We start from the raw sequence: 57,671 nt of genomic DNA, 5'->3' as shown, positions 1-57,671 counted from the left end.
GTCCGGGCGCAGTCCACCGAGACCTCGCTGACCATCACCCTCCTCGGCACGAAGAAGTACGACGAGGTCCGCGCCACCAAGGGGCCCCGCACGAACGTCACCCCGCCCGCGAAGATCGAGGGCAGCGGCCCCGCCTGCGAGGTGCAGACCCCCCTGGAGGGCTTCGACGTCTCCGTCGGCCGCGTCTTCGTCCAGGGCGGCAAGGAGGTCCGGCGCGAGGAGACCAAGACCCACTACACCCCGCGCGACGAGGTCACCTGCACCCCGCCGGCCTCGCAGACCCCCCAGCCCCCGCAGGCCCCCTCCGCCCCGGCGACCTCACCCGCGACCTCCCCGGCGACCTCCCCGGCGACCTCCCCGGCGACCGTGACCGCGGCGGCCGGCCCGAACGCAGGGTGATCTCCGCGGCGCGGAACGCGCCGTTCGGGCGCCACGGGCGGCCGGAAGTGCTACAACTGGGTTCGTGACCATTCTTCGCCGCCACCCGTGCCGGGCACGTCGGTGCGGTCACTGCTAGGCAACCGGTTCAGGAGCGTCGCCGGACAGGTATTCATCCTCCAGGTGGCGATCGTCGTTTTGCTCGCTGCCGGAGCGCTGCTGGCGCTCGTGCTGCAGTCGCGGCACGACATCGACCGGGAAGCGCGCAACCGGTCCGTCTCCGTCGCGCAGACCTTCGCGCACTCCCTCGGCCTCGAAGCGGCGCTGGGTACCTCCAACCCCAGCACCGTCCTGCAACCCCTCGCGGAGAGCACCCGCAAGGCCGCCGGGGTCGATTTCATCGTGGTGATGGACACCAACGGCATCCGGTACACCCACCCCCAGCCCGACCGCATCGGGAAACGGTTCGTCGGCACGATCGAGCCCTCCCTCGCCGGTCAGGTCCACACCGAGAGCGTGCAGGGCCCCCTCGGCAAGGAGATCCAGGCCGTCGTGCCGGTCACCGGCCCCGACGGCAAGGTCGTCGGCCTGGTGTCGGCGGGCCTGACCGTCAAGAACGTCAGCGGCGTAGTCGACCGCCAGCTCCCCGTCATCCTCCTCGCCATCGCGACCGGCCTGGCCCTGGCCACCGGCGGCACGGCCCTGATCAGCCGGCGCCTGCGCCGCCAGACCCACGGGCTCGGCACGCAGGAGATGACCCGCATGTACGAGCACCACGACGCGGTGCTCCACGCCGTCCGCGAGGGCGTCGTCATCACCGACGGCGACGGGCGGCTGCTGCTGGCCAACGACGAGGCCAAACGCCTCCTCGGGCTGCCGGAGGACGCCGAGGGCCGCCACATCGGCGAGGTGCCCGGACTGGACCGGCGGATGGCGGACCTGCTCCTGTCCGCCCGGGTGGCCACCGACGAGGTGATCGAGAGCGGCGACCGGCTGCTCGTCGTCAACCAGCGGCTCACCCACCCCCGGGGCAGGCCCGAGGGCACCGCCGTCACCATCCGGGACTCCACCGAGATGCAGGTCCTGACCAGCCGCGCGGAAACGGCCCGCCGACGCCTCAAGCTGCTCTACGACGCGGGCGGCGACATCGGCACCAGCCTGGACGTCGTACGGACGGCCGAGGAACTCGCCGCCGTCGCCGTGCCCCGCTTCGCGGACTACGTCACCGTCGACCTGGCCGACCCCGTCCTCGTCGGCGACGAGCCCGGCCCGGGCGCCGACATGCGGCGCACCGCCGTCAGCGGCATCCGCTCCGACCACCCCCTGTACCCCCGCGGCCGGCTGATCGACTTCCTGCCGTCCACCCCGCAGGCCCGCGGCTACGGCACCGGCCGGGCCGAGCTGGTCCCCGACCTGGCCGAGGCCCCGGGCTGGCACGCCCAGGACCCGCCGCGCGCCCAGGCCATCGTCGAGTACGGCATCCACTCCCTCATCGCCGCCCCGCTCCGGGCCCGCGGTGTCGTCCTCGGGGTGGTCAACTTCTGGCGCTCGCAGAAGCCCGAGCCCTTCGACGAGGACGAGGTGTCCCTCGCGGAGGAACTCGTCGCCCGGGCGGCCGTCAGCATGGACAACGCCCGCCGCTACACCCGCGAGCACGCCCTCGCCGAAACGCTCCAGCGCAGCCTGCTGCCGCGCGCCCTGCCCGAGCAGAGCGCCGTGGACGTGGCCCACTTCTACCTGCCCGCCCAGTCCGGGGTCGGCGGCGACTGGTTCGACGTGATCCCGCTGCCCGGCAGCCGCGTCGCCCTCGTCGTCGGGGACGTCGTCGGACACGGCCTGCACGCCGCCGCCACCATGGGACGGCTGCGCACGGCGGTGCACAACTTCTCCTCGCTCGACCTGCCGCCCGACGAGATCCTCGCCCGCCTCGACGACCTCGTCCAGCGCATCGACCACGACGGCGACGGCGACGGCGGGGAGGGCGGCGTCCTGGGCGCGACCTGCCTCTACGCCATCTACGACCCGATCTCCCAGCTGTGCACCATGGCCCGCGCCGGGCACCTGCCGCCCCTGCTCGTCGCCCCGGACGGGGCGACGGAGATCCTGGAACTTCCGGCCGGGCCCCCGCTGGGCCTGGGCGGCATGCCGTTCGAGACCGCCGAGGTACGCCTCAAGGAGGGCAGCCAGCTCGTCCTGTACACGGACGGACTCGTCGAGGAACGCACCCGGGACATCGCCGAAGGCCTGGAACTGCTGCGCGGCGCCCTGAGCCACCCCGACCGGGACCCCCACGAGAGCTGCCGGGCGGTGCTCGACCGGCTGCTGCCCGACCGGCCGACCGACGACGTGGCCCTGCTCATCGCCCGGACCCGGATCCTCGGCCCGGACCGGGTCGTGGAGTGGGAGGTGCCCTTCGAGCCGAGCGCGGTCGGCGCCCTGCGCGGAGCGGCGGCCCGCAAGCTCGACGAGTGGGGCCTGGAGGAGCTCGCCTTCGCCACCGAACTGATCCTCAGCGAACTGATCACCAACGCCCTGCGGCACGGCGCCGCCCCCGTGCGGGTGCGGCTGCTGCACGACCAGACCCTGACCTGCGAGGTCTGGGACAGCAGCAACACCGCCCCCCACCTGCGGTACGCGGCCACCACGGACGAGGGCGGACGCGGACTGTTCCTGGTGGCGCAGCTCAGCGAGCACTGGGGTACCCGCTACACCCCCGAGGGCAAGGTCATCTGGGCGGAACAGACCCTCCCCGGCACTCCCGGCACCCCGGGCGCCCCGGAACCGGCCCTGGCCGCGTTCCTGGACGTCGACCCCCTCTGAGTTCCTGGACGTCGACCGCCTCCGACCGGGGGACCGGCCACCGGCCGGCGGGCCGGCGCACACCGTCCGTTCCCGGACACGCCCTCCAGGGTTCAACGGGAAAATCCTTGATGTCGCACTACACTGGCAGGTTGTTCGGCGCCGGACCGGAACAACCCGGGCAGACCCGGGCTCCGCCGGCGACCCGGAACCGTCCGGGGACGTAGACGCGAGGGCCGATGGCAGCCACACCTGAGCGCGGTGACATCACTCTGCTCGACGGCGGGGACACCCGGGAAAACCCCGGCGAACCTGGCGAACACGGCAAGTCCGCCCGGTTCACGGCCGGACCCGCCGCCCCGGCGCGCACCCTCGTCGACGTCTTCGAAGCCTCCGTACGGGCCTACCCCGACGAGCTCGCCCTGGACGACGGCACTTCGCGCCTCACCTACCGGGCGCTGGCCGCCGAGGTCGAGCGCCGCAGGCGCGCCCTCGCGGCCGCCGGGGTGGGGCTCGGAGACCGCGTCGGCGTCCGCGTACCGTCCGGCACCAACGAGCTGTACGCGTCCGTCCTCGCCGTCCTCGCCGCCGGCGCCGCCTACGTACCCGTCGACGCCGAGGACCCCGACGAGCGGGCCGAGCTGGTCTTCGGTGAAGCCGCGGTACGGGCCGTCCTGGGCGCCGGACAGCGCGTCGACGTCACCGGGAGCGCCGGGGACCGGGCCCCCGCCGCCCGGCCCGGCCCCGAGCACGACGCGTGGATCATCTTCACCTCCGGCTCCACCGGCAAGCCCAAGGGCGTGGCCGTCAGCCACCGCAGCGCCGCCGCCTTCGTCGACGCCGAGGCCGCCCTGTTCCTCACCGAGGAGCCGATCGGACCCGGCGACCGGGTCATGGCCGGACTGTCCGTCGCCTTCGACGCCTCCTGCGAGGAGATGTGGCTGGCCTGGCGCTACGGCGCCTGCCTCGTGCCCGTCCCGCGCTCCCAGGTCCGCAGCGGCGCCGACCTCGGCCCCTGGCTGATGGAACAGGAGATCACCGTGGTCTCCACCGTGCCGACCCTGGCCGCGCTCTGGGAGCCCGAAACCCTCAACGAGGTCCGGCTGCTGATCTTCGGCGGTGAGGCCTGCCCGCCCGAGCTGACCCAGCGCCTGGTCACCGAGGGCCGCGAGGTCTGGAACACGTACGGGCCCACCGAGGCCACCGTCGTCGCCTGCGCCTCGCTCCTGACCGGCGAGGAACCGATCCGGATCGGCCTGCCGCTGAACGGCTGGGAACTGGCCGTCGTCGACGAGTCCGGCGAGCCGGTGCCCATGGGCGGCAGCGGCCAGCTGGTGATCGGCGGCGTCGGCCTCGCCCGCTACCTCGACCCGGCCAAGGACGCCGAGAAGTACGCCCCGCTGGAATCCCTCGGCTGGGAGCGCGCCTACCGCAGCGGCGACCTCGTCCGCGCCGAACCGGAGGGGCTGGTCTTCCTCGGCCGCGGCGACGAGCAGATCAAGCTCGGCGGCCGCCGCATCGAACTCGGCGAGGTGGACGCCGCGCTCCAGGCCCTGCCCGGCGTCGCCGGAGCGGCCGCCGCCGTCCGCACCGCGCGCGGCGGCAACCAGCTCCTCGTCGGCTACCTCGTCACCCAGGAGGGCTGGGACCACGCCGGGGCCGTGACGCGGCTGCGCGCCGAACTGCCCGCGGCCCTCGTACCGCTCCTCGCGCCCGTCGAGGCCCTGCCGACCCGCACCTCCGGCAAGGTGGACCGCGACGCCCTGCCCTGGCCGCTGCCCGACGCGGAACCCACCGGCCCCGCCGAGCAGCTGTACGGCACCGAGGCCTGGCTCGCCGAGCAGTGGAGCGAAACCCTCGGCGTGGCCGTCACCGGAGCCGCCGACGACTTCTTCGCGATCGGCGGCAACAGCCTCGCCGCCGCCCAGCTCACCACCCGGCTGCGCACCCGCTACCCGAGCGCGGCCGTCCTCGACATCTACCAGCAGCCCACCCTGCGCAAGCTGGCCCGGCGCCTGGAGAAGTCCGTACAGGACGACGGGGCCGCCCGTACCGTCGTCCCGGTCCCGCTCCGCTCCCAGGTGGTCCAGACGCTGCTGCTGCTCCCGCTGTTCACCCTGGTGGGCCTGCGCTGGACCGTGGCGCTGCTGGCCCTGGGCAACGTCCTGCACTGGTTCGGGGCCTACCCGTGGGCACCCACCGCCTCGTGGTGGTCCGTCGCCGCCGGCGCGGCCCTGCTCTACAGCCCGCCGGGCCGGCTCGCCATCGCCGCCGGCGGTGCCCGGCTCCTGCTGCGCGGGGTGAAGCCCGGGCGCCACCCGCGCGGCGGCAGCGTGCACCTGAGGCTGTGGACGGCCGAGCGGCTGGCCGAGTGCGCGGGCGCGACCTCGCTCAGCGGATCCTGGCTGGAACGCTACGCGCGGGCCCTCGGCGCCAAGGTCGGCCCCGACGTGGACCTGCACTCGCTGCCCCCGGTCACCGGCATGCTCAAACTCGGCCGCGGCTGCGCCGTCGAGTCCGAGGTGGACCTCTCCGGGTATTGGCTGGACGGCGACCGGCTGGAGATCGGCCCGGTCAAGGTCGGTGCGGGGGCGGTCGTCGGGACCCGCAGCATGCTCTTCCCCGGCGCACGGGTCGGCAAGCGGGCCGAGGTGGCCCCCGGCTCCGCCGTCGCCGGACAGGTGCCGACCGGCCAGCGCTGGGCCGGGGCCCCCGCCGCCAAGCTCGGCAAGGCCAAGCGGAACTGGCCCGGCCACCGCCCGCCGCGCGGGCTGCACTGGCGTGCCGCGTACGGGGCGAGCGGGCTGTGCCTCACCGCCCTGCCCGTGGCCGCCGCCCTGCCGGCCCTGCTGGTGGTGAGCCGGTTCGTGCCCGCCGACGCCGGGCTCGGGCAGGCGCTACGGGCCGCGCTCATCGCCGTGGTGCCCGGGGCGCTCGCCTTCGGGCTCGCCTACGCGCTGCTCCTGCTGGTCTCCGTACGCCTGCTCAGCCTCGGCCTGCGGACCGGCAACCATCCGACGCACAGCCGGACCGGCTGGCAGGCCTGGACCGTCACCCAGCTCATGGACCTGTCCCGGGAGACCCTCTTCCCGCTGTACGCCGGACTGATCACCCCGGTCTGGCTGCGCCTCCTCGGCATGAAGATCGGCCGGGGCGCGGAGGTGTCCACCGTGCTCGCCCTGCCCAGCCTCACCACCGTCGGCGAGGGCGCGTTCCTCGCCGACGACACGCTGACCGCGCCCTACGAGCTGGGCGGCGGCTGGATGCGGATCGGCCACTCCGAGATCGGCCGCCGGGCGTTCCTCGGCAACTCCGGGATGACCGCGCCGGGCCGCACGGTCCCGGACGACGGGCTGGTCGGCGTGCTGTCCGCCACGCCGAAGAAGGCCAAGAAGGGCAGCTCCTACCTGGGCCTGCCCCCGGTCCGGCTGCCCCGGTCCGCCGCGGCCGCCGACCAGAGCCGGACCTACGACCCGCCCGCCCGCCTGCTCTGGGCGCGCGGCCTGGTGGAGCTGTGCCGCCTCGTCCCGGTGTTCTGCTCGGCCGCGCTGGCGGTCCTGACCGCCGCCGGGCTGTGCGCGCTGATCACCGCCGGACCGGGCCCCTGGGCGGCCGCCCTGCTGTCCGGAGCGGTCCTGCTCGCCGCCGGTGCGGCCGCCTGCCTGACGGCCGTGGCCGCCAAATGGCTGCTCGTGGGACGGCACCGGACGGGGGAGCACCCGCTGTGGAGCGGTTTCGTGTGGCGCAACGAACTCGCCGACACCTTCGTCGAGGTGCTGGCCGTGCCGTGGCTGGCCGGATCCGTACCCGGCACGCCCCTGATGACCCTGTGGCTGCGCGGCCTCGGGGCCCGGATCGGCCGGGGCGTGTGGTGCGAGAGCTACTGGCTGCCCGAGACGGACCTGGTGACCCTGGGCGACGCGGTCAGCGTGAACCGCGGCTGTGTGTTGCAGACGCACCTCTTCCACGACCGGATCTTGAGGACGGATACTGTGGTCCTCCGCGAGGGCGCCACCCTGGGCCCGGGCGGAATCGTCCTGCCCGGGAGCACGGTCGGAGCCCGCAGCACCCTGGGTCCCGCCTCCCTCGTGATGGCCGGGGAATCCGTCCCCGCCGACTCCCGCTGGCTGGGCAATCCGATCGAGGCGTGGCGGTCCTGACGCCCGTACGGCGGCCCGTGCGCCGGCCGGGTCCGGCGGGCGCCGCCACGGCACACCAGCACGTCGTACGAGCACAGCGCAGGGAGCGGAAGCGGCAGTGAACGGCCAGAAGACAGCGGCAACCGACCCGTACTTTCCGGCCAACGGCGATCCCCGTTACCGCGTGCACCGGTACGAACTCGCTCTGGAGTACCGGCCCGGCCCCAACCGGCTGGCCGGCACCGCCCGGATCAGCGCGATCGCCGGGCGGGCGCCGCTCACCGAGTTCGCCCTGGACCTCGCCGAGTTCAAGGTCGGCCGGGTCCTGGTGAACGGCCGGGCCCCGCAGTACACCCACCGCGGCGGGAAACTCCGCCTGCGGCCCGCCAAGCCGCTGCCCGCCGGCGCCGCCTTCACCGTGGACGTGCACTGGGCGGGCAACCCCAAGCCCGTGCGCAGCCCCTGGGGCGGCCTCGGCTGGGAGGAGCTGACCGACGGCGCGCTCGTCGCCAGCCAGCCCGTCGGCGCGCCCTCCTGGTACCCGTGCAACGACCGGCCCGCCGACAAGGCCTCCTACCACATCTCCGTCAACACGCCCTCCGCCTACACGGTCGTGGCCGGCGGCCGGCTGCTGACCCGCACGACCAGGGCCAGCACCACCACCTGGGTGTACGAGCAGTCCGCGCCCACCTCCAGCTACCTCGTCGGCCTGTCCATCGGCCTCTACCAGACGGTGCTCCTCGGCGACCCCGGCCTCGACGGCGTTCCCCAGAGCGCCCACGTGCCGGCGCACCTGCTGCCCCGGTTCTCCCGCGACTTCGCCCGCCAGCCCGCCATGATGCGGCTCTTCGAGGAACTGTTCGGGCCCTATCCCTTCGGGGAGTACGCGGTGGTCGTCGCCGACGAGGAACTGGACGTCCCCGTCGAGGCGCAGGGGCTGTCCCTGTTCGGTGCCAACCACGTGGACGGCGTGCGCGGCTCGGAGCGCCTCATCGCCCACGAACTCGCCCACCAGTGGTTCGGCAACAGCGTGACCGTCGCCGACTGGCGGCACATCTGGCTGAACGAGGGCCTCGCCAAGTACGCCGAATGGCTCTGGTCGGAACGTTCCGGCGGCCACACCGCGCACGAACGGGCGGCCGTCGCCCACCGCGTGCTGGCCTCGCGGGCCCAGGACCTGAAGCTCGCCGACCCGGGCCGCAAGCTGATGTTCGACGACCGGCTCTACGAGCGCGGCGGCCTCACCGTCCACGCGATCCGCTGCGCCCTGGGCGACGGCATGTTCTTCCGCATGCTCCGTGACTGGACCGCGGCGCACCGCCACGGCGTGGTGACCACCGCGGCCTTCACCGCCCACGTCGCCCGCTACGCGGAGGCGCCGGTGGACGAGCTGTTCACGGCCTGGCTGTACGAGCCGTCGCTGCCGCCGCTGCCCGCCCCGCCCGCCGCCGCGGCGATACCGGCGCGGCCCGTCCACCCGCCGACGAACGGCGGCCCCCCGGCCTGACGGCTCCGCCGCCCGGCCGACATGGGTGCCGGCACGGATGGACAGGCGCCGCCCCGGAGGCCAGGCTGGCCGCAAGGGCGGCTCCCGCCGCAGGTCACAGCCGCTGCGGTGGGGCGCCGGCGGGGACGGCCCGGGTAGCGTCGACGCAGAACGACGGCCGGACCCGGCGCGCGGAACGAGGGGAGAACGCGGTCATGTCGCTGTACTGGCGGATCTTCCTGCTCAACGCCGCCGTCTTCGCGGTGGCCCTCCTGCTGCTCCTCGGCCCGGTCACCGTGTCCACCCCGGTCCTGATGGGCGAGGCGATCGTCCTGGGCGTCGGGCTCGCGGCCATGCTCGTCGCCAACGCCGTCCTGCTGCGCGTCGCGCTCGCCCCGCTGGCCCGGCTGGCCCGCGCCATGGCGGCGGTCGACCTGCTGCGCCCGGGAAGCCGCGCCCCCGTCGAGGGACCCGGCGAGATGGCCGAGCTCACCACCTCGTTCAACGCGATGCTGGCCCGTCTGGAGTCGGAGCGCGCCACCAGCAGCGCCCGTGCGCTCTCCGCGCAGGAGGCCGAGCGCCACCGCATCGCCCAGGAGCTCCACGACGAGGTCGGCCAGACCCTCACCGCGGTCCTCCTCCAGCTCAAGCACACCGCGGACCGGGCACCCGCGGCCCTGCGCGAGGACCTCCGCCAGGTCCAGGAGACCACCCGGACGAGCCTGGACGAGATCCGGCGCATCGCCCGCCGCCTGCGGCCCGGGGTCCTGGAGGAGCTCGGCCTGCACAGCGCCCTGCGGGCCCTCGCCGCCGAGTTCACCACGCCGTCGCTGACCGTCCGGCACCACATCGCGCCGGGCCTGCCCGCCCTGGACGAGGCCCGCGAACTGGTCGTCTACCGGGTCGCCCAGGAAGCGCTGACCAACGCCGCCCGGCACGCGGGCGCGAGCGAGGTCGAGGTACGGCTCTCCCACCGGCCGGCCGGGGCCGTCCGGCTCCTGGTGCGCGACGACGGCACCGGCATCCGCCTCGCCGCCGAAGGGGCCGGGATCCAGGGCATGCGCGAACGGGCCCTGCTCATCGGGGCCGGCCTCGCCCTCGGCCCCGGCCCGCACGGCGGCACCGACGTACGACTGGACGTACCCGCGACCGGCGGGGCGGAGGAGAGCCACCGATGACCGCACCGCGACCGGCCCCGACCCGGGTCCTGCTGGCCGACGACCACGCCCTCGTACGGCGCGGCGTCCGCCTCATCCTCGACTCCGAACCCGACCTGACGGTCGTCGCCGAGGCCGGGGACGGAGCCGAGGCCGTCGCCCTGGCCCGGACGCACGAGGTGGACCTGGCCGTACTGGACGTCGCCATGCCCCGCATGACCGGACTCCAGGCCGCCCGCGAGCTGTCCCGGCTGCGGCCGGGCCTGCGGATCCTCATCCTGACCATGTACGACAACGAGCAGTACTTCTTCGAGGCCCTCAAGGCCGGAGCGGCCGGCTACGTCCCCAAGTCCGTCGCCGACCGCGACCTCGTCGAGGCCTGCCGGGCGGCGATCCGCGACGAGCCGTTCATCTATCCCGGCGCGGAGACGACCCTGATCCGCAACTACCTCGACCGCGCCCGCCAGGGGGACCCGCTGCCCGCCCGGGCGATCACCGAACGGGAAGAGGAGATCCTCAAGCTGGTCGCCGAGGGGCACTCCTCGAAGGAGATCGGCGACCTGCTCGTCATCAGCGCCAAGACGGTGGAACGGCACCGGGCCAACCTGCTCCAGAAGCTCGGCATGCGCGACCGCCTGGAGCTGACCCGGTACGCGATCCGCGTCGGCCTGATCGAGCCCTGATCGAGCCCTGAACGGGCCGCCGCGCCGTCAGGACGCTTCGCCGACGAGTTCCTCCAGTACGTCCTCCATGGTGACGAAGCCGATGACCGCCCCGTCGTCGCCGGTGACGGCGGCGAGGTGGGTTCCGGCGGCGCGCATGGCGTTCATGGTGTCGTCCAGCGGGGTGCCGCTGCCGACCCGGGTGACGGTGTGCAGGGCGGAGCGCGGGAACGGCGCCGTCCGGTCGGCGACGCCGAGGGCGTCCTTGATGTGCAGGAAGCCCATGATCTCGCCGTGGGCGCCGGTGACGACCAGCCGGGAGAAGCCGTGGTCGGCCGCGGTGCGCTCCAGGCCGCGGGGGGTGGTCCCGAACGGGACGGTCACGAACTCCGCGCGGGGGATGGTGATCTCGCCGACGGGCCGCTTGCCGAGCGCGAGGGCGTCGCGCAGCCGTTCGCCGTCCTCGGCGCCGAGGAGTCCGGCGGCGCTGGAGTCCTTGACCAGGCGGGCGAGTTCCTCGTCGGTGAAGACCGCGCCGACCTCGTCCTTCGGTTCGACCTTCAGCAGCCGCAGCAGCGCGTTCGCGAACGCGTTGATGCCGAACACGAACGGGCGCAGCGCCCTGGTGAGGGCGACCAGCGGGGGACCCAGCAGCAGCGCGGTCGGCGCGGGGGCCGCGAGCGCGATGTTCTTCGGGACCATCTCGCCGATCAGCATGTGCAGGTACGTCGCCGCGGTGAGCGCGATGACGAACGCGATCGGGTGGATCAGCGCCTCGGGCACGCCGATGGCCTCGAAGGGGGGTTCGAGCAGGTGGGCGATGGCCGGTTCGGCGACCGCGCCGAGGACCAGGGAGGAGACGGTGATGCCGAGCTGGGCGGTGGCCATCATCGCGGAGATGTGCTCCAGCGCCCACAGGGTCGTCTTCGCGCGCCGGCTGCCCTTGAGGGCGGCCGGTTCGATCTGGCTGCGGCGGACCGAGATCAGGGCGAACTCGGCGCCGACGAAGAAGGCGTTGGTGAGCAGCGTCAGTGCGCCGATCAGCAGCTGGACGGCGGTCATCGGCGCTCCTCCTGGGAGCCGGCGGCCTCGTCGGCGGCGGCGGGCGCGGTGACCGTGACCCGGTCGGCGCGGTGGTGGTCTATGTCGAGGACGGTCAGTTCCCAGCCGTCGACGGCGACGGTGTCGCCCTCGACGGGGATGCGGGCCAGGCGGGTGGCGACCAGGCCGGCCAGCGTCTCGTAGGGGCCTTCGGGAACGGCGAAGCCGATCGCCTCCAGCTCGTCGACGCGGACGCTCCCGTCGGCCTCCCACACCTTGCGGCCGCCGTGCTCGGGGCCCTCGATGAGGTCGGGGACCTCCACCGGGTCGTGCTCGTCGCGGACCTCGCCCACGACCTCCTCCACGATGTCCTCGACCGTGACCACTCCGGCGGTGCCGCCGTACTCGTCGATCACCACGGCCATGGTGCGGGCCTTGCGCAGCCGCCCGAGCAGGACGTCCACGGGCAGCGAGTGCGGCACCAGCAGCGGCGAGGTCATCAGCTCGGACACCGGCGTCAGGGCCCGCTCGTCCTCGTCGAGGTCGAGGACGTCACGGATGTGGACGGTGCCCACGACCTCGTCGAGGCTGTCGCGGTAGACGGGGAACCGGGACAGGCCGGTGGCCAGCGTCAGGTTCGCGGCGTCGGCCGCGGTGGCGCGGAGCTCCAGCGCCTGGACGTCGATGCGCGGGGTCATGACGTTCTCCGAGGTCAGCTCGGCCAGGTGCAGGGTGCGCACGAACAGTTCGGCCGAGTCCGCCTCGATCGCGCCCTCGCGGGCGGAGTGCCGGGCCAGCGCCACCAGCTCCTCCGGCGTCCGCGCGGAGGCGAGCTCCTCGGCGGGCTCCAGCCCGAAGCGGCGTACGAGCCGGTTCGCGGTGTCGTTCAGGTGCCGGATCAGCGGGGCGAAGGCGGCGGTGAACCCGCGCTGCGGGCCCGCGACGACCTTCGCGACGGCCAGCGGGCGGGAGATCGCCCAGTTCTTCGGAACCAGCTCGCCGACGACCATCAGCACCACGGTCGACAGGGCCACGCCCAGCAGGGTCGCGGTGGTCGACACCGCGCCGGCGGGCAGCCCGGCGGCTTCCAGCGGGCCGCGCAGCAGGGCGGAGACGGACGGCTCGGCGAGCATGCCGATCACCAGTGAGGTCACGGTGATGCCCAGCTGGGCGCCGGACAGCTGGAACGTGAGCCGCTTGGCGGCCTTCAGGGCGCTCTCGGCGCCGCGCTCACCGGCCGCGACGGCGCGTTCGAGCTCGCTGCGTTCGACGGTGGTGAGGGAGAACTCGGCGGCGACGAACACCGCGCACGCCAGGGTCAGCGCCAGGGAAAGGAGGAGCAGCAGCACTTCGGTCACCGTGCCACCCCCGCTTCCCGGCTCTGATGCTGCGGGCAGGACGTGGCACGGCGTGGACTGGGAGGTTCACCCATTGCGGGTCTTGCGCTCCGTTCGCTGCTCGGCGGGCCGTGGGCGGCCCGGGCTGGTGGTTACGGACAGTATCCGCGACCCGATGGTAAAGGGCAAGTAAATTGCCGCGGTGCGGGGGTGCCGGGGTGTCCCGGGCGCGGAGCCGGCCGCGAGCCCGGGACCCCGGCGCCCTCCCTAGGCGAGGGCCTTGCGCAGGGTGTCGGCGGCCAGGCCGATGGCGAGTTCGGCGCCCCGGGTCTCGCGGAGCGCGTTCAGCATGACGAAGTCGTGGATGACGCCCTGGACGCGCAGGGCGGTGACCGGGACACCGGCGGCGCGGAGCGCGGCGGCGTACGCCTCGCCCTCGTCGCGCAGGACGTCGGCCTCGGCGGTGATGACGAGGGCCGGGGGCAGTCCGGTGAGCTCCTCGGTGGTGGCGCGCAGCGGGGAGGCGGTGATCCGGGCGCGCTCGGCCCCGTCGGTCGTGTACTGGTCCCAGAACCACTGCATGGCCTCGCGGCGCAGGAAGTAGCCCTCGGCGAACTGGTGGTAGGAGTCGGTGTCGAAGGCGGCGTCGGTGACCGGGTAGAAGAGGACCTGGTGGGCGAAGCGCACGTCCCCGCGCTCCTTGGCCATGAGGGTGAGGGCGGCGCTCATGTTGCCGCCGACCGAGTCGCCGGCGACGGCGAGGCGGGTGCCGTCGAGGTCCGCGTGGTGCCCTTCGCCGACCCACCGGGCGACGGCGTAGTTCTGCTCGACGGCGACGGGGTAGCGCGCCTCGGGGGAGAGGTCGTACTCGGGGAAGACCACGGCCGCGCCGGCGCCGACGGCCAGTTCGCGGACGAGCCGGTCGTGGGTGTGGGCGTTGCCGAAGACCCAGCCGGCGCCGTGGACGTAGAGGACGACGGGCAGGGGGCCCGTCGCGCCGCGCGGGCGGACGATCCGGGCCCGGACCCCGCCGGTGGGCCCGCCCGGGACGGTGACCCATTCCTCGTCGACGTCGGGTAGGGCGACGCCCTCGCCGCCCTGGACCTCGTCGACGGCCTTGCGGCCGTCCGCGACGGGCATCTGGTAGAGGAAGGGGGGCCGGCCGGTGGCGTCGGCGAAGGCCTGGGCGGCGGGTTCGAGTACGGGCGGCTTCGGCACGGGTGCTCCTTCACGGTCGTACGGGCCGGGTGGCGGCCCGCGTTCAGGATCACACCGGTGGCGGCCCGGAGCGGGGAGCCCGGCGCGTCGTGCGACGTGTCCGGCGGCGGGTACCGGCCGGGCTCCCCCGGGGCGGCCGTCGGCGGCGGCCCGCACCGGGGGTGCCCGTGGCCGTCGTCCTGCCCCGCGCCCGGGAGTTGCGGGCCCGGACATGACGGCGCCGCCGCACGGAACGGGGGTGTCCGTGCGACGGCGGCGACGGCCGGTCTGCCCGGGGCCATGGGCGGGTGACCGGCACGACGAGACGCCGGCGGAGTGCCTCCGCCGGCTTCGGGACGGGGTCAGGGGCGGCTGGTGAGGTACCCGCCCATGGAGGTGAAGTACTCGGTGGCGGGCAGCTCCTGGCCGTCCTCGGTGCGTACGCGCGTGATGGCGAGGCCGTGGTTGCGGCCGGTGCGGGCGTCGGCGCCGGCGACGATCGCCACGCCCTCGCCCTCGCGGTAGAAGATGCGGCCGGGGGTGCCGCCGTAGAGCCCCTCGGAGACGACCGCGGACACGATCTCCAGGCGCTTGCCCTTGTGGAAGGTGAAGGCGCTCGGGTACGGGGCGGACTGGGCGCGCACCAGGCGCTCCAGGACCTCGGCGGGCCAGCTCCAGTCGATCCGGATGTCCTCTTCGGCGCGCTTGTGGAAGAAGCTCGCCTGCGACCGGTCCTGCTTGGTGAACTCGGTCTCCCCGGCGGCGATGCGGTCCAGCGCGCCGACGGTGACCGGGGCGATGAGGTCGACGGTCTTGTGGAAGAGGTCGGTGGCCGTGTCGGTCGGGCCGACGGCGACGGCCTGCTGGAGGACGATGTCGCCGGCGTCGAGCACGTCGTCCATCATGTGCGCGGTGACGCCCACTTCGGTCTCGCCGTTGATCAGGGCCCAGATCAGCGGGGAGAAGCCGGCGTACTTCGGCAGCAGCGAGTCGTGGACGTTGAGCGTGCCGTGGCGGGGCAGGTTGTAGATGCGCGAAGGTATGTACGTACGCCAGTTGTTGGCGACGATGATGTCCGCGTCGGCCTCCTTGAGCCGCGCGAAGAGCTCCTCGTCGTCGGGGCGGTTGCGGATGACCACGGGGACGCCGTGCTCCTCGGCGAGGTCCGCGACCGAGTCGCTCCAGATCTTCTCGTAGGCGTGCTCGCTCTTGGGGTGGGTGACGACCATCACCACATCGTGCTCGGAGTCCAGGAGCGCTTGCAGGGTGCGATGGCCCCAGGTCTGATAACCGAACATGACGACCCGCATGGAGGTTCCTCCTCAGAAGAGCGATTGATCCCGAAGGAGTAAAGCAAGCCTTACCTAAGGATGCAACGTGCCTGATTTTAGGCGTCGTTTGGGGCTGCAATCCACTATTTGTCCGCTTTGTCTGGTCGACAGGGTGCCGAGATCAGGTTAGCTTTACCTAAGTTCGCTGGGTTGCCGCTCGTCGGCGTGCCCTGCTCCACCTTCTTTCTTCAACGCCTCACAGGCGGCTGTCCCGCACGATCGGAGTGACATGTCACAGGCTCTTCCTGCTGACGCACCGGTGATCCACGACCTCATAGGCATCGGCTTCGGCCCGTCCAATGTGGCCATGGCGATTGCTCTCACCGAGCACAACGCACGCGTCGGACGGCAGGAGGCGGTCACTGCTCACTTCTTCGAGCAGCAGCCGCGCTTCGGCTGGCACCGCGGCATGCTGTTCGAAGACGCGACCATGCAGGTGTCCTTCATGAAGGACCTGGTGACGCTGCGGAACCCGGCGAGCGAGTACAGCTTCCTCTGCTACCTGCAGAGCCGCGGCCGCCTGATCGACTTCGTCAACCACAAGAACCTGTTCCCGCTGCGCGTCGAGTTCCACGACTACTTCGAGTGGGCCGCCGCCAAGGTCGACGACATGGTGTCCTACGGGCACGAAGTGGTCTCCGTGCGACCGGTCGTGCGCGACGGCGTCATCGAGTACGTGGACGTCACGGCCCGCTCCGGCGACGAGACGGTCACCCACCGGGCCCGCAACCTCGTGATCGGCACCGGCCTGCGGCCGTACATGCCCGAGGGCATCGACCGCACCGACCGCGTCTGGCACAACTCCGACCTGCTGCGCCGCGTCGACGAGCTGGAGGGCACCGACCCGACCCGCTTCGTCGTCGTCGGCGCCGGCCAGAGCGCCGCCGAGAACGTGGCCTTCCTGCACCGGCGCTTCCCCGAGGCCGAGGTCTGCGCCGTCTTCGCCCGCTACGGCTACAGCCCCGCGGACGACAGCAAGTTCGCCAACCGCATCTTCGACCCGGCCGCCGTGGACGAGTACTTCACGGCCCCCGGCGAGGTCAAGAGCAAGCTGATGGACTACCACGGCAACACCAACTACTCCGTGGTGGACATCGACCTCATCGACGACCTGTACCGCCAGTCGTACCAGGAGAAGGTCCTCGGCGAGGAGCGCCTGCGCTTCCTCAACGTCTCCCGCCTCTCGGACGTCGTCGAGACCCCGGACAAGGTCCTCACCACCGTCGAGTCGCTCGTCACCGGCGAGAAGACCCCGCTGGACGCCGACGTCGTGGTCTACGCGACCGGCTACCGGCCCGCGGACGCCTTCGGCCTCCTCGGCGAGGTCGAGGGGTACTGCCACCGCGACGGCGAGGGCCGGGTCAGCGTCGAGCGCGACTACCGCATCACGACCGACCCCGAACTGCGCTGCGGCATCTACCTCCAGGGCGGTACCGAGCACACGCACGGCATCACCTCGTCCCTGCTGTCGAACACCGCGATCCGGGTCGGCGAGATCCTGGACTCGGTGATCGAGCGCACCCCGAAGCCGGCCGTCGGCGAAGCCGAGCGCGTCGTCGACGGGATCGGAACGTCCCGCTAGGGCCACCGCCCGTCCCGTCCCCACCCCTCCTGCCCGGCAACGCCGTCCTGCCGGGCAGGCCTGGGCATGCACCGTGAAAACCCCGTGAAAGGAAAGCCCGTGTCCGTTGGGACCCGCCCCGCGCTGACGAGGATCGTCAGAAACCTCCCCCGCGTGGCCGTTGCAGCCGCCGCCGCCCTCGTCCTGAGCGCCTGCGGCGGTGGCACCGAGAAGACCGAGTCGAAGCCCTCCGGAGAGGCCACCGCGAAGTCCGCGGGATCCTTCCCGGTCACGGTCGACCACAAGTACGGCAGCACGACCATCACGGCCGAGCCGAAGAAGGTCGTCACCCTCGGTCTCTCGGACCAGGACGCCGTGCTCGCGCTCGGCGTGAAGCCGGTCGGCGCCGTCGCCTGGTTCAAGGAAGAGCCGTTCGGCAAGTGGCCGTGGGTGAAGGACCTGTGGGGCTCCACCCCGCCGCAGATCGTCGGCGAGCGCGACGAGTACAACATGGAGAAGATCGCGGCCCTCAAGCCGGACCTGATCATCGCCCAGTACTCGGGCATGAAGAAGGAGCAGTACGACACCCTGTCGAAGATCGCCAAGGTCGTCGCGCAGCCCAAGGGCGCCGAGGACTACCAGGCGTCGTGGCAGGTCATGACGAAGCAGATCGGCAAGGCGCTGGGCAAGGACGCCGAGACCGACAAGCTCATCTCCGGCATCGACGCCCGCTTCAAGGCCGTCCGTGACAAGCACCCGGAGTGGAAGGACAAGACGGTCGCGGTCGGCGAGCCCTACGAGCCCGGCAAGTTCTCCGCGTTCGCCCCGAAGGACCCGAAGGTCGCCTTCCTGACCGAGATGGGCTTCACCACCTCCGAGGCCTACCGCACCGCGCTGGGCAAGGACGTCATCGCCGACCTCAGCTTCGAGCGCTTCGACGTGATGGAGGCCGACCGCACCGTGTGGCTCGGCACCGCCGACACCGAGGCGTCCCTGAAGTCCGACCCGCTGTACCAGAAGACCAAGGTCAACCAGGAGAAGCGGGACGTCTTCCTGCCCTACGAGGGTCCGGACGTCGGCGCCGCGCTCTCCTTCAACACCGTGCTGAGCATCCCGTACGCCGTCGACCAGGTCGTGCAGAAGCTCGAAGCCATCAAGTAACACCCCAGCACTGACGCACGACCAGGGAAAGGCCTTCTGAACGATGTTTGACGCCGAGTCGGACCGGATTCCTGCCACCGGGACACCCGTCACCGGTGGGCAGTCCGGAATTTGGCTTGCTCAGCAGATCGAGCCGGACAGCTCGGCCTTCAACGTCTCGTTCACCCTGGAACTGCGCGGTGACGTCGACCTCGACCACCTGACCGCCGCCGTGCGGCAGGTGGTCGAGGAAGCGGACTGCCTCCACGTCGTCTTCGAGACGGCCGAGGACGGCAGCCCCCGCCAGCTTCCCCGCCGCCACCCCGCCGACATCACCGTCGTCGACCTGCGCGCCGAAGCCGACCCCGAGGACGCCGCCTGGGAGTGGATGGGCGCCCGCCGCGCCCGCCCCCTGGCCCTCGCGGACGGCCCCCTGTTCTCCCACAGCCTGCTCCGCCTCGCCGACGACCGCGTGCTGTGGCACCAGTGCTACCACCACCTCGTCATCGACGGCCTGAGCATCGGCCTGCTCTCCCGCCGCGCGGGCGAGATCTACACCGGCGCCCGCCCCGTCGCCCCCGTCGCATGGGACGTGACCCGCCTCGCCGCCTCCGAGCAGGCCTACCGCGCCTCCGAGGCGTACGACGCGGACCGCGCGTACTGGCTGGAGCGCTTCGCGGACCGGCCGCAGCCGGTCCGCCTCGTCGAGCCTGGCCAGAAGATCATCACGCACCGCTTCCGGCGCACGACCGAACTCACCGTGGCCGACACCGACCGCCTGAAGGCCGCCGCCCAGGTCTCCGGCGTACGGGTGTCGCGCCTGCTGGTCGCCGCCGTGGCCGCCTACCTGCACCGCACCACCGGCGAACAGGACCTCGTCCTCGGCCTGCCCGTCACCAGCCGGCAGGACCGCTCCCTCCTGGGAGTCCCCGGCATGGTCTCCAACATCGTGCCGCTGCGGCTGTCCGTACGCCCCGGCACGACCGTCGGCGAGCTGCTGACCCAGACCGACGAGCGCATCGCCGAGGCCGTCGCCCACGGCCGCTACCGCTCCGAGGACCTCGCCAAGGAGCTCGGCCTCGTCGAGGGCGTGCCCGAACTCGTCGGCCCCACCGTCAACATCCTGCCCGGCACCGACTGGCTGCGCTTCCGCGACCACTACTCCGACCTGCGCCCCCAGTGGCTCGGCGCGGTCAGCGACCTCGCCGTCACCGTCGGCGAGTCCGTCCGCGGCGCCGTCCGCATCCTCTTCGACGCCGACGCCGACCAGTGCACGGAAGACGGCCTCGTCGCCCACCAGGAGCGCTTCGGCACCCTCCTGGAAGGCTTCGCCGGTGACCCCGCCCGGCCCATCGGCCACCTCGAACTCACCACCGCCTCGGAACGCGCCCTGCTGCTGGCAGACTTCGGGGTCTCCCCGAGCGAGTCCCCCGAACTGTCCTGGCCGGCCGCCTTCGAGGCGCAGGTCCGCCGCAGCCCGCAGGCCGTCGCCCTGGTCTGCGAGGACACCGAGCTGACCTACGCGCAGCTCGACGCCGACGCCAACCGGCTCGCCCGCCTGCTCGCCGCCCGCGGCGTCGGCGCCGAGGACGTCGTCGGCGTGGCCCTGCCCCGCTCGCCCGAGCTCGTCACCGCCCTCCTCGCCGTGATGAAGGCGGGCGCCGCCTACCTGCCGCTCGACTCCGACCACCCGCAGGACCGCCTCGCCTACATGCTCGACGACGCGGGCGCCCGTACGGTCGTCACCGCGCGCGAACAGGCCGAGGGCCTGCCCGAGCTCCCGGACCTGACCCTCGTCCGGCTCGACGACGCCGGGACCGCCGCCGCCCTCGCCGCCCAGGACCCGGCCCCCCTCGGCCTGGACATCCCGCTCGACCGGGCCGCGTACGTCATCTACACCTCCGGCTCCACCGGCCGCCCCAAGGGCGTCGTGGTGCCCCACGACGGCGTCGGCAGCCTCATCGCCACCGCCACCGAGCGCATCGGCATCACCGCCGACAGCCGGGTCGTCCAGTTCGCGTCCGTCGGCTTCGACGTGACCGTCTGGGACCTGATCATGTCCCTGTGCGTCGGCGGCCGGATCATCGTCGTCCCCACCGAACGCCGCGTCGCCGGACCCGCCCTCACCGACTACATAGCCGCGCACCGGGCGACCCACATGATCCTGCCGCCCTCCCTGGTGTCGGCGCTGCCGCAGGACTGCGAACTCCCCGAGGGCGCGGTCCTCGTCGTCGGAACCGAGGCCGTGCCGAGCGAACTCATCGCCCGGTGGTCCCACCGCCTCCAGATCGTCGTCGCCTACGGCCTGACCGAGGCGAGCGTCAACTCCACCCTGTGGTCGGCCCGCCCGGACTGGCAGGGGCCCGTCCCGATCGGCGAGCCCGACCCCAACACCCGCGCCTACGTGCTGGACTCCGCGCTGCGGCCCGTCCCCGTCGGAGTCGAGGGCGAGCTGTACGTCGCCGGCCGCGGCCTGGCCCGCGGGTACCTCGGCCGCTTCGGTCTGACCTCCGAGCGGTTCGTCGCCGACCCGTTCGGTGAGCCCGGCACCCGCATGTACCGCACCGGCGACCGCGTCCGCTGGACCATCGAGGGCAACCTCGACTTCCTCGGCCGCGCCGACGGCCAGATCAAGATCCGCGGCCACCGCATCGAGCCCGGCGAGATCGAGAGCGCCTTCATGGCCTGCTCCGGCATCGCCCAGGCGGCCGTCCTCGTCCGCGAGGACCAGCGCGCCGCCAAGCGGCTCGTCGCCTACCTCGTCGCCGACGCCTCCCTGGACGCCGCCGCCGCCGAGGCGGCCGTCACCGCCGCCCGCGCCGAGGCCGCGCAGGGCCTGCCCGACTACATGGTGCCCTCGGCCGTCGTCCGGATGGACGGCCCGCTGCCCCTGACGCCCAACGGCAAGCTCGACGCCCGCGCCCTGCCCGACCCGCAGTGGACCGCCATGACCGGCGACGCGGCCCCCACCACCGAGGCCGAGGCCGCCCTCGCCGCCCTCGTCGCCGACGTCCTCGGACTGCCCTCGGTCGGCGTCCACGACAGCTTCTTCGAGCTCGGCGGCGACAGCATCGTCGCGATCCAGCTCGTCACCCGCGCCCGGGCCGCCGGTCTCGCGATCAGCCCCCGCGAGGTGTTCCGCCTCCGCACCGTCGCCGCCCTCGCCCGCGCCGCCGGGGACGCCCCCGCGGCACCGCAGGCCACCGCCGCGCTGCCCGAGCCGTTCTCCCTGGTCCCGCTCACCCCCGAGGACCGCGCCGAGTTCGCCGACGGGCTCGGCGAACTCCTCGACGTGGTCCCGGCCACCCCGCTCCAGGAAGGATTCTTCTTCCACGCGGCCATGGACCGGGGCGGCGCCGACGGGTACGCCGTCCAGGACACCGTCGAACTCGGCGGCGACGTCGACCCCGAAGCCCTCAAGGCCGCCGTCCAGCGCCTCCTGGACCGCCACCCGCTGCTGCGCGCCGCCTTCCGCCAGCACCCCGACGGCCCCGTCGTCCAGGTCATCGGCGCCGACGTGGCCGTGCCCTGGCAGTTCACCGACCTGACCGGCCGGGACGCGGCGCGGCAGGCCGCCGCCGTCGAGGAGATCGCCGCCGCCGAACGCGGCCGCGGCTTCGACCTCGGCGCCCCGCCGCTGATGCGCGCCGCCCTCGTCCGGCTCGACGCGCGGCGCTCCCGGCTGATCCTGACGATGCACCACATCATCGTCGACGGCTGGTCCGTCTCCCTGGTCATGCGGGAACTCCTCGACGGCTACCGCCCCGGCGCCCCCGCCGCGGCGACCGCACCCGACCCCGCCTACCGCGCCTACACCGGCTGGCTGGCCGGCCGCGACCGCGAGCTGGCCCGCGCCGCCTGGCGGGAGGCCCTCGCCGGACTCGACGCGACCGACGGACTCCCGTTCCGGGCCGGCGAGAGCGCCGGAACCGGAACCGGCCGGATCACCCTGGAGCTGAGCGCCGCGGCGACCGAGGCGCTCACCGCCCGGACCCGCCGCCTCGGCCTCACCCTCGCCGCCGTCGTGCAGGGCGCGTTCGGCCTCGTCCTCGGTGACGTCGTCGGCGCCCAGGACCTGGTCCTCGGCACCACCGTCTCCGGCCGCCAGGCCCCCGTGGAGAACATCGAGTCCCTCGTCGGGCTGCTCATCAACACCGTGCCCGCCCGCCTGAGCTGGCGCCCCGAGCAGCCCCTCGCCGAGGTCCTGGCCGCCTTCCAGGACGGCCAGGCCGAACTCCTCGACCACCAGCACCTCGGACTCTCCGAGATCCAGCGGGCCGTCGGCCGCGGCGACCTGTTCGACGCGCTCGTCGTGGTGGAGAACCTGCCCGAGGCCGGCGAGGTGTCCGACCCGCAGGGCCTGATCCGGATCCTCGGATCCGAGATCCACGACTCGGTGCACTACCCGCTCGCCCTCACCGTGCTGCCCGGAGAAACGCTCCGGCTCCAGCTCGACCACGACCCCGCCCGCCTGGACGCCCGCGCCGCCACCCGCTTCGCCGGCCGCCTGCGCGCCCTGCTGGAGCAGGTCACCGCCGACCCGGAGCTCCCCGTCGGCCGGCTCGCCGCACAGTCCGAAGACGAGCGGCGGGCCACCCTCGCCGCCCTCGCCGGAGCCGACCGGCAGCTGCCCGCCGGCACCGTGCACGGCGCGTTCGAGGAACAGGCGCGCCGCACCCCCGACGCCGTCGCCCTCGTCGACGAGGACGGCCACACCTCCTACGCCGAACTCGACGCCCGCGCCGGGGCGCTGGCGCTGCGGCTGGCCGCCCTCGGGGTGGCCGCCGAATCGGTCGTGGCCGTCGCCGTGCCCCGCTCCGCCGCCTCCCTGACCGCCCTCCTGGCCGTCATGAAGGCCGGCGCCGCCTACCTGCCCGTCGACGTGGACTACCCCGCCGACCGGGTCCGCCACATGCTGTCCGACTCCGGTGCCCGCACCGTCGTCGCCACCGAGCGGTCCCTGGCGAAGCTGCCCGCCCTCGACGGCGTCACCCCGGTCCTGATCGACGGCGCCGACGCCGACGCCGCCGGGACCGCCCCGGCCGCACTCGCCCCCGTCGACCCGGACGGCGCCGCGTACGTCATCTACACGTCCGGATCCACCGGCCTGCCCAAGGGCGTGGTGGTCCCGCACCAGGCCGTCGTCGGCCAGCTGGCCTGGACCGCCGCCGAGTTCGGCTTCGGGCCCGGCGAGCGGGTGCTGCACCAGTACTCGACCAGCTTCGACCCCTCCGTCCAGGAGATCTTCGTACCGCTGATCACCGGCGGCACCGTCGTCATCGCCAAGCCCGACGGCCACCGCGACCCGGCCTACCTCGCCGACCTGATCCGCGCCGAACGGGTCACCAACGTCGACCTGGTGCCCTCGCTCTACACCGCCCTCCTCGCCGAAGAAGCCGACGGAGCCCCCTGGTGGGCGAGCCTGCGCCGCGCCTTCAGCGGCGGCGAGGCCCTGCCCGTCCCGCTCGCGCGGCGCTGGCGGGAACGCACCGGCGTGCCCCTGCACAACGTGTACGGGCCCACCGAGGCCGTCATCCAGGTCACCAGCTGGCAGGCCGGCACCGAGTCCGCCGACGCGGCCACCGTGCCCATCGGCCGGCCCGTCTGGAACACCCGGCTGCACGTCCTCGACCGGTACCTGCGCCCGGTCGCCCCGGGCGAACCGGGCGAGCTCTACCTCGCGGGCGCCCAACTCGCCCGCGGCTACCACGGACGCACCGCGCTCACCGCGGAGCGATTCGTCGCCGATCCGTTCGGCACTCCGGGTGCGCGCATGTACCGCACCGGAGACATGGTCCAGTTCAGCGCGGACGGCGTGCTCACCTACCTCGGGCGCACCGACCACCAGGTCAAGATCAGGGGAAACCGAGTGGAACTCGGGGAAATCGAAGCCCGCCTGCGGGACGAGCCGGCCGTCGGGGACGCGGTGGTCGTCGCCCGCGACGACGAGCGCGGAGTCAAGCAGCTGGTGGCCTACCTGGTCCCGGAGCAGGGCGGCCGTGCCGACGCCCTCGACACCGAGGCCGTGCGCGCCGCACTGACCGCGAAGCTGCCCGCGCCGATGGTGCCCAGCCACTTCGTCGCCCTCGACGCGCTGCCGCTCACCCCGGGCGGGAAGACCGACCTGAAGGCCCTCCCGGCCCCCACGGTCCGCCGCAAGGCCGCCGGCCGCACCTCCCGCGAAGGACGCGAGCAGCAGCTCTGCACGATCTTCGCCGAGGTCCTCGGCCTCGACGCGGTCGACGCCGACGAGGACTTCTTCATGCTCGGCGGCGACAGCATCCTGTCCATGTCGGTCGCCAGCCGGGCCCGCAAGGCCGGCCTGTCGGTCAGCCCCCGCGAGGTCTTCGAGCACCGCACCCCGGCCGCCCTAGCGGCCGCCACCGGCGCCGCCGACACCGCGGCCGCCCCGGCCGCCGACACCGACGGCGTCGGTGACGTCACCCTGCTGCCGATCGTCCACCAGCTCCGCGAAGACGGCGGGCCCATCGGCCGGTTCAACCTGTCGATGCTGCTCCAGTCGCCCGCGGCCGCCGACGCCGACACCCTGGCCCGCGTCCTCCAGGCCATACTCGACCACCACGACGGCCTGCGCACCCGCCTCACCCGGATGGACCTCGGCCCGGCCATCCCGGCCCTGTGGTCCGCCGTCACCACCCCCGCCGGCAGCGTGGACGCCGCCGCCCTGCTGCACCGCGTCGACGCCGCCGGCCTCGACGAGGACGCCCTGCGCGCCCTGATCACCACCGAGTCGGACGCGGCCGCCGGCCGCCTCGACCCCGACACCGGCGCGATGGTCCAGGCCGTCTGGTTCGACGCCGGCCCCGGCGTGCCCGGCCGCCTGCTGCTCGTCGTCCACCACCTGGTGGTCGACGGCGTGTCCTGGCGCGTCCTGCTCGGCGACCTCGCCGCCGCCTGGGAGGCCGCCGCCCGGGGACAGCGGCCCGAGCTGGAACCCGTACCCTCCTCGCTGCGCCGCTTCGCCCGGGAGATCGCCGAACAGGCCACCTCCCCGCAGCGCCAGGCCGAACTCCCGTACTGGGCCAAGACCCTGGCTCCCGGCGCCGAGCTGGTCCCGGGCGCCGACCGCAGCGGCACCGCCGGCTCCGCGCAGGACCACACCGTCACCCTCTCCACCGAGGAGACCCGCGCCCTGCTGACGGCCGTCCCCGCCACCGCGGGCGCCGACGTCACCGAGGTGCTCCTCGCAGCCCTGCGCCTGGCGGTCTCCCGCTGGCACGCCGACCGCGGCGCCGTCGCCTCCGGGGACCTCCTCGTCGACCTCGAACGCCACGGCCGCGACGGCACCGGCCTGGACCTGTCCCGCACCGTCGGCTGGTTCACCGGACTCCACCCCGTGCGCCTGCCCGCCGCCGACGGCGCCCTGGACACCCTCAAGGCCGTCAAGGAGTCCGTCCGCTCGGCCCCCGACTCCGGCGCCGGGTACGGCATGCTGCGCTACCTCAACCCGCAGCTCGCCCCCGTGTTCGCCCAGCTGGCCACCGCCCAGGTCCTGTTCAACTACTTCGGCCGGCTCCCCGCCGACCAGGCCGTCGACTGGGCCCCCGCCGCCGAGTCCGACGCCCTGTCCGTGGAACCGGACGCGGGCCTGGCCATGCCGTACCCGCTCCAGATCAACGCGGTCTGCGCCGAAACCCCGCACGGCCCCGAACTGCGCGCCACCTGGACCTGGCCGGCCGGCCGCGCCCTCGGCGAGGACGACGTCCGGGCCCTCGGCCTGGCCTGGGCCGAAGCCCTGCGCGAACTCATCGCCCAGGCCGCCGGCTCCGGCCCCGCCACCGGCACCCTGACCCCCTCCGACCTGCCGCTCGTCCAGCTCACCCAGACCGAGATCGACCGGGTCGCGCAGGTCAGCCCGGTCCCCGTCGCCGACATCTGGCCGCTCTCCCCCCTCCAGGAGGGCATCCACTTCCACGCCAGCTACGACACCGACGGCCTGGACGTCTACACCGCCCAGGACTGCTTCGACTTCGGCCACCGCCTGGACCTGGACCGGCTGCGCGCCGCCTGCGCCACCCTGCTCGCCCGCCACCCCAGCCTGTGCGCCGGCATCACCTCCGACGGGCTGCCCGCCCCGGTGCAGTTCGTCGGCCCGGCCGCCGAGGTCCCCGTACCGCTCACCGAGACCGACCTGACCGGCCTCACCGAGGAGCAGCGCCAGGCCCGCCTCACCGAGATCGCCGACGCCGACCGCCTGCGCCGCTTCGACCTGGCCGCGCCCCCGCTGTTCCGCCTCCAGCTGATCCGGCTCACGGAGAACGCCGACCGGCTGATGCTCAGCCACCACCTGGTGGCCTGGGACGGCTGGTCCCAGTCCCTGTTCCTCGACGAACTGCTCGCCCTCTACGCGGCCGCCGGCGACGACACCGGCCTGCGCACCCCCGGCAGCTACCGCGACTACCTGACCTGGCTCGCGGAGCAGGACTTCGACGCCGCCCGCGCCACCTGGCGCACCGCGCTCGCCGGACTTGACGAGCCGACCCTGGTGGCCCGCGGCCGCGGCGGCGACCCGACCATCCCGCGCCGCCACGCCCTCGACCTCGGCGCCGACCTCAGCGACCGGCTGCGCGGCTCCGCCCGCGAACACGGCCTCACCATCAACGCGGTCCTCTCCGCGGCCTGGGCCCTGGTGCTGTCCGCCGCCGTGGGCAGCGACGACGTGGTGTTCGGCGCCACCGTCGCCGGCCGCCCGGCCGAGGTGCCCGGCGCCGACACCACCATCGGCATGTTCCTCAACACCGTCCCGCTGCGGATCTCCCTGCGCCCCGAGGAGACCGTCGCACAGCTGCTGCGCCGGGTGCAGTCCGAGCGCATGGCGCTCATGGACCACGAGTACCTGGGCCTGGCCGAACTCCAGCGGGCCGGCGGCCACCCCGTCCTCTTCGACACCCTGTACGTGCTCCAGAACTTCGCCGACGAGGGCGCCTTCCGCGAACTCACCGACCGGCACGGCATCACCGGGGTGGGCAGCGTCGACGCCACCCACTACCCGATGACCCTCATCGTCAACCCGGCCGAGCGGGTCCAGGTCAAGCTGGAGTACCGCCCCGACCTGATCGACGACGAGCAGGCCGCCGCCACCCTCAACCGCTACCGGACCCTGGTCGAGCGTCTCCTCGGCGACCTCGCCGCCCCCGTCGGCACCCTGGACCTGCTGCTCCCCGACGAGCACGCCGCCCTCACCGGCGCCTGGGCGGCCAGCAACGAGCCCGTCCCGAACGAGACCGTCGCCGACATGCTCGCCACCCAGGTGGCCCGCACCCCGGACGCCGTCGCCCTCGTCTTCGGCGACACCGCCCTCACCTACGCCGAACTCGACGCCCGGATCAACCGCACGGCCCGGCTGCTGCTGGCCCGCGGGGCCGGCCCGGAGCGGACCGTCGCCCTGGCACTGCCCCGCTCCATCGAGATGGTCGTCGCCCTGTTCGCGGTCCTGCGCACCGGCGCCGCCTACCTGCCGCTCGACCTGGACCACCCGGCCGACCGGCTCCGCCTGATGGTCGAGGACACCGGCCCGCTGTGCCTGCTCACCACCCTCGCCGTCGCGCCCACCCTGCGCGGCGAGTCCGGCCCGCTCGCCCCCGAGGTCGCCCTGGACGACCCGGCCGTCACCGCCGAACTGAGCGCCCTCCCGGGCGACGAGGTCACCGACGCCGAACGCCCCGCGTTCGCGCACTCGGTCGAGGGCCGCCTGGAGCACCCGGCCTACGTCATCTACACCTCCGGCTCCACCGGCAAGCCCAAGGGCGTCGTCACCCCCTACCGGGGTCTGACGAACATGCAGCTCAACCACCAGGTCGAGGTGTTCGACCCGGCGATCGCCTCGGCCGGCGGACGCCGCCTGCGCATCGCGCACACCGTCTCCTTCGCCTTCGACATGTCGTGGGAGGAGCTGCTCTGGCTCGTCGAGGGCCACGAGGTCCACGTCTGTGACGAGGAACTGCGCCGCGACGCCGAGGCCCTGGTCGCCTACTGCGACGGCAACCGCATCGACGTCGTCAACGTCACTCCCACCTACGCCCAGCTCCTGATCGAGGAAGGCCTCCTCGACCAGGACGAGAGCACCGGCAAGCACCGGCCCGCGCTGGTCCTGCTCGGCGGCGAGGCCGTCTCCGACACCGTGTGGAGCCGCCTCGCCGACACCGAGAACACCTACGGCTACAACCTGTACGGCCCCACCGAGTACACGATCAACACCCTCGGCGGGTCCACCGCGGACAGCCCGACCCCCACCGTCGGCCGGCCCATCCGCAACACCCGCGGCTACGTCCTCGACGCCATGCTGCGCCCCGTCCCGCCCGGCTGCCCCGGCGAGCTGTACATCGCCGGCACCGGCCTGGCCCGCGGCTACCACGACCGGCCCGGCCTCACCGCCGAGCGGTTCGTCGCCGACCCGTTCGGCGCGCCCGGCGAGCGCATGTACCGTACGGGCGACCTCGTACGGCAGCGCCCCGACGGCCTGATCGACTTCCTCGGCCGCACCGACGACCAGGTCAAGATCCGCGGCTACCGCATCGAGCTCGGCGAGATCTCCACCGCCCTGTCCGCGCACCCCGAGGTGGCCCACGCCGCCGTCGTCGTGAACGAGCAGGCGGCGGGCAAGCGCCTGGTCGGCTACGTGGTCCCCGAGGAGGGCGCCGAACGCGGCGAGGCCCTCGTCCAGAGCCTGCGGGAGCACCTCAAGGCCTCCCTGCCCGACTACATGGTCCCGGCCGCCCTGGTGGCCGTGGACACCCTGCCGCTGACCGTCAACGGCAAGCTCGACACCAAGGCCCTGCCCGCCCCCGAGTTCGCGGGCGCCGGCACCGGCCGCTCCGCGCGGACCCCGCAGGAGGAGACCCTCTGCGCGCTGTTCGCGGAGGTCCTCGGCCTCGCCGAGGGCAGCGTCGGCATCGACAGCAACTTCTTCGAGCTCGGCGGGCACTCGCTGCTCGCCACCCGCCTGGTCGCCCGGGCCCGTACCGCGCTCTCCGCGGAGCTGGCCATCCGGGACCTCTTCGAGGCCCCGACCGTCGCCGAACTCGTGGAGCGCGCGGCCGGCTCGCAGGGCGACGCACGCCCCGCCCTGGTGGCCGGCGAACGCCCCGACGAGCTGCCGCTCTCCCACGCCCAGCAGCGCCTGTGGGTCATCCAGCAGATGGAGGAGACCTCCGCCGCGTACAACTTCCCGCTGGTCATGCGGCTGCGCGGAGACCTCGACCTCGACGCCTGGCGGGCCGCCCTCGCCGACGTCACCGACCGCCACGAGGCCCTGCGCACCCTGTTCGCCGAGCGCGACGGCCGGGCCTACCAGAGCGTCCTGCCCGCCGGCCAGGCCCAGCCGCCCGTCGAGCACCTGCGCGCCACCGAGGACGAGGCCCGCGCCCTGGTCGACGCGGCCATCAACCGGCCCTTCGACCTCGCGACCGAGCTGCCGCTGCGCGCCACGGTCATCGAGGTGGCGCCCGGCGAACACGTCGTCGTGATCCTCCTGCACCACATCACCACCGACGAGTGGTCGGACCGGCCCTTCCTCGGCGACCTGGCCGCCGCCTACGCCGCCCGCCGCTCCGGCGCCGCACCCGCCTGGGAGCCGCTGCCCGTCCAGTACGCCGACTACGCGCTGTGGCAGCAGAAGCTGCTCGGCGACCCGGCCGACGCGCAGAGCCTGGCCGCCCGCCAGCTCGACCACTGGCACCGCACCCTGGACGGCGCCCCCGAGGAACTGGACCTGCCCACCGACCGGCCGCGCCCCGCCCGCCCCGCCTTCACCGGCGCCGAACTCGACGTCGAGTTCGACGGCCCGGCCTACCAGGGCCTGAAGCGGCTGGCCAAGGACAACGGCGTCAGCATGTTCATGGTGGTCCACGCGGCCGTCGCGACCCTGCTGCACCGGCTCGGCGCCGGTACCGACATCCCGCTCGGCTCGCCCATCGCCGGCCGCGGCGACGAAGCCCTCGACGACCTCGTCGGGTTCTTCGTCAACACCCTGGTCCTTCGCACCGACCTCGGCGGCGACCCGACCTTCACCGAGCTGCTCGCCCGGGTCCGCGACACCGACCTGGCCGCGTTCTCGCACGCCGACGTGCCCTTCGAATCCGTCGTGGAGAAGCTCAACCCGACCCGCTCGCTGGCCCGCAACCCGCTGTTCCAGGTGATGGTCGGCTACCACGCCCGCACCGAGGGCGAACTGGACCTGGCCGGCCTGGGCGTGGAGTACGTGCCCTTCCGGATCCGCTCCGCCAAGTTCGACCTGGTGTTCAGCTTCACCGAGCAGACCGCCGCCGACGGCGAGACGGGTTCCCTCGTCTGCCGTCTGGAGTTCGCCACCGAGCTCTTCGACCAGGAGACCGCCGAGCGGATCGGCGAACGGCTGGCCGTCCTCACCGGCGCCCTCGCCGCCGCCCCCGACCTTCCCGTGTCCGCCGCCCCGCTCCTCGTGGGCGACGAGCGGAGCCTCGTCCTGGAAGGCTTCAACGGCGGCCCCCGCGAGGTCGACGAGCTGTCCCTGCCCGAGCTGTTCGCCCGGCACGTCGCCGAGCGGCCGGACGCGGTCGCCGTCGTCGACCGCGGCACCCGCCTCGACTACGCCGCGCTGGACGCCCGGTCCAACCGGATCGCCCACCTGCTGGCGGCCCAGGGCGTCGGCACCGAGAGCGTCGTCGGCGTGGCCGTGCCCCGCTCGGCCGACATGATCGCCACCGTGCTGGCGGCCCTGAAGCTGGGCGCCGCCTTCCTGCCGCTCGACCTGGTCCACCCCGCGGACCGGCTCGGCTACATGATCGAGGACTCCCGGACGACCCTGGTCGTCGGCACCGAGCCCGTGGCCGGGAAGATCCCCGCCACGGACGTCCCGGTCCTGCTGCTCGACGAGCCCGGCACCGCCGCCGCACTGGAACTGCAGCCCGAGACCGCCGTCCCCGCACCGCGGGTGGCCCTCGACCAGGCCGCGTACGTCATCTACACCTCCGGCTCCACCGGCCGCCCCAAGGGCGTCGTCGTCCCCCACGAGGGCATCGCCAGCCTGGTCGCCACCGCGGTCGACCGGATGGGCCTCGAAGCCGACAGCAGCGTCCTGCAGTTCGCCTCCATCGGCTTCGACGTGTTCGTCTTCGAACTCGCCATGGCGCTGTGCCACGGCGGACGGCTCGTGCTCATCACCGACGAGGCACGGGTCGCCGGACCGGCGCTCACCGACTTCCTCGCCGAGCACCGCATCAGCCACATGATCCTGCCGCCGTCGCTGGTGTCCGCCCTGCCCGCCGGCTGCGCACTCCCCGAAGGATCGACCGTCCTGGTCGGCACCGAGACCGTGCCGCCGGACCTCTTCGAGCGGTTCGGCGCCACGGCGAACCTGATCTGCGCCTACGGCCTCACCGAAGCCACCGTCAACTCCACCCTGTGGGAGTCCCGCGACGCCCACCTGAGGCCCGGAGCCCGCGTGCCGATCGGCATCCCGGACCCCAACACCCTCGCCTACGTCCTGGACGACCGGCTCCAGCCCGTCCCGCCCGGCGTGGTCGGCGAGCTGTACGTGTCCGGACGCGGCCTCGCCCGCGGCTACCTCGGCCGGTTCGGGCTGACCGCCGAGCGGTTCGTCGCCGACCCGTTCGGCGCCCCCGGCAGCCGCATGTACCGCACCGGCGACCGCGCCCGCTGGCGCCGCGACGGGAACCTCGACTTCCTCGGCCGCGTCGACACCCAGGTCAAGATCCGCGGCTTCCGCATCGAACTCGGCGAGATCGAGGCCGCGCTCGCCGGACACCCGGCCGTCAGCCAGGCCACCGTCGTCCCCGACCGGGCCGGAGACATCGTCCGCCTCGTCGGATACGTCGTCCCCGAGAACGGGGCCCTCGACCCGCTGGACGTACGCGCGCACGTCGCCGGCCGGCTGCCGGAGTACATGGTGCCCGCGCTCGTCGTCGCCCTCGACGGGCCGCTGCCGCTGACCCCCAACGGCAAGCTCGACCACAAGGCGCTGCCCGCGCCCGACTGGTCCGGCATGACCGGCGGGGCCCGCCCGGTGGGCGCCACCCAGGCGAGGCTGGCCGGACTGTTCGGCGAGATCCTCCAGCTGGAGGAAGTCGGCGTCCACGACAACTTCTTCGCCCTGGGCGGCCACTCCATGGCCTCCATGCGCCTGCTCGGCCGCATCCGCGCCGAGTTCGGCGTCGAGCTCAGCATCCGTGACGTCTTCGACGCCCTGACCGTCGCCGGCCTCGCCGCCAAGCTCGACGGCGCGGCCGCCGCCCGCCCGGCCCTGCGCCCGGCCGGCCCCCGCCCCGCCGGGGAAGCGGCCGCCCCGGCGCCCGTACAGCGCTGGCAGTGGAACGCGTACCGGCGCTGGGACGGTTTCGACCACGGCCTGGTGCTCCGCTCTCCCGGCGTCCTGGACCCGGCCGCCCTGGCCGCCGCCCTCGACGACGTGGTCACCCGCCACGAGCCGCTGCGCACCCGCTTCACCGAGCAGGACGGCGCCGTGCGCCGCGAACCCGCCGGGCACCCGGTGCTGGAGGCGGAGCACTGCGCCGACCTCGACACCCGCCTCGCCGAACTCGCCGCGCAGCACCCCGACCTGACCCGCGAGGCACCGCTGCGGGCCCGGCTGCTCACCGCCGCCTCGGGCGAACAGGCCCTGCTGATCACCGCGCACTACCTCGCCGTCGACGAATGGTCCGTGGTCCCGCTGTTCCGCGACCTCACCGCCGCCTACGAGGCGCGCGAGCAGGGCCGGACCCCGGCCTGGGAGCCGCTGCCCGTCAGCTACTCCGACTACGCGGCCTGGGCCGAGGAGGTGCTCGGCGACCTCGCCGAGCCCACCAGCCCCGGCGGCCGCCAGCTCGCCTGGTGGCGGCAGAACCTGGACGGCATCCCCGGGCAGCTCGCGCTGCCCGCGGACCGGCCGCGCCCGCAGGCCCCGGACGTCCGCGGACCGGGCGGCGACTACGTCTCCTTCGTCCTGGACGAGCAGCTCCACGCCGACGTGGACACCCTCGCCCAGTCCACCGGCACCAGCATGTTCATGGTGCTGCACTCGGCCCTGTCGGCCCTGCTCACCGCCCACGGTGCGGGCACCGACCTGCCGATCGGTACGATGGTCGCCGGCCGGGGCGAAGAGCAGCTCGCCGACCTCGTCGGCTGCTTCTTCAACACCGTGGTGCTGCGCACCGACACGGCGGGGGACCCCACCTTCGCCGAACTGCTGGGCCGGGTGCGGGAGACCACGCTCAGCGCCCTGGACCGGCAGGACGTCCCGTTCGACGCGGTCGTCCGTGCCACCGCGCTGCCCGCCGAGGGCCCGCAGGTCATGGTGATCCACCACGAGCAGGCGGACCTCGGGCAGCTGGAGGGCGGCGTGGGCTCCTTCCACGCCGTGCCGACGGGCTCGGCGAAGGCGGAGCTGACGCTCAGCTTCTACGAGCCGCGCGGCGACGGACCGGTGCACTGCGAACTGATCCACGCCACCGACCTGCTCGGCCGGGCCAAGGCCCGCCAGCTCGCCGAAGAACTTCACCGGCTGCTGCGCCATGTGGTCGCCGAACCCGGACAGCCGCTCTCGGAGCTGTTCACCGTTATGTCCATGAGGAGTGAGAACGCATGACCACCAACCCGTTCGAGGACCCGCAGGGCCGCTTCCTGGTCCTCGTCAACGACGAGAACCAGCACTCGGTGTGGCCGTCCTTCGCCCAGGTGCCGGCGGGCTGGCGGACCGTGTTCGGCGAGGACACCCGGGACGCGTGCCTGACGTACGTCGAGACCAACTGGACCGACCTGCGCCCCGCGAGCCTGGTCGCCCAGCAGGCCTGACCCGCCGGCGCCACGAAGCCGCCCGCGATGAGGAAACCCCTCACCGCGGGCGGCTTCCGCGTGTTCCGGGCCGGGACCGGTACCCCCGTACGCCCGTACGCCCCGCTCGGGGGCGGGCCGTTCGCGGCGCGCGGTGCCCGGGGGAGCGGCCGGGACGGGGCAGCGGTGCCCGGGGCCGTGCGCACCCCGCGGTGCACCGCGGCGCGGTGAACCCGCCGCCGGGGCGGCGCGGCCGGCCCCCGGAGCCCGCCGCCCGCTGCCCGCCGCCCGCCGGGGAAGGGGACGGGGTGCCGTGCCCGGTCGGGGCACGCGAAAACGCCGTGTGGCCCTCCCCCGAGGGGGAGGGTCACACGGCGTTCGGGCCGTGCTCAGGCGGCCCGTGGGCCCCGGCGCCTCAACGGGCCTGCGCGGAGGGCGGTACGGGCTTCCTCGGAGCGGGCAGCGCGGCGGCGTCCCCCGGCTCCCGGCGGCTCGCCGACCAGGCGGCCCACAGGCCCGCGTAGCGCCCGCCCGCCGCCACCAGCTCGTCGTGCGTGCCGGTCTCGACGACCTGCCCCTGGTCGAGGACCACGATCCGGTCGGCGGTCGCGGCCTGCGGCAGCCGGTGGGCCACCATCAGCCCCGTACGTCCCTCCAGGGCCTGGAGCGCGGCCGTCTCCAGGACGCGGGCGCCCGCGCTGCCCGCGTCGGCGGTGGCCTCGTCCAGGATCGCGATCGGCGGATCCGCGAGGACGAGCCGGGCCAGGGCCAGGTGCTGGGCCTGGGTCACCGTCAGCCGGTGCCCGCCCTCACCGACGACCGTGGCGAGCCCCTCGGGCAGCGCCTGCGCCCACTCCAGTGCCCCCACCCGGGCGAGGGCCGCGTGCAGCTCCTCGTCGGTGGCCTCCGGCCGGGCCAGCCGCATGTCCTCGGCGAGCGGACCGGCGAACACGTGGACTTCCTGGCTGATCAGCGTCACCGCCTGCCGGACCCCGACGGGACCCAGTTCCCGCACGTCGACGCCACCGAGGGCGATCGTGCCGCCCGACGGTTCGTGGACACCGGCGATCAGCTTCGCCAGCGTCGTCTTCCCGGCCCCGCTCGCACCGACGAGGGCCACCCGCTCGCCGCTGCTCACCTCCAGCTCGACCTCGCGCAGGACGGGGTGCCCCGACACGTACGCGTGGCTCAGCCCGTGGACCTTGACCGACCCGTCCGCGGCCACGGCCCGCTCCTCGGGCTCCCGTTCCGCCGGCAGGGTCGACACGCCCACCAGGCGGGCCAGGCTCGCGCCTGCGGACTGCGCCTCGTCGATGAGGAAGAGCGCGGCGTTGACCGGGTTGAAGAGGCTGTGGAAGTAGAGCGCGGCCGCGGTCGCCGTGCCGATGCTCACCGACCCGTTGTCGACCAGGAAGAAGCCGGTGAACAGGACGGCCGCCAGGCCGATGAACTCGGCGAGGTTCAGCCGCGAGAAGAACCCGGACACGAGGCGGATGCCGCGCAGCGCGAGGTCGACGGCCTCCCGGGAGCGCTGCTCCAACAGCTCGGCGTGCCGTCCGCCGAGGCGGAACGCCCGTACGGTGCGGACGCCGCCGATGCTGTCGAGGAGCTGGTGCTGGAGCGCGCCCGTCGCCACGCGGTGCCCGGCGTACACGGAGGAGGCGCGGGGGATGTACCAGCGCACGGACAGGACGTGGACCGGTACGGCGATCAGGACGGCGACCAGGAACCGCCAGTCCAGTACGGCCAGTCCGGCCAGGGTCAGCACGATGGTGAGCAGGGCGCCGGCGAACTCGGGGAGGGCCTGGCGCACCGCCCGGGCGATGACGGTGACGTCCCCGGTCACCCGGGAGGTGAGGTCGCCGGAACCGGCCCGCTCGACGCGTTCGAGGGGCAGGCGCAGCGCCCGCGCGATGAACTTCTCGCGCAGGTCCGCGAGGATCGTTTCGCCGAGCCGGGCGACGAGGGAGCTGCCGATGGCGGTGGCGACGCCGCGGGCGACCGCCACGACGAGGAGGAGGACCATCGGCACGGTCAGCGATCCGGAGCCGCGCTGTTCGACGACGAGGTCGACGATGCGTCCCAGGAGCGGGGCGGTCAGCAGGCCGATGCCCGTCCCCAGGACCAGTACGGTCAGCGCGCCGACCGCCAGCAGGCGGTGACCGCGCATCAGGGTCCCGAGGACACCGAGGGTCTGGGCACCGGTGGCCGTGGGCAGCAGCTCGCGATCCCGTGTGCTGGATCCGCTCATCGTCCGTCCTTCGTTGTCCGCGTCGTGGTGGTGCGCGCCCGCGTGGTCCGCGCCGCCCGGTCTGTCGGCGGGCGTGTCCTTCAGGTCCGTCATGCCAGCACCGTCGTGCGGTAGGCCGTGTCGGCGGAGACCAGTTCCTGGTGGCGGCCGTCGGCGGAGACCGCGCCCCCGTCGAGGACGACCACCCGGTCGGTCTCGGCGAGCAGGGCGGGGCTGGTGGTGACCAGGACGGTGGTGCGGCCGGGCCGGAGCTGCCTCAGGCGGGCCGCGATGTGCGATTCGGTGACCGTGTCGACGGCCGTCGTCGGGTCGTGGACGACCAGCACCGGCGGGTCGGCGGCCAGCGCCCGGGCGAGGGCGACGCGCTGGCGCTGTCCGCCGGACAGGGAGCGTCCGCGTTCGGTGAGCGGCGTGTCCCCGCCCTGGGGCAGGTCCCGTGCGACGTCGTCGGCCGTGGCGGCGGCCAGGGCCGCTCCGGCGTCCCGTCCGTCGTCGGGCATGGCGGCCCGTACGTTGTCCAGCAGGCTGCCTTCGAACAGGTCGGCGTCGTGGTGGGCGACCAGGACGGCCCGGCGGGCGTCGTCCGGGTCCAGGTCGGTCAGCGCCACCCCGTCGAGTTCGATCACGCCCGCGTCGGGGTCCGACTCGCGGCCCAGGCACAGCAGCAGGTCGTTGGCGGCGGCCGGGTCCTTGGCGACGACGCCGATCAGGCTGCCGGGGGCGACGTCGAGGTCCAGACCGCGCAGCGCCCCGTACGTGACGCCGCTCAGCCGGACCCGCCCGGCGACGGGCCGGGGGAGCACGGCCGTTCCGGCGGTGACGGCGGGCGGCGCGGCGAGCACTTCGGCGATGCGCTCCGCGGAGGCGCGGCCCTGGGCGAACTCGCCGTTGACGTAGGTGAGGAGCTGGAACGGTCCCAGCAGGTACTGGGCGAGACCGACGGCCGCGACGAGCTCGCCGACGCTGATCGAGCCGTTCATCGCCAGGTGCGCGCCGACCAGTCCGATGACGGCGATGAAGACGCCGGTCAGGGCGAGGATCGCGCCGTCGTGCCAGGCGCGGCTGCGCGCGGCGCGCAGGGCCGCGGCCAGCGAGTCCTGGCTGGTGCGCCGGTACCGGGACACGGCGGCGGCCTCGGCGCCGATGCCCTTGAGCACCCGCAGTCCCGCGACGAGGTCGGCGGCGACGCCCGAGGCGTGCGCGGCGCGGTCCTGCTCGACCTCGCTGCGCTGTTCCAGTGGCCGGCTGATGAGGTGGCCCAGCCACAGCAGCGGCGGGACGCCGAGCAGGATCAGCAGGCCCAGCGGCACCGAGATGCGCAGCAGCGCGACCGCGCTGATGGTGAGGCCGGCGGCCGCGGAGACCGCGTACGTGACCGCGGCGGCGGTCGCGCCCACGCGGGTCGCGTCGCCGGTCGCGATGGCGGTCAGCGCGCCGGGCAGCCGGCCCCGGTCGGCGCCGCCGCGGGGGTCGAGCACCTTGGCGGCCAGGGTGAGGCGCAGGCCGTGGGAGGCGTGTTCGGAGGACCCGTCGGTGATCCGCGCGGAGATCCGGTAGCAGGTCGACAGGACGAAGAAGAGGGCGGCGAGGACGAGCAGCCAGCGCAGCAGGGCCCCGGAGGATCCCGTCGCGACGGCCTGGTCGATGATGACACCGATGACGACGGGCACCAGCGCCTCGCAGCCCTGGTGCGCCATGCCGAGGGCCGAGGCCGTGACGATGCGGCGCCGTTGCCCCCCGATCGCCTTCCGGAGGACATGGCTCCCCGTGGGTCCTCCGTCGAGCATGCGTGCCTCCGAGAGATAGCTGGATGATCTAATAGTTAGGTAAGGCTACTCTAAATAAGCCACCCCTCGGGGTGGCGGGTGTGGCTGCCCCGTATGTCCCGCTTGCGGCGCGCGTCCGCGCGTTGACCTTGTGCGGAACCTTCGCTTAGGCTCACCTAAGTATCATTCTGTTGTCGGTGCATCACATTTCATACATCGCCGGCGAACTGCCGCCAGGGGGAGCGTTGTTGCAGATCGAAGCCCGGGCGGTGTCCGGAAGCACGGCCGAAGGCCCGGTCGCACCCTCGAAATCCCGGTCCGTGGCCGCGGTACGGGGAGCGGGCCTCCTCGTCGGGCTCGCCGCGCTGGTCCTCATCTCGCTCCTCAGCGTGTGGGTCGGCACCAAGGGCATCCCGTTCTCCGCCACGTGGAACGCGCTGTGGCACCCCGACGGGTCGCAGACCTCCGTCATCATCCACGAGTACCGCATCCCCCGCACCCTCCTCGGCCTCGTCGTCGGCGTGGCCCTGGGGCTGTCCGGCGCGCTCATGCAGGCACTGACCCGCAACCCGCTCGCCGACCCCGGTCTGCTCGGCGTCAGCCTCGGCGCGTCGAGCGGCGTGGTCATCGCGATCGGGTTCTTCGGCGTGGGCACGGCCCTCGGCTACGTGTGGTTCGCCTTCATCGGCGCCGCGCTCGCCTCGGTGCTGGTGTACGCGCTCGGCTCGTCCGGCCGGTCCCTGGCCACCCCCGACCGGCTCGTGGTCGCGGGAGCGGCCGTCACGGCGGTGCTGACCGCCTTCAACACGGCCGTCCTGCTCCTCGACCCCCAGGCCTTCAACCAGTTCAGGTTCTGGACGGTCGGCGCCCTCGCGGGCCGCGGCCTCGACCTCGTGTACGTGGTCCTGCCGTTCGTCGTCGTCGGCCTCGTCCTCGCCCTCGGGATCGCCCCGTCGCTCAACGCCCTCGGCATGGGCGAGGACGTCGGACGCGCCCTCGGTGTGAACGTCGGCCGGACCCGCGCGCTGGGCGCCGTCGCGGTGATGCTCCTGTGCGGAGCCGCGACCGCCGCCGCCGGACCGATCGGCTTCGTCGGCCTGGCCGTTCCGCACCTCGCCCGGTTCGTCGTGGGCGCCGACCAGCGCTGGGTCCTCGCGTACTCGATGCTGATCGCGCCCGTCCTGCTGATCGGATCGGACGTACTGGGCCGGGTGCTCGGAGCACCCGGTGAGATCCAGGTCGGCATCGTCACCGCGTTCCTCGGCGCACCGCTGTTCATCGCGCTGTGCCGCCGCCGAAAGTTGGTCATGCTGTGAGCGCCGCACCCGAGGGCGGAACCTCCGTCACCCACGCGTCCCCGCCCGCGGGCGGGGCACCCGCCGCCCGGCCGCCCCGCATCGTCAGCGGCAGGGTCCTGCGCAGCCCGCGCGGACACCTCTCCCTGCGCGTCCAGGGCCGCACGATGGCCGTCACCACGATCCTGCTGGCCCTCCTCCTGACGGTCATGACGATCAGTCTGACGACGGGAGACTTCGAACTGTCCGTCGGCGACGTCGTCAAGGCGCTCCTCGGCACCGGGGACGGCGCGTCCGACTTCATCGTGAACACCCTGCGCATGCCCCGCCTGCTGACCGCCCTGTGCGTCGGCGCCGCCCTGGCCGTCAGCGGCGCCATCCTGCAGAGCCTCACCGCCAACCCGCTGGGCAGCCCCGACATCATCGGCTTCACCAACGGGTCGGCGACCGGTGCCCTCGTCGTCATCGTCACGCTGCACGGCAGCATGACCGAGATCGCCATCGGAGCGCTGATCGGCGGGCTCGGCACGGCCGCCGTCATGTACCTGCTCCTCCTCGGCAGCGGCATGCAGGGCTTCCGGCTCGTCGTCATCGGCATCGGCGTCAGCTCCCTGCTCCTCGCCCTCAACTCGTACCTGATCACCCGGGCGAGCTGGCAGGAGGCCCTGGAGGCCCAGGCGTGGCTCATCGGCAGCCTGGGCAACCGGGGCTGGGAACACGCCACCGCGGTCGGCCTCGCCGTCGTCGTACTCCTCCCGCTCGCCCTGCTGTTCGCCCGCCGGCTGTCCATGGTGGAGATGGGCGACGACACGGCCACCGCGCTGGGCGTCAACGTCGGCGCGAGCCGGACGGCCCTGCTCGTCATCAGCGTCGCCCTGGCGGCGTTCGCCACCGCGGTGACCGGGCCCATCTGGTTCGTCGCGCTCGCGGCCCCCCAGCTCGCCCGCAAGCTCACCCGGTCATCCGGCCCCGCGCTGGTGCCTTCCGCCGCCATGGGCGCCGTCCTGCTGACCGCGAGCGACCTCGCGATGCAGCGCATCTTCTCCCCCGCCCTCCTGCCGGTGGGCACGGCGACCGGCACCATCGGCGGGCTGTACCTCATCTGGCTGCTGGTCACGGAGTCACGAAAGAGCCGCGCATGACTGCAACGATCCCCCCGACCGCCCGCCTGAGGGCGGAGGGCCTCACGCTCTCCTACGACCAGCGGACGGTGGCCACCTCCCTGGACGTGGTCATCCCCGACCACTCCTTTACGGTGATCATCGGCCCCAACGCCTGCGGGAAGTCCACGCTCCTCAAGGCACTGGCGCGGATGATCAAGCCCCGGGCGGGCGAGGTCTACCTCGACGGAGCCGCGATCGCGTCCTACCGCTCCCGCGAGGTCGCCCGCCGGCTCGGCCTGCTCCCGCAGACCTCGACCGCGCCCGGCGGCATCACCGTCGGCGACCTGGTCGCCCGCGGCCGCTACCCGCACCAGAAGATGCTCAAGCAGTGGTCCGCCGAGGACGAGGCCGCGGTCGCCGAGGCCATGCGCCAGACCGGTGTCCTCGAACTCGCCGAGCGGCCCGTCGACGACCTCTCCGGCGGCCAGCGCCAGCGCGTGTGGCTGTCCATGGTGCTGGCCCAGCAGACGTCGATCCTGCTGCTCGACGAGCCGACCACCTACCTCGACATCTCCCACCAGGTCGAGGTGCTCGACCTCTGCGCCGACCTGCACGAGCAGCGGGGACAGACGATCGTCGCGGTCCTCCACGACCTCAACCAGGCGTGCCGCTACGCCACCCACCTCATCGTGATGAAGCCGGGCGGCATCGTCGCCGCGGAGGGCGACCCCGCGACGATCATGACGGCCGAGCTCATCCAGGACGTGTTCGGCCTGCCCTGCCGGATCATCGAGGACCCGGAAACAGGTACTCCGCTGATGGTGCCCGCGGCGCGCAAGCGGCCGGGCTCGGAGACCGTGGGGGCCGTCGCGGCCGTGGCGGAAAAGACCCACTAGTGCCGGGCCCTTTCCGGTCACGGCACTAGGCACTAGGCACTCAGGGACGGGGACTCCATGCTCTGCACGAGGCTGACCAACGCGAACGTCGTCACGATGGACCCGGACCACCCCGTCGCCCACGACGTGGGCATCTGGCAGGGCCGGATCGTGGGCCTGGACGAGGCGGTGACCTCGCTCCCCGCCCGCGAGGTGATCGACCTCCAGGGGGCCACCGTGCTCCCCGGCTTCATCGACAGCCACGTGCACCTCGCCTGGACCGGGCTGAAGGCGGCCACCCCGAGCGTTGCCGGCCGCGGCCGGATCGAGGACGTCCTCGCCGTCGTCGAGGAGGCCGCCTCCCGGCAGGCCGCGCCCGGCTCCTGGGTGGACATCGCCGGGTACGACCAGCGGGTGCTGGGACGGCACCTCACCGCCGCTGAACTGGACCGCGTCAGCCACGGGCACCAGGTGTTCCTGATGCACGACTCCGGACACGCCTGCGTGGTCAACTCCGCCGTGCTGGACCGGCTCCCCGCCGGCGTTCCGCACGAGGACGGCTTCCTCGCGGAGGGCGCCATGAGCGCCGCCCGGGCCCTGCGGCCGCCCTACTCCCAGCAGGAACTCGCCGACGCCATCGAGCGCGCCGCCCGTACCTGCCTCGCCGAGGGCGTCACCGCCTGCGCCGAAGCGGGCATCGGGGGCGGCCTGCTCGGCCACAGCCCGGTCGAGCTCGGCGCCTACCAACTCCTGCGCGACCAGGGCCGACTGCCCCTGCGCGTACAGCTCATGGCGGCCGCCGACACCCTGAAGCCCGTCACCACGCCGCCCGCCGACGGCATCCCCCGCGCCCTCGCCCTCGGCATGCGCACCGGCTTCGGCGACGACTGGCTCTCCCTGGGCGCCCTCAAGGTCTACACCGACGGCGGCATGATGGCCCGGACGGCCGCCCTCACCAGCCCGTACGAAGGCACGCAGCACCTCGGACAGCTCCAGGACGATCCGGAACGCCTCGCGGACACCATCGTCGACGGCCACCTCGCGGGCTGGCAGCTCGCCGTCCACGCCATCGGCGACCGCGCCGCCGACCTCGCCCTGGACGCGATCGAGCGCGCGCAGCGCATCCGGCCGCGCCCCGGGGCCCGGCACCGCGTCGAACACGCCGGACTGATCCGGCCCGACCAGCTGCCGCGCTTCGCCCGGCTCGGGGTGAGCGCGGTCGTCCAGCCCACCTTCCTGTACTCCTTCGGGGACGACTACGCCGCCATCATGGGTGCGGAACGGGCGCCCTGGATGTACCGGGGGAAGGGGTTCCTCGACCACGGCATCACCCTGGTCGGCAGCTCCGACCGGCCCGTCACGGACGGATCGCCGCTGCGGGCCGTGCAGTTCATGGTCGAACGCGCCTCCTCGACCGGGCGGCCGATCGGCCCGGACGAGGGCATCACGGTGGACCAGGCGCTGCACGCGTACACCGTCGCCGGGGCCTACGCCTGCCACTGGGACGACCGGGCGGGCAGCCTCACGCCCGGCAAGCGCGCCGACCTGGTGGTGCTGGGCGACGACCCGCGGCGCGTCGACACCTCGCGGATCGGTGACATCGAGGTGGTGGCCACGTTCGTGGACGGAGTCAGGACGCGGGAGCAGAAGGCGCCGTGAGGCGCGACCGCCCGGACCGCCCTGTGCGCAAGGGCGTTGCGGGTACCGGAACACGGGGGTGCGGGGATGCAGGAGCAGGAGCAGGAGCAGGAGCAGGAGCAGGGGCGGCGGCGAGCGCGGCAGGACGAGTGGGCCGACGAGGTCCTGTCCCGCATGGGCTCCCAGGAAATGATGGAACGGGCGCTGCGCGAGGCGCTGCGGCGTACGCCCAGTCAGCGTGAAGAAACGATTGCTCAGATGGCTGACGCCTTGCGCGGGGCCGCCCAGGGCCTTTCCGTTGCCGGGTGCGCGGCCGCCGCCGGGGTGCCGGAGCGCATCCTGCGCGAGTGGCTGGAGATCGACGCCAGCTTCGCCGAGGCGCTCCGCGCCGCGCACGCGCTGGCCGAGGCCCACGGTCTCCGGCCGGGCGCGGAGCCGACCCCCGCCGCGCTGCACCTGATGCTGAACGCGATCCGCAAGGGAGCGGCCTGGCCGACCGCGGCGACGCTCGTCGGGATCTCCGTCCGCGGGTTCAACCGCCTGCGGGCCGAGGCCCCACAGGTCGGCGCCCTGATCGCCGCGGCCCAGCGGGCCCGGCCGACGAAGACGGGGCCCGGCGGGCGGCGCCGCGTCCCCCCGGCCGGGAGCGGCGGGGCGGGCTACCGGATCGTCAGGCTGGACGACCCCGTCCTGTCCCCGGGCGGGCGTCCGGAGCCCGGGCCGGGCGGAGCGGGCGGTCCGGCGGGGCCGAACGGGGCGGGCCGGGCGTAGCCCTCGGGCGCCCTCGCCCGCGACCCGAGCCGGGGAGCCCGCAGTGTTGAGCGCAGGGCCCTGAGTGTCGGGCCCTGGGCTTCGCCCCTGGGGGTCGGGCCTTGGCGTCGGGCACCGGTCGTCGGGCCCGGGCTTCGCCCTGAGCGTCGGGCCCCGATCGTCGTGCCCCGAGCGCTGCCCCGAGCGCTGCCCCGAGCGGCCGGAACGCCGGGCTCGGGGGCGGTGTGCCGTGGTCGTGCCGGGCGCGAGGGGCCCCTGTACGCGGCCTCGTTGGCCCGGGTGGGGGAGCGGGGCCCGGGGTTTTGCCTCCCACTTAAGTAAGGCTAACCTTGGTTGCGTGGTTCCGGGTGGTGCGGCGTTCGAGTCGCCTTCCGCTCGCGCCGCAGCCGTACGGAAAGGTAACCCTTGATCACGCTCGCTTCGCGGACCGCCCCCCGGTCCGCCCGTGCCACTCTGCCCGACGCCCTCCCCGTACGCTCCGCGCACTCCGGGGACGCCGCCGCCCTCGCGGCCCTGTCCCAGCCGTTCGTGCGGTCCGGGGCGCTGCGTGCGCGCTCCCTCTCCCTGTACGCGGCGGACGCCGCCGACTTCCTCGTGGCGGACGCCCCCGACGGCACGCTCCTCGGCGCCCTGGCCCTGCGCGTCCACCCCGCCGACGCGGCGAACGGCCGCGGTGCCGCGGGCGTCCTGTACAACTTCTGCGTCGCTCCGCGCAGCCAGGGCCGCGGACTGGGTGCGGCGCTCCTGAACGCCGCACTGGCGCGGGCCAACTCCCGGTCGCTGACCGCCCTGTTCACCGCCACGACGGGCAGCGGGGAACTGTTCCTGCGGCACGGCTTCGCCCCGGCCCACGTGAGCCTCGCGCCCCCCGCCTGGGCGAACTCCCTCTCCCCGCACCGCAATTCGCAGGTCCTCGCCCGGGCCCTGTAGGAGCGGAAACCGAAAAGTGGCCGGCACCCCCTCGGGGTGCCGGCCACATCCGTGTTCTCAGGCGCCGAGGACGCCCGGCAGGGCCGCCAGGAGGGCGTCCACCTGCGACTCGGGCACGTTCAAGGCCGGAGCGAGCCGTACGGTCGTGGGCCCGGCGGCGTTCACGAGGAAGCCCGCCTCCTGCGCGGCCCCCTGCACGCGCGGGGCGACCGGTTCGGTGAGGGCGATGCCCAGCAGCAGCCCCGCGCCCCGCACCTCGGCCACCCGGGGGTGCCCCAGTGCCCGGATGCCGCGCCGCAGCCGCTCGCCCTGCCGCGTGACGTGCGCGAGCAGGCCCTCGGACTCGATGGTCTCCAGGACCGCGAGCCCGGCCGCGCAGGACAGGGGGCTGCCGCCGAAGGTCGAGCCGTGCTGACCCGGCGTCAACAGGTCGGCGGCCGCACCGAAGGCCACCACCGCACCGATCGGCAGACCACCGCCCAGCCCCTTGGCCAGGACCACCACGTCGGGCTCCAGGCCGTCTTCGGCCTGGTGGGCGAACCAGTGGCCGGTACGGCCGATCCCGGTCTGCACCTCGTCCAGCACCAGCAGTGTCCCCGTGGCCCGGGTGATCTCGCGCGCCGCCCGCAGGTAGCCCTCCGGCGGCACGATCACACCGGCCTCGCCCTGCACCGGCTCCAGGAACACCGCCGCCGTTTCCTGCGTGACCGCTGCCCGCAGGGCCTCCACGTCACCGAACGGTACGTGGGACACCCCGCCCGGCAGCGGCAGGAACGGCTCGCGCTTGGCCGGCTGACCGGTGAGGGCCAGCGCGCCCATGGTGCGGCCGTGGAAACCGCCGTCGGCGGCGACCACGTGGGTCCGGCCCGTCCGGCGGGCGATCTTGAACGCGGCTTCGACGGCCTCCGCACCGGAGTTGGCGAAGAACGCCCGGCCGGGCCTGCCCAGCAGCCGCACCAGCCGCTCCGCGAGCGCGACCGCGGGCTCGGACACGTACAGGTTGGAGACGTGCCCCAGCGTCGACAGCTGCCCGGTGACGGCCGAGATCACGGCGGGGTGGGCGTGGCCGAGGGTGTTCACGGCGATCCCGCCGGTGAAGTCGGCGTAGGCGCGCCCGGCCTCGTCCCACACGGTGCTGCCCTCGCCGCGGACCAGGGCCAGCGGCGGGGTTCCGTAGTTGTCCATCATGACCGCGCGCCAGCGGTCCGTCAGTCCCCGGCGGTCCGGGTCCGTGGCGGACGGCGGCCGGACCGGGCCGGTTGCGAGGGTCGCGTTGCCGAGGGTCATGCCGTTCTCTCTTCCAGGTCCGGGACCACGGTGGTGCCGGAGACGTCGCCGGACAGGACGCTGCGGAGCACGGAGTGCGGCACACGGCCGTCCAGCACGTGCGCCCTGCGCACGCCCGCCCGGACGGCCCGCAGGCAGCCCTCCATCTTGGGGAGCATTCCGCTCGCCAGCTCCGGCATCAGCTTCTCCACGCCTTCGGCCGTCAGGCACCCGATGACCTCGGTGCTGTGCGGCCAGTTCGCGTAGACCCCCTCGACGTCGGTCAGCATGACCAGCTTCTCCGCGCCGAGGGCGACGGCCAGCGCCGACGCCGCGAGGTCGGCGTTGATGTTGTAGACCTGCCCGTCCGTCCCGCGGGCCACGGGGGAGACGACCGGGATGCGGCCCTGCTCCAGGAGCGCCCGGATGGTGTCCGCGTTCACGTCGACGATGTCGCCGACCAGCCCGATGTCCACGGGTTCGCCGTCGACCCACGCTGCCCGCCGTACGGCGGTCATGGTGTGCGCGTCCTCGCCGGACATCCCGACCGCGAGCGGCCCGTGGGCGTTGATCAGGCCCACCAGCTCCCGCTGGACCCGGCCCGTCAGCACCATCCGTACGACGTCCATGACGTCCGGGGTCGTCACGCGCAGGCCCGCCTCGAAGCGGACCTCCAGGTCGAGCCGGTCGAGCATGCCGCTGATCTGCGGACCGCCGCCGTGCACGACGACCGGGTACAGGCCGGCGCGCCGCAGCTCCACGACGTCCTGGGCGAACGTCCGCTTGAGCTCCTCGTCCACCATGGCGTTGCCGCCGAACTTGATGACGACGGTGCGGCCGCGGAGCTGCTCCAGCCGGTCCGGGTCCAGGTGGTCCAGTTCCAGGAGGTCGAGCTCCGGCCGGCCGGGCTCCGGGCGGTCCGGATGCGGCAGTTCGGGCTCCGGGGCGGTCGCGGCCGCGTCCGCGCCCACCGTCGCGCCCACCGCCGTGCCCCCCGTCCTGCCCACTTCCGCGACCGTCCCGGTGGCCTGGGACGCGGGCGGGGTGGCGGCGATGCGTGGCTTCATCCGTGTGCCAGTTCCGCTCATGAGCTGTACGCGCTGTTCTCGTGGACGTACTCGGCGGTGAGGTCGTTGGTCCACACCGTCGCGGAGGCCGTGCCGGCGCGCAGATCGACCGTGATCACGATCTCGCGCGCGGACATGTCGACCTTGTCGCGGGGCTCGCCGGCCGCTCCGTCCCGGCACACCCAGACGCCGTTGATCGCGACGTCCAGGAGGTCCGGGTCGAAGGCCGCGGACGTCGTGCCGATCGCCGACAGGACCCGGCCCCAGTTGGGGTCCTCTCCGTGCAGGGCGCACTTGAGCAGGTTGTTCCGCGCGACGGACCGGGCCACCGTCACGGCGTCCGCCTCCGAGGCCGCGCCGACGACGGCCACCTCGATCTCCTTCGAGGCGCCCTCCGCGTCCGCGACCAGCTGCCGGGCCAGGTCCAGGCACACGGAGTGGACCGCGGCGGCGAACTCGGCGCGGTCGGGGGTCACTTCGGAGGCGCCGGAGGCGAGCAGCAGCACGGTGTCGTTCGTGGACATGCAGCCGTCCGAGTCCACCCGGTCGAAGGTGGTGCGCACGCCGTCCCGCAGGGCGGAGTCGAGCACGTCCGCGGTCACGTCGGCATCCGTGGTGAGGACCACGAGCATGGTGGCCAGGCCGGGTGCGAGCATGCCCGCGCCCTTCGCCATACCGCCCACGGTCCAGCCCGGACCCCGCGCCACCGCGGTCTTGTGGACGGAGTCCGTCGTCTTGATCGCGACGGCCGCGTCCTCGCCCCCCTCGGGCGACAACCGCCCGGCGGCCGAGCCGATCCCGTCCGTGATGCGGTCCATGGGCAGCCGGACGCCGATGAGCCCGGTGGAGCACACCGCCACCTCCCGCGCGTCCACGCCCAGCGCTCCGGCCGTCCGTTCGGCCATCACCCGCGTGTCCTCGGCGCCCGCGGGCCCCGTACACGCGTTCGCCCCGCCGGAGTTCAGCACGACGGCGGATATCCGGCCGTCGGCCAGCACCTCCCGCGACCAGCGGACGGGCGCCGCCTGGACCCGGTTGGAGGTGAACACGCCGGCGGCCGCCCGCGACGGGCCGCGGTTCACCACCAGGGCCAGGTCGGGAGCACCGGATTCCTTGATCCCGGCGGCCACGCCGCTCGCGAGGAATCCCTGTGCAGCGGTCACGGTCACGGAGCGACTCCATTCGTCGGCAGGCCCAGCCCTTCCGGCAGGCCCAGGGCGACATTCATGCTCTGCACCGCGCCACCCGCGGTGCCCTTCGTGAGGTTGTCGATGGCGCTCACGGCGATGAGGCGGCCGGCGTGTTCGTCCACCGTCACCTGCACCTGAACGCTGTTGGACCCGAGGACGGCCGCGGTCTGCGGCCACTGACCGGCCGGCAGCAGCCGGACGAACGGCTCACCGGCGTACGCGTCCTCGTACGCGGCCCGCGCCTCCCGCGGCCCCACGCCCGCTCCGGGCCGCAGGCGCGCCGAGCAGGTGGCGAGGATGCCCCGGGGCATGGGCGCGAGCGTCGGGGTGAACGACACCGTGACGCGCTCGCCCGCCACGCGGGACAGGTTCTGGGTCAGCTCCGGCGTGTGCCGGTGGCCGCCGCCGACTCCGTACGGGCTCATCGAGCCCATCAGCTCCGAGCCGAGCAGGTGCGCCTTCGCCGCGCGGCCCGCGCCCGAGGCCCCGCTCGCCGCGACGACCACGGCCTCCGGCTCCACCAGGCCCGCGGCGAACGCGGGGTACAGGGCCAGGGTCACCGCCGTCGGGTAGCAGCCGGGTACGGCGATCCGGCGCGCACCCTTCAACCCGTCCCGGGCTCCCGGGAGTTCGGGGAGCCCGTACGGCCAGGTGCCGGCGTGGGCCGAACCGTAGAACCGCTGCCACTCGGCGGCGTCCTCCAGCCGGAAGTCCGCGCCGCAGTCGACGACCAGGACGCCCGGCTCCAACTGCTCCGCGATCGCGGCCGATTCGCCGTGCGGCAGGGCCAGGAACACCACGTCGTGCCCGCGCAGCGACTGCGCCGAGGTCTCCGCCAGCACCCGGTCCGCGAGCGAGGGCAGGTGCGGCTGCACCTCCCCGAGCAGGCGGCCCGCACTGCTGTGCGCGGCCACCGCGCCGATCTCGACGCCGGGGTGCGCCGCGAGCAGCCGCAGGATCTCCCCTCCGGCATATCCACTGGCCCCGGCCACCGCGACCCGTACCGTCATGTTCTTCGTCCCTCTTCGCGCCTGCTCGGTGCCGAGTCGAACCCGACAGCAGCCCGGCTCCACCCCGCGGCTGAACTTTAGCTAAGCCTAACCTAACCTACGCCCTCCCACCCCGACCCCAGCCGAGCAGAGTCACCCCATATGCCGGATTCCTGACGTTCTGAATCCTTCTGGCGGGGCCGCCGCCGGGTCGCCGTGGGGCCCCTCGCGTTTCACGTCAGGGCCGCTGGACCGTCTCTTACATACCCCCCATGGGTATGCTACGTTGCTGCGCGAAGGTACCCCCTAGGGGTATAGGGCAGAGGAGGGTCAGGGCAATGTCAACCGTCAATCCCCGGCGCTGGTGGGCACTTGGCGTGCTTGCCACCGCGCAGTTCATGGTGATCATGGACACCTCGATCATCGGAGTCGCGCTCCCCGAGATGCAGAAGGACCTGGGCTTCTCGCAGGGCGAGTTGCAGTGGGTCTTCAACGCCTACGTCATCGTCTTCGGCGGGTTACTCCTGCTCGGCGGGCGGCTCTCCGACCTGTTCGGGGCCCGCAAGGTATTCGCCGCCGGCTGGGCCACGATGATCGTCGGATCGGTGCTCGCCGCCGCCGCGCAGAGCGCGGCGGTCGAGATCGCCGGCCGGGCCGTGCAGGGCGTCGGCGGTGCGCTGATCGCGCCGTCCGCCATGACCCTGCTGATGATCCTCTTCGGGCACAACCCGAAGGAACTCGGCAAGGCGATGGCCCTCTACGGAGCCGCCGCGCCCGCCGGAGGTACGGCCGGCGTGTTCCTCGGCGGGGTGTTCACCGAGTGGATGAGCTGGCCGTGGGTGTTCATCATCTACGTCCCGATCGGCCTCGCGACGCTCGCCGCCACCAAGCTGCTGCCCGCCGTCCAGGCCCGCCGCGGTTCCGTGGACGTCCTCGGCGCCGTCGCCGTCACCGCAGGGCTCGCGCTCGCCGTCTTCGCGGTCGTCCGCGCACCCGAGGTCGGGTGGGGCGCCACCGCCACCGTGCTGGAGCTGGTCGCGGCCGCCGTCCTGCTCGTGCTGTTCTTCGTGATCCAGCGGACCGTCCGCGAGCCGCTCATGCCGCTCGGCGTGTGGCGGATCCCGCGCCTGGGCTCGGCCAACCTCGCGATGACGCTGCTCGGCGCCGCCTGGATCCCGATGTGGTACTTCCTCAACCTGTACCTCCAGCAGGTCCTCGACTACGGGGCCTTCGCCTCCGGCGCGGCCCTGCTCCCCATGACGATCCTGCTGATGATCTTCATGACGGCGATCACCGCGCGCCTCATGGGCCGGTTCGGAGCGAAACCGCTGATCGCCGGCGGACTGCTGCTCCTGGCCGCCGGACTGGTCTGGCTGTCGGCGGTCGAGCCGACCGGGACCTTCCTCGTGGACGTCCTCCCCGCCTCGCTCGTCGCCGCGCTCGGCATGGCGCTCGCGTACATCCCGGCGATGATCGCCGCGATGTCCGGAGCCCCGCAGGAGCAGGCCGGCCTGGCCTCGGGCATCGTCAACACCACCTACAACGTGGGCTCGGCCCTCGGCCTGGCCGCGCTGACCGCCCTCGCCACCACCCAGGGCGCCGGCGAACTGGGCGACCTGCCCGCACTCACCGACGGATTCAGCGCCGCGTTCCTCGGCGCCGCCGTCATCGCCGCCGTCGGTGCGGTGGTCACCCTCCTCGTCATGAAGGGCGACCGGCCGGCGGCCGCCGCCGCTCCCGCCGCCGACGCCCCGGCTTCGCGCGGCGAGGCGGCGAAGGTGTGACCGTGACGGTGAAGGTGAAGGCGTGACGCGCGGGGCCGCCCCCGCTCACCCAAGGGGCCGCCCGACGTCCTCCCCGGACGTCGGGCGGCCCCTTTCCGTATCCGAAATTCCGACAGCCAGACGGCCCGACAGCCCGAGCACCCGAAGACCAGAGGAGTTCCCGATGCAGGACATCCGCACCCGCGCCGTGCACGTCGTCAACGAGCCCCCCGGCGGTGGCAGCAGCTGGCCGCTGTCCGTGCCGCTCGTCCAGTCGTCCGCCTTCGCCTTCGGCTCCGCCGACGAGCTGGCGCGGGCCATGGACGGCCCGGACGGGGAGTACGTCTACAGCCGCCGCGGCAATCCGACGGTACGCGCCCTGGAGCGGACCCTCGCCGGACTGGAGGGCGGGGCCTCGGCCATCGCCTTCGCCTCCGGCATGGGCGCCATCAGCGGCGTGCTGCTCGCGCTGCTGCGCCCCGGTGACCAGGTGATCGCGCAGCGGTGCCTGTACGGGGGGACGTACGCGGCGCTGAACGACCTGTCGGAGCGGTACGGGATCGAGGTCGCCCACATCAGCGGCGACGGGCCGGAGGAGTTCGAGGCGCTCGCCGGTCCCCGCACCCGGCTGCTGGTCCTGGAGACCATCGCCAACCCGACGGGCCAGGTCCCCGACCTGCCGGGCCTGCTGGCGGCGGCCCGGCGGCGCGGGGTCACCAGCGCCGTCGACAACTCCCTCGCCTCGCCCGTCCTGTGCCGCCCGATCGAGCTCGGCGCCGACATCGTGCTCCACTCCACGACGAAGTACCTCGCCGGGCACTCCGACGTCCTCGGCGGCGCGGCCGTCTTCGCGGACGACGCCCTGCGCCGCGAGGTGTGGCCCCGCACGGTCGAACTCGGGGCCTGCGCCGACCCGTTCGCCGCCTGGCTGACGCTCCGCGGCATCGCCACGCTGCCCCTGCGGATGCGCGAGCACTGCGCCAACGCGGGGCTGCTCGCGGAGCGGCTGGCCGGCCACCCCGCCGTGTCGGCCGTCCACTGGCCGTGGCTGGGAACCCACCCCTCGTACGCACGGGCCCGCAGCGTCCTCTCCGGCGGCGGCGGGCTGCTCTCGTTCGAGCTGGAGGGCGGCCGGGAGGCGGGGCGCGCCTTCGTGGAGGCGGTCCGCGTGGCGCGGCTCGCGCTGTCCCTGGGCGGGGTGGAGACGCTGGTGACGCACCCCGCCAGTACGTCCCACCGGGAGCTGGACGAAGGGGCGTTGGCGCGGGCCGGCATCGGTGCGGGCCTGGTGCGGATGTCGGTGGGCATCGAGGACCCCGAAGACCTGTGGCAGGACACAGAACAGGCACTCCGGTCTTCTTTTGGGTTGACAAAATAAAAGGCTGATTCGTAGATTGGTTCACGCCAGAGAAACCACTCCTCTACGTCAAGGGGGGCGCGTGATGCGCTACTTCGAGGACTTCCGGACCGGTGACGTCCACGAGCTGGGCACCATCACCGTCACCGCGGAGGAGGTGCTGGAGTTCGGGAAGCGCTTCGACCCGCAGCCCTTCCACACGGACCCCGGGCTCGCCGCTCGGACACCGTTCGGCGGCCTGATCGCCAGCGGCTGGCACAGCGCCTCGATGTTCATGCGGCGCTACGTCGACGGGCTGCTCGCCTACAGCGCCTGTACCGGCTCGCCCGGGGTCGACGAGATCCGCTACCTGAGGCCCGTGCGCCCCGGGGACGTGCTCACGGCACGCGTCGAGATCCTCGGCTCCCGCCCCTCGCCGTTCAACCCGGCCACCGGGGTCGTCCAGCCCAAGTGCACGCTCGTGGACCCCGAGGGCCGGGTCGTGTTCAGCATGATCCTGCACAGCATCTTCCAGCGGCGGCCCGCCGCGACCGACGCCGCGCACCCCGCGTCGTCGTGCGCGGCCGAGGACCCGGTCGCCTGCGTGCGTTCCCTGGCCTGACCCGGCCGGCGCGGGGACACCGCCACCCGCGAGGCGAGGCGCCGCCCTTCGGGCGTCCCGCCCCCCCCCGCCCGCCCCCACCCTGTCCGCCGAAGTGAAGGGAGACCTCCCGTGGAGGCCGTATCCCGCACCGCCCAGTGGACCGCCGCAGCGCGGGCCCTGGAGACCGACCGCGAGGACCGGCTGTTCGCCGATCCGTACGCGCGCACCGTCGCCGACACCATCGGCTTCGAACTGCTGGAGCGCTACGCGGGGGCCGGCACCGTGCCGTTCCTCGCGATCCGCACCACCTACCTGGACCGGGCGATCGTCCGCGCCGTCGAGGAACACGGCATCCGCCAGGTCGTGTTCCTCGCCGCGGGCATGGACACCCGCTTCTACCGGCTCCCGTGGCCCGACGGCGTCACCGTCTACGAACTCGACCGCCCCGCCCTCCTGGACGCCAAGGCGGACATGCTGGCCGGCGAACCGGCCCCGGCCGGCCGCACCCGCGTCACCGTCCCCGTCGACCTCACCCAGGACTGGACGGGCCCCCTCGCCGACGCCGGCTGGCGCGCCGGCGAACCGGTGCTGTGGATCGTCGAGGGACTGCTCTTCTTCCTCCCCGAACACGCCGTGCGCAACCTGATCTCCACGCTCGCCGGAACGTCCGCGCCCGGCTCCGTCCTCCTCGGCGACGTCATCAGCAAGTCCGCCCTGGACAACCCGCTGTCCCGGCCCTTCCTCAACTCCCTGGCGCAGGACGGGAACCCGTGGCTGTTCGGCACGGAAACCCCCGAGCAGCTCCTCACCGAATGCGGCTGGGCCGTCCGCGAGGTCCGCCAGCCCGGCGAAACCGGCGCCGACTTCGGCCGCTGGCCCTACCCCGTCCCCGCGCGCGCCGTCCCGCGCGTCCCCCGTTCCTTCCTGTTCACCTGCGACCTCCCGACCCCCGAGGTGAGAGCGGCATGACCGGTACCCACGACTTCCACCAGCGCGTCATCAGCGACGCCGGCGCCGCCGTACGCGGCCTGACCGTCGCCCTCGGCGAACGCCTCGGCCTCTACCGGGCCCTGGCCGAGGCCGGCCCGCTGACCCCGGCGGCACTCGCCGAGCGCACGGGCATCGACCCGCGGTACGCCGAGGAGTGGCTGCACGCCCAGCTCAGCGCCGGGTACGTCGAACGCCACCCGAGCGCCGACACGTACACCCTGCCCGCCGACCACGCCCCGGTGCTGGCCGATCCGAACGCCGTCACCTACGCCGCCGGGTTCTTCACCGCGCTCAAGGCCCTCTACGGCACCGAGGACCTGCTCGTCGACGCCTACCGCAGCGGCGACGGCGTCGGCTGGGCGGAACACGACCCGGCCCTCGACACCGGCATGGGCAGCTTCTTCCAGCCCACCTACGAGCACCGGCTCGTCCCCGACTGGCTGCCCGCCCTCGAAGGGGTCACCGGCAAGCTCGCCGCCGGCGGCACCGTCGCCGACGTCGGCTGCGGCGTCGGCCACACCACCCTGCTGATCGCGAAGGCCTTCCCGCAGGCGACCGTCCACGGCTTCGACTACTCCGAAGAGGCCATCTCCCTCGCCCGCCAGCTCGCCGAGGAAGCCGGCCTGTCCGACCGGGTCGTCTTCGAGGTCGCCTCCGCCGACGACTACCCGGGCAACGGCTACGACCTGGTCACCTTCTTCAACGCCCTGCACGACATGGGCGACCCCGTCTCCGCCGCCCAGCACGTCCACAAGTCGCTGGACGCGGACGGGACCTGGATGCTCGTCGAGTCCAACGTGTCGCCCGCCGACATCGACACGCAGACCCCCGCCGCCCGCATGTTCATGGCCCTGTCCGCCGTCATGTGCCTGCCCGTGGCCGTCGCGCAGCGCGGCCCCCACGCCCTCGGCAACCACTCCGGCGAGAAGGCCTTCCGCGCCATCGCCGAAGAAGCCGGCTTCACCCGCTGGCGCCGGGCGACGGAAACCCCCGTCAACGCCGTGTACGAGGTCCGCCCGTAGGCGACCGCCCACCCGGGGCCCGAGCCCAGGGGCATGACGCCCCCCGCCACCACACCGAGGAGACACACCATGGGCGTCAGCGCCCCCCTGCCGGTCACCGACCGGTTCCTGGAAGTCCTGGACCGGCTGAGCTCCCGCTCCATCGAGGAGTACTACAACCCGTACCAGCAGTTCGACTGGCCCGAGAAGCTCGAAGAGGGCCGGATGTGGATGACCCCCGAGCTGCTCACCGTCTACGGAACCCCGTTCTACGACGAGCTCGACGAGCAGACCATCCAGCGCCTCTCCAAGTGGGAGAGCATCAACTTCTACAGCCTCAACGTGCACGGCATCCGCGAACTGCTCATCGAGGTCGTCGGCCGGATCCACATGCCCGGCTTCGAGGTGCCCTCCGACTTCTTCCACCACTTCATCGGTGAGGAGAACGAACACATGTGGTTCTTCGCCGAGTTCTGCCGCCGGTACGGCGACAAGATCTACGGCTCCACCGCCCTGCGCGCCGACTCCGCCTGGGAGCCGGAGGTGGAGAACTTCCTCGTCTTCGCCCGCATCCTGTTCTTCGAGGAGCTCGTCGACCACTACAACACGCGGATGGCACGCGACGACTCGCTGTGCCACACCATCCGCGAGGTCAACCGCATCCACCACCAGGACGAGTCCCGGCACATCGCCTTCGGCCGCGAACTGGTCTCCCTGCTCTTCGCCCGGATGCGCGAGGCCGTCCCCGCCGCCCGGCTCGCCGAGGTCGAGGCCTACCTCAAGCGGTACGTGGTCTACAGCGTCAACTCCCTCTACAACCCCCACGTCTACCGCGACGCCGGCATCGCCGACCCGATCGCCCTGCGCAACGCGCTGGTCGCCGACGAACGGCGCCGCCCCTTCGAACGCAAGACCATCCGCAAGCCCCTCGGCTTCTTCCTGAAGACCGGGATCTTCACGGACGACGTACTGCCCGTCGTCTGAGAGGGCCGACCGCCGCCCGAGAGGTGACTCCCCATGACCGTCACGACCACCGAGAGCGCCACGCCCACCGCGACCGCCGCGACCGCCACGGACATGCACGGCCTGCCGTCGCTCGGCCCCGAGGGCACCGCCCTGCTGCGCCTCCTCGACGACACCTTCGAAGGCTGGGGCGTACGGGCGGGTGCCCGTTCCATGACCATGCCCCCGCTGCTCCCGGCCGCAGACCTGGCCCGGCTCGACTACTACGACAACTTCCCCCACCAGGCCGTCGTCGCCGCGCCGCTCAACCTGGACGTCCGGGAGACCAGCGAGTTCTGTACCGACACCGGCTGCTTCCCCTGCGACGCCCTCCAGCCGGCCGCACTCGGCCTCCCGTCCGCCTCCTGCTACGCCGTGTACATCGACCACCAGGGCCGGCCGGCCGCCGACGACGAACTCGTCACCGTGGTCGGCTGGTGCTTCCGCAAGGAACAGCACTACGAGGGACTGCGCCGCCAACTCGGCTTCCGCATGCGGGAGATCGTCGCCATCGGCACCCGCGAGCACGCCGAGGCCCACCTGGCCGCCTTCACCGCCCGGATCAACGCCTTCGCCGCGGCCCTGGACCTGCCGCTGCGCCGCGAGGCGGCCTGCGACCCGTTCTTCGACAAGGGCAGCTCCAAGGCGGTCCTCCAGCGCCTGACCCCGGTCAAGCACGAGTTCCTGTACGAGGACCTCGCCATCGCCTCGGTGAACACCCACCGCAACTTCTTCGGCGACCGCTGCGACATCCCCCTCGCCTCCGGCGGCGGACCGGCCTTCACCAGCTGCGTCGCCTTCGGCCTGGAGCGCTGGCTGTCCGCGCTCACCCGCCGCCACGGCAGCTGGGAGGCGGCGACCGCCGCGGTCCTCGGCGCGAACGCGGCCGGGCCGGCGATCTGACGTGCCGACCCGACCCGTCGCCGCCCCGCCGGCGGGCGGCCTGGGCTGGGCGAACCTCGGCATGGACATCGTGTCCGTCACCCGTGTCCGCCGGCTGCTCGCCACCCACGGCGAGGACTTCTTCCAGCGCATGCTCACCCCGGGCGAACTCGCCGACTGCCGCACCTCCGCCAGGCTCGACGTACTGGGCCTGTGCGGACGGATCGCCGCCAAGGAGGCGGCGTTCAAGGCACTCCGCGTCCGGGCGGCCGTGTTCCTGCCCTGGCTGGACATCATCGTGCGGCGCTCCGAAGGCGGCTGGCCGCTCGTGGAACTCCACGGTGCCGCCGCCGGGATGGCCGCCGCGTCCGGCATCGCCGGGATCTCCGTCTCCATCAGCCACGACGTGGACTACGCGGTGGCCATCGCCGCCCCCGTCCTCGAAGCCGGCCCGCCGGCGCACCCCGGCCCGCCCGCACTGCCCGACCCGCTCGGCCCGTCACGTACCGCATCCACATCCACATCCACATCCGCGTCCCCGTCCTCATCCGACGACGCATCCGTGCACCGCACTTCAAGGAGAGACACCATGTCCGAAGGCCTGCTGTTCATGAAGAACTGGCTCCTCGCCCGCCACGAGGACCTCGACGACATCGCTTCCGACCTGGACCTCATCGAGCACCGGCTGATCGACTCGCTGTCCTTCGTCGAGTTCGTCTTCCTGCTGGAGCAGCACAGCGGACGCCCGATCCAGCTGGAGACCCTGGAGGTCGACTCGATCCGCACCCTCGACGCCATCGAGGCCCACTTCTTCTCCGTCGAGGTGGGGCAGGCATGAGCACGCGCCTGTTCACCTCGGAGTCCGTGACCGAGGGTCACCCCGACAAGATCGCTGACCAGATCAGCGACACGATCCTCGACGCGCTCCTCACCGAGGA

The 57,671-nt window shown here is 73.5% G+C and carries 35 protein-coding genes (1 of these 35 running past the window's edge); 25 read left to right on the top strand and 10 right to left on the bottom strand.

Annotation, left to right across the window (positions count from 1 at the left end; translation table 11 throughout):
- The 6 genes from AC07B0_RS37045 to AC07B0_RS37020 form a co-directional block, all read left to right on the top strand.
- On the top strand, window positions 1-399 hold the 3' end of the coding sequence (locus AC07B0_RS37045; RefSeq protein ID WP_478900160.1) for a VanW family protein. It extends 1,449 nt beyond the left edge of the window; 399 of the gene's 1,848 nt are visible here — the last part of the coding sequence; the start codon falls outside the window, past its left edge; it ends in the stop codon at window positions 397-399.
- A gap of 153 nt (window positions 400-552) precedes the next feature.
- Window positions 553-3,198, top strand: coding sequence for a SpoIIE family protein phosphatase (locus tag AC07B0_RS37040; RefSeq protein WP_356879946.1), 2,646 nt, complete (start codon window positions 553-555; stop codon window positions 3,196-3,198).
- Between the two features lie 218 nt (window positions 3,199-3,416).
- Window positions 3,417-7,337: a Pls/PosA family non-ribosomal peptide synthetase gene (locus tag AC07B0_RS37035; protein ID WP_478900158.1), complete on the top strand. Its 3,921-nt coding sequence runs from the start codon at window positions 3,417-3,419 to the stop codon at window positions 7,335-7,337.
- Window positions 7,338-7,434: 97 nt separating this feature from the next.
- Complete coding sequence (locus tag AC07B0_RS37030; RefSeq protein ID WP_467299518.1) at window positions 7,435-8,823, top strand: M1 family metallopeptidase; 1,389 nt, start codon at window positions 7,435-7,437, stop codon at window positions 8,821-8,823.
- Between the two features lie 194 nt (window positions 8,824-9,017).
- Window positions 9,018-9,980 carry a sensor histidine kinase gene (locus AC07B0_RS37025; protein WP_356879922.1) on the top strand — a complete coding sequence of 321 codons (963 nt, stop codon included), beginning with the start codon at window positions 9,018-9,020 and terminating at the stop codon, window positions 9,978-9,980.
- On the top strand, window positions 9,977-10,642 hold the full coding sequence (locus tag AC07B0_RS37020) for a response regulator transcription factor (protein ID WP_356879920.1): 666 nt from the start codon (window positions 9,977-9,979) through the stop codon (window positions 10,640-10,642). The genes AC07B0_RS37025 and AC07B0_RS37020 overlap by 4 nt, the downstream gene beginning before the upstream one ends.
- Window positions 10,643-10,669: 27 nt before the next feature.
- Here the strand turns inward: AC07B0_RS37020 and AC07B0_RS37015 are convergent, their stop codons facing one another.
- The 4 genes from AC07B0_RS37015 to AC07B0_RS37000 form a co-directional block, all read right to left on the bottom strand.
- Window positions 10,670-11,683 carry a hemolysin family protein gene (locus AC07B0_RS37015; protein WP_356879918.1) on the bottom strand — a complete coding sequence of 338 codons (1,014 nt, stop codon included), beginning with the start codon at window positions 11,681-11,683 and terminating at the stop codon, window positions 10,670-10,672.
- Window positions 11,680-13,020: a hemolysin family protein gene (locus AC07B0_RS37010; RefSeq protein WP_478900156.1), complete on the bottom strand. Its 1,341-nt coding sequence runs from the start codon at window positions 13,018-13,020 to the stop codon at window positions 11,680-11,682. The genes AC07B0_RS37015 and AC07B0_RS37010 overlap by 4 nt, the downstream gene beginning before the upstream one ends.
- Before the next feature lie 246 nt (window positions 13,021-13,266).
- Window positions 13,267-14,217, bottom strand: coding sequence for an alpha/beta hydrolase (locus AC07B0_RS37005; protein WP_469383545.1), 951 nt, complete (start codon window positions 14,215-14,217; stop codon window positions 13,267-13,269).
- A 341-nt stretch (window positions 14,218-14,558) separates the two neighbouring features.
- On the bottom strand, window positions 14,559-15,506 hold the full coding sequence (locus AC07B0_RS37000; RefSeq protein WP_478900154.1) for a methionyl-tRNA formyltransferase: 948 nt from the start codon (window positions 15,504-15,506) through the stop codon (window positions 14,559-14,561).
- A 250-nt stretch (window positions 15,507-15,756) separates the two neighbouring features.
- Between AC07B0_RS37000 and AC07B0_RS36995 the strand changes: the two genes are divergently transcribed.
- The 4 genes from AC07B0_RS36995 (at window position 15,757) to AC07B0_RS36980 (ending at window position 34,035) form a co-directional block, all read left to right on the top strand.
- Window positions 15,757-17,109: a lysine N(6)-hydroxylase/L-ornithine N(5)-oxygenase family protein gene (locus AC07B0_RS36995; RefSeq protein WP_356879910.1), complete on the top strand. Its 1,353-nt coding sequence runs from the start codon at window positions 15,757-15,759 to the stop codon at window positions 17,107-17,109.
- 153 nt (window positions 17,110-17,262) lie between these two features.
- A complete protein-coding gene (locus AC07B0_RS36990) occupies window positions 17,263-18,249 on the top strand; it encodes an iron-siderophore ABC transporter substrate-binding protein (protein WP_469383540.1) in 987 nt (328 codons plus the stop codon).
- A 43-nt stretch (window positions 18,250-18,292) separates the two neighbouring features.
- Entirely contained in the window at window positions 18,293-33,829 is a 15,537-nt protein-coding gene (locus AC07B0_RS36985; protein WP_478900153.1) for an amino acid adenylation domain-containing protein, read from the top strand.
- Complete coding sequence (locus AC07B0_RS36980) at window positions 33,826-34,035, top strand: MbtH family protein (protein ID WP_356879904.1); 210 nt, start codon at window positions 33,826-33,828, stop codon at window positions 34,033-34,035. Before AC07B0_RS36985 ends, AC07B0_RS36980 begins: the two co-directional genes overlap by 4 nt.
- A 394-nt stretch (window positions 34,036-34,429) precedes the next feature.
- Here AC07B0_RS36980 and AC07B0_RS36975 read toward each other — a convergent pair whose 3' ends face one another.
- Both AC07B0_RS36975 and AC07B0_RS36970 read right to left on the bottom strand, forming a co-directional pair.
- On the bottom strand, window positions 34,430-36,265 hold the full coding sequence (locus AC07B0_RS36975) for an ABC transporter ATP-binding protein (RefSeq protein ID WP_356879944.1): 1,836 nt from the start codon (window positions 36,263-36,265) through the stop codon (window positions 34,430-34,432).
- Window positions 36,266-36,354: 89 nt separating this feature from the next.
- Window positions 36,355-38,052, bottom strand: coding sequence for an ABC transporter ATP-binding protein (locus AC07B0_RS36970; RefSeq protein ID WP_469383535.1), 1,698 nt, complete (start codon window positions 38,050-38,052; stop codon window positions 36,355-36,357).
- A 227-nt stretch (window positions 38,053-38,279) separates the two neighbouring features.
- Between AC07B0_RS36970 and AC07B0_RS36965 the strand changes: the two genes are divergently transcribed.
- The 6 genes from AC07B0_RS36965 to AC07B0_RS36940 all read left to right on the top strand — a co-directional run bounded on the left by AC07B0_RS36965 (window position 38,280) and on the right by AC07B0_RS36940 (window position 44,643).
- Window positions 38,280-39,347 carry a FecCD family ABC transporter permease gene (locus tag AC07B0_RS36965; protein WP_469383570.1) on the top strand — a complete coding sequence of 356 codons (1,068 nt, stop codon included), beginning with the start codon at window positions 38,280-38,282 and terminating at the stop codon, window positions 39,345-39,347.
- The gene (locus AC07B0_RS36960) at window positions 39,344-40,468 is read left to right on the top strand and encodes a FecCD family ABC transporter permease (RefSeq protein ID WP_356879898.1); all 1,125 of its coding nucleotides are present in this window, start codon (window positions 39,344-39,346) and stop codon (window positions 40,466-40,468) included. The genes AC07B0_RS36965 and AC07B0_RS36960 overlap by 4 nt, the downstream gene beginning before the upstream one ends.
- Window positions 40,465-41,325, top strand: a complete 861-nt coding sequence (locus AC07B0_RS36955) for an ABC transporter ATP-binding protein (RefSeq protein ID WP_478900152.1) — start codon at window positions 40,465-40,467, stop codon at window positions 41,323-41,325. The genes AC07B0_RS36960 and AC07B0_RS36955 overlap by 4 nt, the downstream gene beginning before the upstream one ends.
- 57 nt (window positions 41,326-41,382) lie before the next feature.
- The gene (locus AC07B0_RS36950) at window positions 41,383-42,963 is read left to right on the top strand and encodes an amidohydrolase (RefSeq protein WP_469383530.1); all 1,581 of its coding nucleotides are present in this window, start codon (window positions 41,383-41,385) and stop codon (window positions 42,961-42,963) included.
- Between the two features lie 66 nt (window positions 42,964-43,029).
- Window positions 43,030-43,713, top strand: a complete 684-nt coding sequence (locus AC07B0_RS36945; RefSeq protein WP_478900151.1) for a hypothetical protein — start codon at window positions 43,030-43,032, stop codon at window positions 43,711-43,713.
- Window positions 43,714-44,118: 405 nt separating this feature from the next.
- Window positions 44,119-44,643 (top strand): GNAT family N-acetyltransferase, encoded by a 525-nt coding sequence (locus AC07B0_RS36940; protein WP_469383526.1) that lies wholly within the window; start codon window positions 44,119-44,121, stop codon window positions 44,641-44,643.
- Window positions 44,644-44,700: 57 nt separating this feature from the next.
- Here the strand turns inward: AC07B0_RS36940 and AC07B0_RS36935 are convergent, their stop codons facing one another.
- Genes AC07B0_RS36935 through argC form a run of 4 tightly spaced genes read right to left on the bottom strand, consistent with a single transcriptional unit; the run spans window position 44,701 to window position 49,176 of the window.
- Window positions 44,701-45,930, bottom strand: coding sequence for an acetylornithine transaminase (locus AC07B0_RS36935; RefSeq protein ID WP_469383525.1), 1,230 nt, complete (start codon window positions 45,928-45,930; stop codon window positions 44,701-44,703).
- Window positions 45,927-46,976: an acetylglutamate kinase gene (gene argB / locus AC07B0_RS36930; RefSeq protein WP_469383523.1), complete on the bottom strand. Its 1,050-nt coding sequence runs from the start codon at window positions 46,974-46,976 to the stop codon at window positions 45,927-45,929. The genes AC07B0_RS36935 and argB overlap by 4 nt, the downstream gene beginning before the upstream one ends.
- Window positions 46,977-46,993: 17 nt before the next feature.
- Window positions 46,994-48,145, bottom strand: coding sequence for a bifunctional glutamate N-acetyltransferase/amino-acid acetyltransferase ArgJ (gene argJ, locus AC07B0_RS36925; protein ID WP_356879888.1), 1,152 nt, complete (start codon window positions 48,143-48,145; stop codon window positions 46,994-46,996).
- Window positions 48,142-49,176 carry an N-acetyl-gamma-glutamyl-phosphate reductase gene (gene argC, locus AC07B0_RS36920; RefSeq protein ID WP_478900149.1) on the bottom strand — a complete coding sequence of 345 codons (1,035 nt, stop codon included), beginning with the start codon at window positions 49,174-49,176 and terminating at the stop codon, window positions 48,142-48,144. The genes argJ and argC overlap by 4 nt, the downstream gene beginning before the upstream one ends.
- Before the next feature lie 317 nt (window positions 49,177-49,493).
- Between argC and AC07B0_RS36915 the strand changes: the two genes are divergently transcribed.
- From AC07B0_RS36915 to AC07B0_RS36875, 9 genes are all read left to right on the top strand, one after another.
- Window positions 49,494-50,939, top strand: coding sequence for an MFS transporter (locus AC07B0_RS36915; protein ID WP_356879884.1), 1,446 nt, complete (start codon window positions 49,494-49,496; stop codon window positions 50,937-50,939).
- A 163-nt stretch (window positions 50,940-51,102) separates the two neighbouring features.
- A complete protein-coding gene (locus AC07B0_RS36910) occupies window positions 51,103-52,296 on the top strand; it encodes a trans-sulfuration enzyme family protein (protein WP_478900148.1) in 1,194 nt (397 codons plus the stop codon).
- 64 nt (window positions 52,297-52,360) lie between these two features.
- Window positions 52,361-52,876, top strand: coding sequence for a MaoC family dehydratase (locus AC07B0_RS36905; RefSeq protein ID WP_478900146.1), 516 nt, complete (start codon window positions 52,361-52,363; stop codon window positions 52,874-52,876).
- A 111-nt stretch (window positions 52,877-52,987) separates the two neighbouring features.
- Window positions 52,988-53,827, top strand: coding sequence for a class I SAM-dependent methyltransferase (locus tag AC07B0_RS36900; RefSeq protein ID WP_356879878.1), 840 nt, complete (start codon window positions 52,988-52,990; stop codon window positions 53,825-53,827).
- On the top strand, window positions 53,824-54,870 hold the full coding sequence (locus AC07B0_RS36895; protein WP_478900145.1) for a methyltransferase domain-containing protein: 1,047 nt from the start codon (window positions 53,824-53,826) through the stop codon (window positions 54,868-54,870). Before AC07B0_RS36900 ends, AC07B0_RS36895 begins: the two co-directional genes overlap by 4 nt.
- 69 nt (window positions 54,871-54,939) lie before the next feature.
- Window positions 54,940-55,833 (top strand): diiron oxygenase, encoded by an 894-nt coding sequence (locus AC07B0_RS36890; protein WP_478866082.1) that lies wholly within the window; start codon window positions 54,940-54,942, stop codon window positions 55,831-55,833.
- Window positions 55,834-55,866: 33 nt separating this feature from the next.
- Window positions 55,867-56,754: a class-II aminoacyl-tRNA synthetase family protein gene (locus AC07B0_RS36885; RefSeq protein WP_478900144.1), complete on the top strand. Its 888-nt coding sequence runs from the start codon at window positions 55,867-55,869 to the stop codon at window positions 56,752-56,754.
- A gap of 1 nt (window position 56,755) precedes the next feature.
- Entirely contained in the window at window positions 56,756-57,571 is an 816-nt protein-coding gene (acpS, locus tag AC07B0_RS36880; RefSeq protein ID WP_469383514.1) for a holo-ACP synthase, read from the top strand.
- On the top strand, window positions 57,568-57,671 hold a 104-nt coding region (locus AC07B0_RS36875; protein WP_356879938.1), incomplete at its 3' end, for an S-adenosylmethionine synthetase N-terminal domain-containing protein. The genes acpS and AC07B0_RS36875, both read left to right, overlap by 4 nt.

It is taken from the genome of Streptomyces sp. NPDC044704, from assembly GCF_056433525.1.
This window is presented reverse-complemented; position numbering and strand designations above follow the sequence as displayed.

Excerpts from the sequence above, each read along its gene's own strand:
- AC07B0_RS37000 (WP_478900154.1), bottom strand. The coding sequence starts at position 15,506 with ATGCGGGTCGTCATGTTCGGTTATCAGACCTGGGGCCATCGCACCCTG.
- AC07B0_RS36885 (WP_478900144.1), top strand. The coding sequence starts at position 55,867 with ATGACCGTCACGACCACCGAGAGCGCCACGCCCACCGCGACCGCCGCG.
- AC07B0_RS36895 (WP_478900145.1), top strand. The coding sequence starts at position 53,824 with ATGACCGGTACCCACGACTTCCACCAGCGCGTCATCAGCGACGCCGGC.
- AC07B0_RS36945 (WP_478900151.1), top strand. The coding sequence starts at position 43,030 with ATGCAGGAGCAGGAGCAGGAGCAGGAGCAGGAGCAGGGGCGGCGGCGA.
- AC07B0_RS36890 (WP_478866082.1), top strand. The coding sequence starts at position 54,940 with ATGGGCGTCAGCGCCCCCCTGCCGGTCACCGACCGGTTCCTGGAAGTC.
- AC07B0_RS36995 (WP_356879910.1), top strand. The coding sequence starts at position 15,757 with ATGTCACAGGCTCTTCCTGCTGACGCACCGGTGATCCACGACCTCATA.
- AC07B0_RS36935 (WP_469383525.1), bottom strand. The coding sequence starts at position 45,930 with ATGACCCTCGGCAACGCGACCCTCGCAACCGGCCCGGTCCGGCCGCCG.
- AC07B0_RS36910 (WP_478900148.1), top strand. The coding sequence starts at position 51,103 with ATGCAGGACATCCGCACCCGCGCCGTGCACGTCGTCAACGAGCCCCCC.
- AC07B0_RS36905 (WP_478900146.1), top strand. The coding sequence starts at position 52,361 with ATGCGCTACTTCGAGGACTTCCGGACCGGTGACGTCCACGAGCTGGGC.
- AC07B0_RS36955 (WP_478900152.1), top strand. The coding sequence starts at position 40,465 with ATGACTGCAACGATCCCCCCGACCGCCCGCCTGAGGGCGGAGGGCCTC.
- AC07B0_RS36985 (WP_478900153.1), top strand. The coding sequence starts at position 18,293 with ATGTTTGACGCCGAGTCGGACCGGATTCCTGCCACCGGGACACCCGTC.
- AC07B0_RS36915 (WP_356879884.1), top strand. The coding sequence starts at position 49,494 with ATGTCAACCGTCAATCCCCGGCGCTGGTGGGCACTTGGCGTGCTTGCC.
- argC (WP_478900149.1), bottom strand. The coding sequence starts at position 49,176 with ATGACGGTACGGGTCGCGGTGGCCGGGGCCAGTGGATATGCCGGAGGG.
- AC07B0_RS37020 (WP_356879920.1), top strand. The coding sequence starts at position 9,977 with ATGACCGCACCGCGACCGGCCCCGACCCGGGTCCTGCTGGCCGACGAC.
- AC07B0_RS37025 (WP_356879922.1), top strand. The coding sequence starts at position 9,018 with ATGTCGCTGTACTGGCGGATCTTCCTGCTCAACGCCGCCGTCTTCGCG.
- AC07B0_RS36980 (WP_356879904.1), top strand. The coding sequence starts at position 33,826 with ATGACCACCAACCCGTTCGAGGACCCGCAGGGCCGCTTCCTGGTCCTC.
- AC07B0_RS37015 (WP_356879918.1), bottom strand. The coding sequence starts at position 11,683 with ATGACCGCCGTCCAGCTGCTGATCGGCGCACTGACGCTGCTCACCAAC.
- AC07B0_RS36970 (WP_469383535.1), bottom strand. The coding sequence starts at position 38,052 with ATGCTCGACGGAGGACCCACGGGGAGCCATGTCCTCCGGAAGGCGATC.
- AC07B0_RS37035 (WP_478900158.1), top strand. The coding sequence starts at position 3,417 with ATGGCAGCCACACCTGAGCGCGGTGACATCACTCTGCTCGACGGCGGG.
- AC07B0_RS36975 (WP_356879944.1), bottom strand. The coding sequence starts at position 36,265 with ATGAGCGGATCCAGCACACGGGATCGCGAGCTGCTGCCCACGGCCACC.
- argB (WP_469383523.1), bottom strand. The coding sequence starts at position 46,976 with ATGAAGCCACGCATCGCCGCCACCCCGCCCGCGTCCCAGGCCACCGGG.
- AC07B0_RS36950 (WP_469383530.1), top strand. The coding sequence starts at position 41,383 with ATGCTCTGCACGAGGCTGACCAACGCGAACGTCGTCACGATGGACCCG.